General features: G+C 71.1%; 41 protein-coding genes and 4 pseudogenes (2 of these 45 cut by a window edge). 20 read left to right on the top strand and 25 right to left on the bottom strand.

Annotated features, from left to right (window positions below):
* The 9 genes from PBV52_RS39025 to PBV52_RS38985 all read right to left on the bottom strand — a co-directional run.
* Nucleotides 1-1,386, bottom strand: the 5' portion of a protein-coding gene (locus PBV52_RS39025; RefSeq protein ID WP_274245245.1) for a tyrosine-type recombinase/integrase. 1,209 nt of this gene lie to the left of the window's left edge; only the first 1,386 of its 2,595 coding nucleotides appear in the window; it begins with the start codon at nucleotides 1,384-1,386; the stop codon falls past the left edge of the window.
* Nucleotides 1,383-1,841: a site-specific integrase gene (locus tag PBV52_RS39020; RefSeq protein WP_274245243.1), complete on the bottom strand. Its 459-nt coding sequence runs from the start codon at nucleotides 1,839-1,841 to the stop codon at nucleotides 1,383-1,385. The genes PBV52_RS39025 and PBV52_RS39020 overlap by 4 nt, the downstream gene beginning before the upstream one ends.
* 394 nt (nucleotides 1,842-2,235) lie before the next feature.
* A complete protein-coding gene (locus PBV52_RS39015) occupies nucleotides 2,236-2,952 on the bottom strand; it encodes a maleylpyruvate isomerase family mycothiol-dependent enzyme (RefSeq protein WP_274245242.1) in 717 nt (238 codons plus the stop codon).
* Nucleotides 2,949-4,619, bottom strand: a complete 1,671-nt coding sequence (locus tag PBV52_RS39010; protein WP_274245241.1) for a (2,3-dihydroxybenzoyl)adenylate synthase — start codon at nucleotides 4,617-4,619, stop codon at nucleotides 2,949-2,951. Before PBV52_RS39010 ends, PBV52_RS39015 begins: the two co-directional genes overlap by 4 nt.
* Nucleotides 4,600-6,699, bottom strand: a complete 2,100-nt coding sequence (locus PBV52_RS39005) for an acetate--CoA ligase family protein (protein WP_274245239.1) — start codon at nucleotides 6,697-6,699, stop codon at nucleotides 4,600-4,602. The genes PBV52_RS39010 and PBV52_RS39005 overlap by 20 nt, the downstream gene beginning before the upstream one ends.
* Entirely contained in the window at nucleotides 6,696-8,324 is a 1,629-nt protein-coding gene (locus tag PBV52_RS39000) for an FAD-dependent monooxygenase (RefSeq protein WP_274245237.1), read from the bottom strand. Before PBV52_RS39000 ends, PBV52_RS39005 begins: the two co-directional genes overlap by 4 nt.
* A gap of 2 nt (nucleotides 8,325-8,326) precedes the next feature.
* Nucleotides 8,327-9,190: a fumarylacetoacetate hydrolase family protein gene (locus PBV52_RS38995; protein WP_274245235.1), complete on the bottom strand. Its 864-nt coding sequence runs from the start codon at nucleotides 9,188-9,190 to the stop codon at nucleotides 8,327-8,329.
* Complete coding sequence (locus PBV52_RS38990; RefSeq protein WP_274245234.1) at nucleotides 9,187-10,254, bottom strand: cupin domain-containing protein; 1,068 nt, start codon at nucleotides 10,252-10,254, stop codon at nucleotides 9,187-9,189. Before PBV52_RS38990 ends, PBV52_RS38995 begins: the two co-directional genes overlap by 4 nt.
* A gap of 83 nt (nucleotides 10,255-10,337) precedes the next feature.
* Entirely contained in the window at nucleotides 10,338-11,141 is an 804-nt protein-coding gene (locus PBV52_RS38985) for a PaaX family transcriptional regulator C-terminal domain-containing protein (protein ID WP_274245232.1), read from the bottom strand.
* A 148-nt stretch (nucleotides 11,142-11,289) separates the two neighbouring features.
* Between PBV52_RS38985 and PBV52_RS38980 the strand changes: the two genes are divergently transcribed.
* Nucleotides 11,290-12,015 carry an alpha/beta fold hydrolase gene (locus PBV52_RS38980; RefSeq protein WP_274245230.1) on the top strand — a complete coding sequence of 242 codons (726 nt, stop codon included), beginning with the start codon at nucleotides 11,290-11,292 and terminating at the stop codon, nucleotides 12,013-12,015.
* Between the two features lie 105 nt (nucleotides 12,016-12,120).
* Here PBV52_RS38980 and PBV52_RS38975 read toward each other — a convergent pair whose 3' ends face one another.
* On the bottom strand, nucleotides 12,121-13,305 hold the full coding sequence (locus PBV52_RS38975; RefSeq protein ID WP_274245227.1) for an aromatic acid/H+ symport family MFS transporter: 1,185 nt from the start codon (nucleotides 13,303-13,305) through the stop codon (nucleotides 12,121-12,123).
* A 973-nt stretch (nucleotides 13,306-14,278) separates the two neighbouring features.
* Here PBV52_RS38975 and PBV52_RS38970 point away from each other — a divergent pair.
* Nucleotides 14,279-14,464, top strand: a pseudogene (locus tag PBV52_RS38970) (CorA family divalent cation transporter); the annotation flags it as partial.
* 154 nt (nucleotides 14,465-14,618) lie between these two features.
* Nucleotides 14,619-14,996: pseudogene (locus PBV52_RS38965) on the top strand (transposase); the annotation flags it as partial.
* A gap of 131 nt (nucleotides 14,997-15,127) precedes the next feature.
* Here the strand turns inward: PBV52_RS38965 and PBV52_RS38960 are convergent.
* The 3 genes from PBV52_RS38960 to PBV52_RS38950 all read right to left on the bottom strand — a co-directional run bounded on the left by PBV52_RS38960 (nucleotide 15,128) and on the right by PBV52_RS38950 (nucleotide 17,103).
* Entirely contained in the window at nucleotides 15,128-16,177 is a 1,050-nt protein-coding gene (locus tag PBV52_RS38960; protein WP_274245226.1) for an LLM class flavin-dependent oxidoreductase, read from the bottom strand.
* Nucleotides 16,174-16,506, bottom strand: coding sequence for a flavin reductase family protein (locus tag PBV52_RS38955; RefSeq protein WP_274245224.1), 333 nt, complete (start codon nucleotides 16,504-16,506; stop codon nucleotides 16,174-16,176). Before PBV52_RS38955 ends, PBV52_RS38960 begins: the two co-directional genes overlap by 4 nt.
* 147 nt (nucleotides 16,507-16,653) lie before the next feature.
* Nucleotides 16,654-17,103 carry a hypothetical protein gene (locus PBV52_RS38950; RefSeq protein ID WP_274245222.1) on the bottom strand — a complete coding sequence of 150 codons (450 nt, stop codon included), beginning with the start codon at nucleotides 17,101-17,103 and terminating at the stop codon, nucleotides 16,654-16,656.
* Nucleotides 17,104-17,878: 775 nt separating this feature from the next.
* Between PBV52_RS38950 and PBV52_RS38945 the strand changes: the two are divergent.
* The 5 genes and pseudogenes from PBV52_RS38945 to PBV52_RS38925 all read left to right on the top strand — a co-directional run.
* Nucleotides 17,879-18,211, top strand: a pseudogene (locus tag PBV52_RS38945) (ABC transporter permease subunit); the annotation flags it as partial.
* Nucleotides 18,102-18,581: pseudogene (locus PBV52_RS51465) on the top strand (ATP-binding cassette domain-containing protein); the annotation flags it as partial. The pseudogenes PBV52_RS38945 and PBV52_RS51465, both read left to right, overlap by 110 nt.
* A 529-nt stretch (nucleotides 18,582-19,110) precedes the next feature.
* A complete protein-coding gene (locus PBV52_RS38935; RefSeq protein WP_274245220.1) occupies nucleotides 19,111-20,256 on the top strand; it encodes an ABC transporter substrate-binding protein in 1,146 nt (381 codons plus the stop codon).
* A gap of 90 nt (nucleotides 20,257-20,346) precedes the next feature.
* Nucleotides 20,347-21,600 (top strand): sensor histidine kinase, encoded by a 1,254-nt coding sequence (locus tag PBV52_RS38930; RefSeq protein WP_274245219.1) that lies wholly within the window; start codon nucleotides 20,347-20,349, stop codon nucleotides 21,598-21,600.
* Nucleotides 21,597-22,253 (top strand): response regulator transcription factor, encoded by a 657-nt coding sequence (locus PBV52_RS38925; RefSeq protein ID WP_274245217.1) that lies wholly within the window; start codon nucleotides 21,597-21,599, stop codon nucleotides 22,251-22,253. Before PBV52_RS38930 ends, PBV52_RS38925 begins: the two co-directional genes overlap by 4 nt.
* A gap of 383 nt (nucleotides 22,254-22,636) precedes the next feature.
* Here PBV52_RS38925 and PBV52_RS38920 read toward each other — a convergent pair whose 3' ends face one another.
* Entirely contained in the window at nucleotides 22,637-23,518 is an 882-nt protein-coding gene (locus PBV52_RS38920; RefSeq protein ID WP_274245215.1) for a hypothetical protein, read from the bottom strand.
* 231 nt (nucleotides 23,519-23,749) lie between these two features.
* Between PBV52_RS38920 and PBV52_RS38915 the strand changes: the two genes are divergently transcribed.
* Nucleotides 23,750-25,234 (top strand): MFS transporter, encoded by a 1,485-nt coding sequence (locus PBV52_RS38915; RefSeq protein ID WP_274245213.1) that lies wholly within the window; start codon nucleotides 23,750-23,752, stop codon nucleotides 25,232-25,234.
* A 118-nt stretch (nucleotides 25,235-25,352) separates the two neighbouring features.
* Here PBV52_RS38915 and PBV52_RS38910 read toward each other — a convergent pair whose 3' ends face one another.
* From PBV52_RS38910 to PBV52_RS38900, 3 genes are all read right to left on the bottom strand, one after another.
* A complete protein-coding gene (locus PBV52_RS38910; protein WP_274245211.1) occupies nucleotides 25,353-26,177 on the bottom strand; it encodes an SDR family oxidoreductase in 825 nt (274 codons plus the stop codon).
* Between the two features lie 48 nt (nucleotides 26,178-26,225).
* Nucleotides 26,226-26,669, bottom strand: coding sequence for a VOC family protein (locus PBV52_RS38905; RefSeq protein ID WP_274245209.1), 444 nt, complete (start codon nucleotides 26,667-26,669; stop codon nucleotides 26,226-26,228).
* Between the two features lie 97 nt (nucleotides 26,670-26,766).
* Entirely contained in the window at nucleotides 26,767-27,492 is a 726-nt protein-coding gene (locus tag PBV52_RS38900; RefSeq protein ID WP_274245207.1) for a response regulator transcription factor, read from the bottom strand.
* Nucleotides 27,493-27,733: 241 nt separating this feature from the next.
* Between PBV52_RS38900 and PBV52_RS38895 the strand changes: the two genes are divergently transcribed.
* Both PBV52_RS38895 and PBV52_RS38890 read left to right on the top strand, forming a co-directional pair.
* Nucleotides 27,734-28,936: a cytochrome P450 gene (locus PBV52_RS38895; RefSeq protein ID WP_274245205.1), complete on the top strand. Its 1,203-nt coding sequence runs from the start codon at nucleotides 27,734-27,736 to the stop codon at nucleotides 28,934-28,936.
* Nucleotides 28,933-29,154: a ferredoxin gene (locus PBV52_RS38890; protein ID WP_274245203.1), complete on the top strand. Its 222-nt coding sequence runs from the start codon at nucleotides 28,933-28,935 to the stop codon at nucleotides 29,152-29,154. Before PBV52_RS38895 ends, PBV52_RS38890 begins: the two co-directional genes overlap by 4 nt.
* 145 nt (nucleotides 29,155-29,299) lie before the next feature.
* Here the strand turns inward: PBV52_RS38890 and PBV52_RS38885 are convergent, their stop codons facing one another.
* The 7 genes from PBV52_RS38885 to PBV52_RS38855 all read right to left on the bottom strand — a co-directional run bounded on the left by PBV52_RS38885 (nucleotide 29,300) and on the right by PBV52_RS38855 (nucleotide 39,344).
* Entirely contained in the window at nucleotides 29,300-31,843 is a 2,544-nt protein-coding gene (locus PBV52_RS38885) for a sensor histidine kinase KdpD (protein ID WP_274245200.1), read from the bottom strand.
* Nucleotides 31,844-31,855: 12 nt separating this feature from the next.
* Nucleotides 31,856-32,539 carry a response regulator gene (locus tag PBV52_RS38880; RefSeq protein ID WP_274245198.1) on the bottom strand — a complete coding sequence of 228 codons (684 nt, stop codon included), beginning with the start codon at nucleotides 32,537-32,539 and terminating at the stop codon, nucleotides 31,856-31,858.
* 133 nt (nucleotides 32,540-32,672) lie between these two features.
* On the bottom strand, nucleotides 32,673-33,341 hold the full coding sequence (locus PBV52_RS38875) for a potassium-transporting ATPase subunit C (RefSeq protein WP_274245196.1): 669 nt from the start codon (nucleotides 33,339-33,341) through the stop codon (nucleotides 32,673-32,675).
* Nucleotides 33,342-33,347: 6 nt separating this feature from the next.
* The gene (gene kdpB / locus PBV52_RS38870) at nucleotides 33,348-35,483 is read right to left on the bottom strand and encodes a potassium-transporting ATPase subunit KdpB (protein WP_274245195.1); all 2,136 of its coding nucleotides are present in this window, start codon (nucleotides 35,481-35,483) and stop codon (nucleotides 33,348-33,350) included.
* Complete coding sequence (gene kdpA / locus PBV52_RS38865) at nucleotides 35,483-37,144, bottom strand: potassium-transporting ATPase subunit KdpA (protein WP_274245193.1); 1,662 nt, start codon at nucleotides 37,142-37,144, stop codon at nucleotides 35,483-35,485. Before kdpA ends, kdpB begins: the two co-directional genes overlap by 1 nt.
* An 8-nt stretch (nucleotides 37,145-37,152) precedes the next feature.
* Entirely contained in the window at nucleotides 37,153-37,242 is a 90-nt protein-coding gene (kdpF, locus tag PBV52_RS38860; protein WP_109004339.1) for a K(+)-transporting ATPase subunit F, read from the bottom strand.
* A 254-nt stretch (nucleotides 37,243-37,496) separates the two neighbouring features.
* Nucleotides 37,497-39,344: an APC family permease gene (locus PBV52_RS38855; protein WP_274245189.1), complete on the bottom strand. Its 1,848-nt coding sequence runs from the start codon at nucleotides 39,342-39,344 to the stop codon at nucleotides 37,497-37,499.
* A 212-nt stretch (nucleotides 39,345-39,556) separates the two neighbouring features.
* Between PBV52_RS38855 and PBV52_RS38850 the strand changes: the two genes are divergently transcribed.
* Nucleotides 39,557-40,078 (top strand): hypothetical protein, encoded by a 522-nt coding sequence (locus PBV52_RS38850; protein ID WP_274245187.1) that lies wholly within the window; start codon nucleotides 39,557-39,559, stop codon nucleotides 40,076-40,078.
* 73 nt (nucleotides 40,079-40,151) lie between these two features.
* On the opposite strand, the gene PBV52_RS38845 is transcribed toward PBV52_RS38850, so the two are convergent.
* Nucleotides 40,152-42,647 (bottom strand): ATP-binding protein, encoded by a 2,496-nt coding sequence (locus tag PBV52_RS38845; protein WP_274245186.1) that lies wholly within the window; start codon nucleotides 42,645-42,647, stop codon nucleotides 40,152-40,154.
* 440 nt (nucleotides 42,648-43,087) lie between these two features.
* Between PBV52_RS38845 and PBV52_RS38840 the strand changes: the two genes are divergently transcribed.
* From PBV52_RS38840 to PBV52_RS38805, 8 genes are all read left to right on the top strand, one after another.
* A complete protein-coding gene (locus tag PBV52_RS38840; RefSeq protein WP_274245184.1) occupies nucleotides 43,088-43,606 on the top strand; it encodes a toxin-antitoxin system HicB family antitoxin in 519 nt (172 codons plus the stop codon).
* 87 nt (nucleotides 43,607-43,693) lie between these two features.
* Nucleotides 43,694-44,536 (top strand): DUF4097 family beta strand repeat-containing protein, encoded by an 843-nt coding sequence (locus tag PBV52_RS38835; RefSeq protein ID WP_274245182.1) that lies wholly within the window; start codon nucleotides 43,694-43,696, stop codon nucleotides 44,534-44,536.
* A gap of 93 nt (nucleotides 44,537-44,629) precedes the next feature.
* Nucleotides 44,630-45,616: an ATP-binding cassette domain-containing protein gene (locus PBV52_RS38830; RefSeq protein WP_274249851.1), complete on the top strand. Its 987-nt coding sequence runs from the start codon at nucleotides 44,630-44,632 to the stop codon at nucleotides 45,614-45,616.
* Nucleotides 45,613-46,404, top strand: coding sequence for an ABC transporter permease (locus PBV52_RS38825; protein WP_274245180.1), 792 nt, complete (start codon nucleotides 45,613-45,615; stop codon nucleotides 46,402-46,404). The genes PBV52_RS38830 and PBV52_RS38825 overlap by 4 nt, the downstream gene beginning before the upstream one ends.
* Nucleotides 46,405-46,725: 321 nt before the next feature.
* Nucleotides 46,726-54,318 (top strand): type I polyketide synthase, encoded by a 7,593-nt coding sequence (locus tag PBV52_RS38820; protein WP_274245179.1) that lies wholly within the window; start codon nucleotides 46,726-46,728, stop codon nucleotides 54,316-54,318.
* A gap of 14 nt (nucleotides 54,319-54,332) precedes the next feature.
* Complete coding sequence (locus PBV52_RS38815) at nucleotides 54,333-57,335, top strand: aldehyde dehydrogenase family protein (protein WP_274245176.1); 3,003 nt, start codon at nucleotides 54,333-54,335, stop codon at nucleotides 57,333-57,335.
* Entirely contained in the window at nucleotides 57,332-57,598 is a 267-nt protein-coding gene (locus tag PBV52_RS38810; RefSeq protein ID WP_274245175.1) for an acyl carrier protein, read from the top strand. The genes PBV52_RS38815 and PBV52_RS38810 overlap by 4 nt, the downstream gene beginning before the upstream one ends.
* Nucleotides 57,591-57,671: the beginning of a fatty acyl-AMP ligase gene (locus PBV52_RS38805; protein WP_274245173.1), read on the top strand. The gene runs 1,758 nt beyond the window's last position; 81 of the gene's 1,839 nt are visible here — the first part of the coding sequence; the start codon lies at nucleotides 57,591-57,593; its stop codon lies off the right edge, out of view. The genes PBV52_RS38810 and PBV52_RS38805 overlap by 8 nt, the downstream gene beginning before the upstream one ends.

Below are 57,671 nucleotides of genomic sequence, written 5' to 3'. Positions count from 1 at the left end.
GAAGTGGTGCGCGGACATGTGGCCGCGACGGGTGCGGTTCGGGCCCGGGGCGGGGAAGAGCCATTCCTGTGCGAGTGCGCGCACGGGAAGACCCGACAGCTTCTTCTCCCATGTCTCGATGTCGCGTGCTGTGTCCTCGGTGGTGGGAAGGCGGCGCCCGTAGCGGCGGCGTTTGAGGTTGTCGTAGATGAGGGTGGGTTTGCCGTCGACACGCTGGACGCAGCCGCGTCGGAGGCGGGCCGCTTCTTCCGGGCGGCGGCCGGTGTCGCGCACGATCCGGTAGTACGCGGTGTACATCTGCGTGTAGTCGTCGGCGGTCCAGCCTTGGCGCTCGTAGCTGGTGCCGATCAGGTGCAGGTGCTGGTCGAGCTCGGCGATGACGTGCTCGGGGATCGCGCGGCCGATGTCGTCCTCGGCGTCTTCCTCCGGGGTCTCCAGCTGATGAAAGGCCGGGGACAGCGCGAAGGCGCCAGGAATCTGATCCATGAGGCCGAGCAGGCGGGTGCGGTCGAGGAGGCTGCGCCAGTGGCCGAGCAGGGAGCGGCGGTGTTTACTGCCGTACGGCTTGCCGCTTTTCGGGTTGTGGGCGGTCCGGAACCCATCGACGATGGCGCTCATGTCCGCCAGCTGCAGCTTGTGCGGGTTCTCCCCGTTCGGTCTGGAGGCGAGTGCGGCCGAGGCGATGGCTGCCGCCTGCACCGCAGCCCGGAGCTCAAGAACGGTGGGCCGCGTCTGCCGCCCGTACTCCTTGGCGATCTCGCGTAGCCACGTCTGCCGCAGCACTGCGAAGTCGATGGTTCCGGAGGTGGCCCGGTACTCGCGGCGTTTTCCGGCGATCAGCCCGACCAGCCGGCCCGGCGGAGCTTGTCCAAGGTCTCCGGGAAACCGGGGGGCGAGATCGAGCAGCGAGCCAAGACCGCCCGGGAGGCAGGCGATAAGGGCACGGATGCGGCCGGGCACGAGGATGACATCCAGCTGGTCGCGCTGCTGGAGCGCGTAAAGGATCTCGGTGCGTACTGTCGCTGACACCGGCCCCAACGCGAACTGCGTCTTGCCGATCCCTCGGTTGATGCCCCCGTGCTGGTTGCCGTGGCGAGCCCCAGGCAGGTGCGTGGATGCGAAGTCCGGCGGCTCCCCCTTCCTCCGCCGGTCGTGAGTGCATCCCGAGCAGTAGCTGTTGAACGACTCCACGACTGCCGGGCAGCGCATGACTCGGCAGGGGTGAGCCGCCGTCAGCGGATTGCCCACCGAGCCGGTGAAGACATTCGTCTCGGGATCCCACTCTCCGTGCCGCCAGCGCGGATCCAGCCGGGTGGCCAGCCATCCGCCCCAGTCCGGGCGGTCGGCCTCACGACGTACCGGGACCGCTGAGAGTATCGCGTTCACCGGTCGGCTCCCGCGGCGGCGAGTTCCACAGCAGCGCGCAGGTCGTCGTCCGTCGCATGCAAATAGACAGCCGTGCTCGCGGACGAGACGTGGCCCACAATCGTCTGCACAACATCCGGATCGACCCCGCCGCGTATCCATCGGGTGGCGGCCGTGTGGCGCATCATGTGCGGACGGGCGCGGAATCCGCAGCGGAGTCCGATGCGTTCGATGATCTGTCTTGCGTTGGAATACGTCATCGACCTCCCCCCATAGGGGCCGAGCAGGTTGATGAACACGTAGTCGAAGGCGGCGGCCCCAGGCACTTCGTCGCGCTGCCAGGTGGTCGCGATATCGGTGGACCAACGGCCAGTGGTACACCCTGTGCGGGCCACGTGCCCTGACAGCTGGCCTGGACAATCCGAGGCCGTCGATAACGTACCGTGAACAAGGCTCTGCGTCGCGGGTACCACCATGGCCGACATCTGGCTCTGCCACGAGCCGCTCCCTGGGGAGAATCTGGGGAGAATGGGCCGCGTTGGGGAGCGCGTGGGGAGAATGGGCCGCGTAGCGCGAGAAGTGATGCGGGTGATCTCCTCGCCCTGCCCCCGACAAGCACCTGGCCAGGTCTCTTGGGCATCGGCGGACGCTGGGGAGAATCAGGGGACAAACGAATGCCGGCCCACGTCTTGCATCTCCCGCAACGAATCCACCTGGCTTCCCGTTCGGCGCTCCGGGCAACGCCCGCCAGTCCTGCGGCGCATCACCGACAACAGGTCCCGCGCGCGAAGGTCGCACAGGCGCAACACGCTTCGGACGGGTTCCGCCGCCGGCCTTCGCCGCCCCGGGGTCGCGCGCTGTCCAGTGTCGTCACAGCCAAGGCGGCAGGGTCACCGGCGCGACGGACCGGGGCGCGCGGCCGGTCGTCCAGGACAGCAACTCCGCGGCCGGCGCCTCGGCCACGGCCGGCGCTTCGGCCGTCGTCGGGCCGAACTCCCAGGTGCGGTCCCGGTCGGTCGGGGCGAGGCGGACCGCCGGGCAGGCGGGGCGGGTGGACAGCGTGGCGGTCACGTCGTCGAGCAGGGTGTCGACCAGGGGGGCGGGGAGGTCCGTGAAGGTCGTTCCCGATGCCAGGTCGACGGCGTGCAGCCATACCTCGCGTACGCGCATCCAGGGAACCTCGGCGGCGGGGATGGCACGTCCCAGGGCGCTTTTGACCTCCGCCTGCCAGGTCGTCGCGTCAAGGGCGGCCAGGGCTTTCTCCAGTTCCCCGGCCGTGGACCTCAGCTGGGCCCGCAGGACCTCAGGGGGCAGCGTCGCCGAGGACTCGATCTCGGCGGCGCGCTGCTCGCGGTTGCCGTACATCGGGGTGGGGACACCGGTGCGTGCCCAGGTGGCCAGGCGGGTGAGTGCCTCGGCGTTGCGGGCGACGTGGCCGATGACGTGGGCGCGGGTCCAGCCGGGGAGGGCACTGGGGGCGTGCAGGTCCCCGTCGGTGAGGCGGTCGGTCACGGCCGACAGCAGGGCCGTGCCCTCGCGCATCCACGGCAGGGTGACGGTCAGGTCATGGCGGTCGGTGTCGGTCATGACGTACGGCTCCCCAGGCGCTCCGCGATGTCCGCCCGCAGCGCCTTCTTGTCGATCTTGCCCACCTTCGTGGACGCCAACTCCTCGACACACACCAGGTGTTCGGGCAGCTTGAAGCGGGCCACGCCTGCCTCCTCCATCGCCGCGCGGATCGTGGCCAGGTCGGGCGACGGGTGCCCCGGCCCGGCGACCACGTAGAGGCAGACGCGCTCGCCCAGGGTGGCGTCGGGCATCGCCACGGCCGCGACCTGGCTGACGTCGGTGAGCTGGTAGACGAGGTTCTCGACCTCCTCGGCGGAGACCTTCTCCCCACCGCGGTTGATCATGTCCTTGTCCCGGCCCTCGACGACGAGGTTGCCGTCGGGCGTACGGCGGCAGATGTCGCCGCTGCGGTACCAGCCGTCCTCGGTGAACGCCCGCTTGTTGTGCTCGGCGGCGCGGTAGTAGCCGCGCGGTGTGTAGGGGCCGCGGGTGAGGAGGGCGCCGGGCTCGCCGTCGGGGACGTCCTGGTCGAGTTCGTCGACCAGTCTCACCTCGTCGTCGGGGCACATGGGGCGCCCCTGAGTGGTGCAGATGACGTCCTCGGGGTCGTCGAGGCGGGTGTAGTTGAGCAGGCCCTCGGCCATGCCGAACACCTGCTGGAGCGTCGCGCCGAGCACCGGGCGTACTCGGCGGGCCAGTTCGTCGGCGAGTCGGGATCCGCCGACCTGGAGGACGCGCAGGCTGCTCAGCTGTTCGGCGCCGTGCTGCTCGGCGTGCTCCAGCCAGCGTCCGGCGACGGCCGGGACGACGGCTGTGTGCGTGACCCCCTCGGCCGCGGCGGTGTCGAAGACGCGGACCGGTTCGGGACTGGGCAGCATCACCACCCGGCCGCCGGCCAGCAGGGTGCCCAGGATGCCGGGGCAGGCCAGCGGGAAGTTGTGCCCGGCGGGCAGGCTCACCAGGTAGACGGACTCGTGGTCGACCGCGCTGACCTCGGCGCTCGCCCGTGCGTTGTACGCGTAGTCGTCGTGGGTGCGGGCGATCAGCTTGGGCAGGCCTGTCGTACCGCCCGACAACAGGAACACGGCCACATCGCGGCTGTCGGGCGCGGCCGCGTCCAGCCGGGCCCGGTCGGCTGCCGGGTCCGTGCCCGGCGTGCACAGGGCGCGCAGGTCCACGCTGCCGGGGCCGACGTCGTCCCCGGCGACCAGGACGTGCCCGGGGCCCGTGATCTCCTTGCCGAGTTCGTGGGCGAGTGCCTGGTGGTCGAAGTCGCGCAGCCGGTCGGGTACGGCGATGGCGGCGGCCTCGGAGTGCGCGGCGAGGTAGGCCAGTTCGAGGCGGCGGTGCGCGGGCAGGGCCATCACCGGCACGATCCCGGCGCGCAGGCAGGCCCAGGTCAGGACGGTGAACTCCCAGCCGTTGGCCAGCTGGACCACGATCCGGTCACCGGGGGCGAGGCCGAGATCGAGCAGCCGCAGCGCCAACGCGTCGGCGCGGTCGGCGAGTTCGGTGTACGTCAGGCGGAGGTCGCCGTCGACGAGCGCGGTCGCGTCCGGCGTGCGGTCTCCGCTCTCGCGCAGCAGGTCGCCCAGCGGGCGGCCCGCCCAGTATCCGGCCGCCGTGTAGCGGTCGGCGTCGGCCTTCGGCCAGGGAACCGTTCCCTCACTGATGGGTGCGGCCATCAGTCATCACCTTCTCTTGCAGCGGCTCAGTGGTTTCCGCCGCGATACACACAGCATCCAACACCACAAGGCCCTGGGCGGTGATCCGCAGCGGATTGATCTCGATCTCGGCGAGTTCGGGGTGGGCGGCGAGCAGGTCGCCCAGGGCCGCCACCGCCTCTCCCAGCGCGGGCCGGTCCAGTACGGGCCCGCCGCGCCAGCCGTCGAGGAGGGCGTGTCCGGCCAGCTCGGCGGGCATGGCGGCGGCCTCGGCCACGCTCAGCGGGGCGAGCCGGATGCTGACGTCCGCCAGGGCTTCGGCGGTGGTGCCGCCGAGGCCGACCAGGACGATGGGGCCGAACACCGCATCGCGCCGGGCGCCGACCACGAGGTCCACGCCGGGCGGGGCCATCGACTCCACAAGGAAACGGCGCCCACCCGCCGTCTCGATCGCGTCCAGGGCCGCGTCGAGCTCTTCCGGCGTCCGCACGCCGAGCCGGACCCCGCCGATCTCGGTCTTGTGCAGCACGGCCGCGTCCAGCAGCTTGACCGCCACCGGGCCGGGCAGTTCGGCCAGCGCCCGGTGGGCCTCGGCGCGGTCGGCGCAGGTCCGGCGGGGCATGGTCGGCACGCCGAGCGCGGCGAGGAGCGTCTTGGCCTGGTCCTCGTCCCAGGGGCCGGGTCCGACCTCCACGTGCACCGCTACGGCAGGCACCGCCGTCGTACGGTTGCGGGCGCGTGCGTCGGCCAGCAGCGCGCCGGTCATCGCGGCGAGCCCGCTCGGGTCACCGGTCACCGGGACACCCCGGTCGAGGAGGGCGCGGCGAACCCGCCGTACGTCATCGCCCGCGCCCCCTACTCCGAGCACCATCGGCACGCTCACCCCGGCTGTCTCCACGGCCTCGACCAGGTCGAAGGCGCCGGGCTCGTGCAGCGCGTACCCGGCGATCAGATCCACGGCCGGGTCGGCGGCCACCGCTTCCAGTACGGCGGTGAAGCCGGGGCCCGGGCGGCCGGTGTCGACCGGGTTGGCCTGGTAGGTCAGCGGGGGCAGTACGTCCGCCAGCGTGCGCCGGGTGTCGGCGGTCAGCTCGGGCACGGCGGCGCGGCGCCCCCGCAGGTCGTCCAGGAGCAGCAGTCCCGGGCCTGCCTGTGCCGTCACCACGCCCACCCCCGGATCGGCGGCCGGGGGCAGTCGTACGAGGGACAAGGCGCCCACCGCGTCGACCAGTTCGCGTTCGTCGTCCACCAGCACGGCGCCCGCCTGGGCGAGGGCGGCGCGGGTGGTGCGCCAGGAGGTGGCGAGGGCGCCGGTGTGGGATGCGGCGAAGGCGCCGATGTCGTGGCGGCCGACGACGAGCGCGACGACCGGGCGGGTGGTGGTGAGCCGGGCGACCGAGTCGGCCAGGCCGCGGCCGTCGGAGACGGACTCGATGTGCAGGGCCACAGCCGTGGTGTGCGGGTCGGCGGCCAGGTGGTCGAGGACATCGGCGGTCGTGACGTCCGCGCTGTTGCCCAGGCCGACCGCGAGGCTCACGCCGTGCCCGGCCTCGCCGAGCAGGAACGCCAGCGCGTGGTTGACGCCCCCGCTGGCCGCCACCACGGCGATCCGGCCGGCGGGTACGTCGGCCGCACCCGGCACGAAGCTCGTAGTGAGGCCGTGAGCGGGCGCGAGGAACCCGGAGGTGTTCGGGCCCAGCAGCCGGATGCCGGTGCGCTCGACGACGTCGGCCAGCTCCCGCTGGTACCGCTCGCCCTCCGGTCCGGCCTCGGCGAACCCGCCCCCGTACACGACGGCGGCCCCCGCCCCGGCCTTGGCGGCCGCGGCCACGGCGTCGGCGCAGGCCCTGGCCGGGAGGCAGATCAGGGCGAGATCGACGGGGCCGTGCGCGGCGGCCTCTTCGACCGACGGGTAGATGCCGGCGGCGGGCTCCGGGTCGCGGGCGTTGACCAGCGCCACGTGCCCGGGGAAAGCGGTGACCGAACGGGCCAGCGCGGCGCCCAGCTTCGCCGGGTCGCGGGAGGCGCCGATGACGGCGATGCCGCGGGGGGTGAACAGCGCGTCGAGGTCGGGGCTCGTGATCAGGTCGGGGGCGGTCATGAGGACACCTCCCACTCGGCGACGGTGGCGGCGCTCGCGCCGACCAGGTCGGTCCGTCCGGACAGTACGGCGGTGACCGCACGGTCCCTGCCCAGCGAGTCGTCGACCAGCAGGGCGGGCAGCCCGTGGTGCAGCCGGGCCCGCTCGGTGAGCAGGGCGCGGGTGTACGGCGTACCACCGTGAACGGCGATCAACAGCGGGCTGGATGCGGCGAGTTCGGCTAGTCGTGTGTAGGCGGCGGCGAGCGCGGACTCGTCGTCCGGGGCCGTGATCCGGGCGCCCCAGGGCTCGGCGGTGTCCGGCGCGGATTCCCGCAGCGACAGCGGGGCACCGGATCCGCCGACCGCGGTGCTGCCGTCGGTGCCATCGGTGCCATCGGTGCCGTCGGCCGCGACCAGCATGACCCGGCTGGGCAGCCGCCACGCGCCGAGGTCGAACGGGGCGTCCAGGGGTTCGGCACCCCCATGACCCGACTGCCACTGGTCGTGACTGGCGCGGACGAACTCCGGCGCCCGCCGGGCCAGCCGCCCGTCCGTGATGCTGCGGGACAGGAAGTGGTAGGCGAACTGCCACGGCTCGAAGGCGTCGTGGTACTCGCCGAAGTGCTCCCACCAGCCGAGGCTCGGCCGTGCCGCGTTCTGGATCGCCTCGACCGACGGCCGGGCGGCGGCCTCGTACGCGGCGAGGGCGGCCGGGATGTCGTCGGCGTGCTTGGTGAGGGCGGCCGAGAGCGCGATCGCGTCCTCCATGGCCATCTTCGTGCCGGAGCCGACGGAGAAGTGCGCGGTGTGCGCGGCGTCGCCGAGCAGGGCGACCGGGCGGGGCTCGGTGACGTACCAGTGGCGCGTGCGGCGGGTGCGGAAGTTGCCCCAGCGGGAGTTGTTGACCAGGAGCCGGTGTCCGTCGATCTGCTCGGCGAACAGCTCCTCCAGGTACGCCTTCGTGGCCAGGTCGCTCGGACCCGGCGGCTGCGTCACGTCGAACGCGTCGAGGCCCGCCGACCGCCAGGTCACCTCGTCCGTCTCCACGATGAATGTGCTCACGTCCGCGCTGATCGGGTAGCCGTGCACCGCGAACACGCCGTGCGGGCCGCGCTCATGGACGAAGGTGAGCCCGTCGAACAGGTAGTCCGTGCCGAACCAGATGAACTTGGCCGTCGCCGTCTCGACCGCCGGTTCCAGACGGTCTGCCAGGCCCTCACGGATCCGTGACGACGTGCCGTCGGCCGCCACCACGAGGTCGTAGCCGTCCAGGTCGTCCAACCCCACCTCGCTCTGGAAGCGCAGGTCCGCGCCGAGCCCGCGCACCCGCTCCTGGAGCAGCGCCAGCAGGGTGCGGCGGACGATCGCGGCCATGCCGTTGCCGCCGCAGCGGATCCGCTCGCCCTTGAGCCGTACCTCGATGTCCTCCCAGTGCCGGCCGTGCGCGTCCAGCGCCTCACGGAGCACGGGGTCGGCGTCGTGGATGCCGGCGAGCGTACGGTCGGAGAACACCACACCGAAGCCGAACGAGTCGTCGGCCCGGTTGCGTTCGAAGACCGTCACCTCGACGGACGGGTCGGCCTGGCGGATCAGGGCGGCGAAGAAGAGCCCTCCCGGGCCTCCGCCCACGACAGCGATGCGCATGGTCAGCCCCTCACCGGAGTCTTGGCGCTGGCCGGGGTGGAGCTGCTCACCATGGTGTTGCGGCACTCGCCGATTCCCTCGATCCGGGTCACCAGCTCGCTGCCCTCGGTCAGATAGCGCGGGGGCTTGCGGGCGTGGCCGACGCCACCGGGGGTGCCGGTGGCGATCAGGTCGCCGGGGGTCAGGGTGACGATCTGCGAGATGTACGCCACCAGGGCCGCCGGGTCGAAGACCAGGTCGCCGGTGTCGGCCTTCTGCATCAGTTCGCCGTCGACCGTGCAGGTCAGCTCGGCCGACAGGGGGGCATCGTCCGGGCCTGCGACCACGAGCCACGGGCCGACCGGCGTACTGGCCTCGAAGGTCTTGCCCTGGAGCCACTGCGGCGAGCGGTACTGGAAGTCGCGGCCGGTGACGTCGTTGACGACGGTGTACCCGGCGATCGCGGCGCGGGCCTGTTCGGGCGTGGCGTGGCGGACCTCGGCGCCGATGTACACGCCGAGTTCGGCCTCCCAGTCCACCGCGTCGGATCCGGCGGGCAGCTCGACCGGGTCGTACGCGCCGACCTGGGCGCGGGCGAACTTGGCGAACAGCGTGGGGTGTTCGGGGAGTTCGCGGCCCATCTCCAGGATGTGGTTGCGGTAGTTGAGCCCGACGCAGACGATTTTCTCGGGGGACGGGACGGGCGGCGCGTAGGCGAGGCCGGCCAGGTCGTGGCGGGGGCCGTCGGCGGTCGCCGCCTCGGTCCGCCAGTCGGGGCGGCCGAGCAGCGCGCCCAGGTCGGGGTGAGCGCCGATCTCGACGGCGGCGTCGTCCTCGACACGGACCGCGCGGGTGCCGTCGGGGGTGCGGATGGTGGCGAGCCTCATGCTGACGGCTCCTCTCGGTGCGTGCGGGCGAGGCCGATGGCCTCGTAGACGGGGTCGTCGGAGAAGCGGAAGGCGTCCAGGCCGCCTTCGGTGGTGAGCGTGACCGGCGCCCAGGAGGGCACGGCGAACAGGTCGCCCTTGGCGACGTCGTAGAGTCGGCCGCCGACCTCGACCGTGCCGGTGCCGTCGAACACCTGCCAGACGGCGGAGCCGACCACCCGGGTCGTGGCGGTCCGGGTGCCGGGGCGCAGGCGGTGCATCTCGGTGCGGATGGTGGACAGGGCGTCGCGGGCGGTGGCCGGGTCGGTGAACCGTACGACCGCGTGCCCGGGCTCGACCACGCCCGGGTGCCCCTCGTCCTCCAGCTCCAGCTGGGCGGTGAGCGCCGCGTCGGTGTGCTCCCAGCGGTACGCCATGAGCGGGGAGGAGAGGGTGGCGGGGGCGCCGACGGGGGTGAGGCCCGGGTGGCCCCACAGGCGTTCGTTGCGGGAGGCCGCGGGGGTGGCGCGGGTGGCCAGCCGGTCCGGACCGAACTCGAAGAACCCGGCGTCGAGCTGGCGGACCAGCGGGATGTCCAGGCCGTCGATCCAGGCCATGGGCCTGTCGGTGGTGTTGTGGTGCTCGTGGAAGTGCATGCCGGGCGTGAGCAGCAGGTCGCCGCGGCGCATCGCCACCGGGTCGCCCTCCACGTTGGTCCACACGCCCTCGCCCTCCACCACGAAGCGGAACGCGGTCTGGGTGTGCCGGTGCGCGGGCGCCTCCTCGCCGGGGCCGAGGTACTGGATCGCGGCCCACAGGGTGGGGGTGGCGTACGCGGTGCCGGGCAGTCCCGGGTTGGCCAGCGCGATGGCGCGGCGCTCGCCGCCCCGGCCGACCGGGACGAGGTCGCCGCTGCGCTCGGCGAGCGGGTGGAGCACCGACCAGCGCCACAGGGCGGGCACGGCGTCCGGTTGCGGCACCTGGGTCATCAGACCCTCGCGCTGGGTCCACAGCGGTGTCAGATGTGCGGCCTCGAAGTCGGCGTAGAGCTGCTCCAGGGCGGCACGTTCGTCGGTGATCGTCACGACGGACTCACTCCTTCGGGATTACCTGAGTCCAACGTACGACACCGAAACAACGACCGTCTAGATTTTGAAACGCATCTTTTCTACAGGGCGCCGCCGATCACCTCGTCGACGTACCCCTCCGCCTCGGCCCGCAGCAGCCCATGCGCCTCCAGGAACAGCTCGTGGGCGACCCTGCCGACCCAGCCCTCGGGCAGCAGCTCGGGCGGCAGGTCGGGGTCCCGGAAGGGAAACAGGCGGTAGTCGTGGATCAGGCGCATGCGCTCGACCAACGCGTCCCGGCCGCGCAGCCCATCCGCGCGATACCCGGCGAGGCGCGGCCGGTACCGGTCGAGCAGCTCGGTGTACTCCTTGTTCAGGGCCGCCAGGTCCCAGGAGCGCGCCGCCATGTCCCGGTCGGCCGCCGCCCCCTCGGAGCGGGCGTGCAGCGCGTCGATCCGCGCCGCGGGCTGGTCGGCGAAGCTCTCCCTGACCTCGGCGATCCGGTCGTGCGGGCTGATCCACACGGAGGCCGAGAGCAGGCCGAAGCCCAGCCAGGACAGCTTCTTGCGCAGTTGCTCGCGCAGCGCCCGGTCGGCCTCGGGCACCGAGTAGATGACCATGTGCCACTGCCCGTCCCACGGGCCGGGCGCGCGCCGGAAGATCCGCTCCCGGCCCTCGTCGAGCAGTTTCCAGGAGGCGTCGGTGAGGGCGTAGACGGTCTCCCTGCCCTCACGGCGACTCTCCAGCCAGCCCTCCTTGCGCATCCGGGCGGCGACCACCCGCACCGTGCTCTCCGGGATGTCGAAGCAGTCCATCAGCGCGACCAGGGAGCGCAGCCGGACGTCGCCGCCCCGGTAGCGCAGATAGTCGCCGAACAGGTCGAAGACCAGCGACCGCGGTTTCACAAGCACCTCCCGGGCCCTGCCGGACCCCACCCCTATACGTGTCAACTACTTGACGATCGTCTCACAGTCGACCGATATTTCACCCGTACGACGGCCGTCTCCATGACGGCACCTTTCACGTCACGCACCCAGCGTCGAAGGAGACGCAATGACGGAGACCTTCGTCCTCATATCCGGCGCCTGCCACAGCGGCTGGACCTGGCGCCTGGTGGCCGAGCGGCTGCGCACCGCCGGTCACCGCGTCCTGGCCCCGGACCTGCCCGGCCTCGCCGACGGCGACGACCCGCGCCGGCACAGCCTGGCGGACGTCGGCGACTTTGTCGTCGACCTCGTCGAACGGCACGACCTGCGGGACGTCACCCTGGTCGGGCACAGCTGGGGCGGCTACCCGCTCACCGCGGCGGCACCGCGCCTCGCGCCGCGCCTGCGCAAGCTCGTCTACTGGAGTGCGTTCGTTCCCGCTCAGGACCGGTCCCTGATGGACGAGGTCCCGCCGCACTACGCCGACATGTTCCGGCAGCTCGCCGCCGCATCCGGCAACGACAGCATCGTCTTCCCCTACGAGGTCTTCACTTCGGCCTTCATGCAGGACGGCGACGAGAGCACCCAGCGCCTGGTCCACGGTCTGCTGGTGCCGCAGCCCCTGCGCTACTTCACCGAGACCGTCACCCCGGTCGACCCGGCCGCGCTCGGCGTCCCCGCCTCCTACGTGGTCGGCACCGAGGACCTGGCCCTGCCTCCCGGCGAGTACGGCTGGACCCCCCGCTTCCCCCAGCGCCTCGGCCCGGACACCCCGGTCATCGAGTACGCCGGCACCCACGAGGCCCAGTTCACCCGCCCCGACGAGCTGACGGCGGCCCTGCTCAAGGCATGACCCGGCCGGGAAGCCGCTCAAGGGTGACCCGCCAGAGACGAACCGACCGCCCCCTCCGCGTCCTGCGCGGCGGGGGCGGTCTGCGTGTTCTCGGCACAGCCGCGCTCAGGCTCGCACGGCCATCGCATCCGTCGAGGGAGCGGCGGCGGCCCGCGCACCCCTGGGAAGCAGGAACACCATGAGCGACCCCGCTGCCGCCGGTATGGCGAAGGCGTAGAAGTTCCACTCCACGGGCAGGTCGGACGCGAGCAGGATGCCGCCGAACGTCGGGCCGACGACGGCGCCGAGCCGTCCGATACCCAGCGTCCAGCCCAGCGCGGTCGCACGGACCTCGGGCGGGAAGTGCATGGCGACGTACGCGTTGACCATGATCTGGGTGCCGATGGTGCCGAACCCTGCGACCGCCACCAGGGCGTACATCACCGGCGCCGCCATGGGCGAGCTCAGCAGGTAGATGGAGACGGCGGCGGCCACGAACGTCACCGCGGTGACCGGCTTCATGCCCAGCCTGTCACCGACCGGCGCTACCAGAACGGAACCGACCGCGGCGCCCACGTTCATCATCACCAGGAACAGCAGCGAACTGGAGAGCGGATAGCCGGCCGACTTCATGATCTGCGGCAGCCAGGTGTTGAGCCCGTACACGAGCAGCAGGCCGAAGAAGCTGGTGACCGCGAAGAGTACGGCGGGCACGAGGTGGCGCCTGGTGAACAGGGCCGCGACACCGCGCTTCGACTTCTGCGTACGGCCGCGGGCGGCCAGGTAGCTCTCGGACTCCGGCAGGTACCGCCACAGCAGCGGGACGACGGTCACGAGGGGCAGCGCGCCGAGCCAGAACATGATCCGGAAGCCGAACTCCGGCAGCAGCGCCAGGGCCAGTACGGCGGAGAGGATCCCGCCCACCGAGTAGCCGGAGAACATCAGCGCGTTGTTGAGACTGCGCCGGTGCGGGGCCGAGTACTCGGCGGTCAGGGCGATCGCGGTGGGCATCACACCACCGAGGCCGAGCCCGCCGAGCAGGCGGAACAGGCCGAAGAGCTCGGCGCTCGGTGCCAGCGCACAGGCCGCCATGGTCAGCGAGAACCAGCTCACGCTGATCAGCAGCACCTTCCGCCGGCCGACCAGGTCGGTCACGGCACCCGCGACCAGCGCGCCGACCAGCATGCCGATGAGGGCGTAGCTGCCGATCAGTCCGGCGTCGGTGGGCGTCAGGCCCCAGGGTTCGTAGCGCAGCAGGGCCGGCACCACGGCCCCGTAGACGATGAGGTCGTAACCGTCGAACAAGATCACCGCAAAACACAGCGCCAGAACCGTGAGTTCACTGCGGCGTCGAGAACTTCCGGGAGTTCCAGCCCCTCCGGATCTTCCGGATCCTCCGGAACGGACGTCTGCTGGCTTCATCGCCATCACCACCCTGTGCGATTCCTTGCGCGGCGCTTCACCGGCACTCAGAGAGGGAGTATGTGTCATATAAAAAACGAGCGTCAATTGTTTGTAACGCATCAGTTGCCGTGACTCACCTACGCAGCAGGTGAGAGCCATTGTTTCGTAACATGTGCCGATCGCCCGTCGCTCATCTGGCAGGTTCCGTACATGGCGGAGATGCCGCTCTCGGCGAACCGGCAGTCGTCCAGCAGCGCGGCGACGAAGGTCCACGGCAGCCAACGGTCATCCCGAAACGATCAGGCGGCAGGGCGTCGGCGAACGCCTCCGTCGCGTCGAAGCCGAAGCGCTTGACGATCGACCCCAAGCCGAACGAGAACTCCTCTCGCGCGGGATCATCGAGCAGGGACAGTGCCCCGATCGACACCCAGCTACCGGCACATGCCCGGCAGTGGACACACACGGTCGGATACCGGCCGCCCCCCACCCCACCTGGCGCACCCTGCGGGCCGGGCGTCAGCAAGGCGTACAACCCCGAGACGATGGACCCGATCGCGATCTTCGAGAAGGCCAAGGCGCAAGCGGCCCGACATGGCTGTCGAGTCCCTCGAACGTGCCCATCGGTGGCCGCCCAGCGTCCATCCCCAACCGCAGCGGTCGTGCCCCACCGCCTGCCCCGGTGATGCCGGCCATCTCCGCATCAGACTTCAGGCCAACATCCGGATCATTCCCGGGCCTTCGACCCGTCGGCCAGACTGGCTACCGCGCCGAACCTGCCCACCAAACGGTCCAGCTTTCTGAACGACGCTGAAAGACTCGTCCGCGCAGGTCAGAGACCAAAAGCCGCATCGCGGCAGGTCAGCGCCACCCGGTGGACAACTTCAAGAAGATCTCGTCGTGGGCGGCGATCCTGTTCGCTCCGACGCTGGTCGGGACGATCTGCGGGATGAACTTCAGGCACATGCCGGAGTTGCACTGGGTGCTCGGATATCCCTTCGCAACCGCCCTGATGGGGGTCGTTTGCGCCAGTCTGTACGTCATCTTCAAGCGGCGGGACTGGCCCTGAGTAATCGCCCTGGAGGGCTGTTGTCCTGAGCGCGTGCAGCCCCGATCGCAGAAGTGGACGACGCGTTTGAGGCCGCTGGGGAGAATCTGGGGAGATGAGCCGCGCTCCGTTCGGGGCGGTCTCCTGCGGTCGTGGGTGTTGGCGTGCGAGGGCACTGCTGTCGGCCTTGGTCACTGCGGCCGGCGTCCAGGACTCCATCGCTGGCACTCGCCTGCTCGACCAGGTCACCGCCGACCACCCCACGATCCGCAAGACCTGGGTGGACGGCGGCTACCGCAAGCACTTCGTCGAACACGCCGCCACCCTCGGCATCGACATGGAAATCAACGCCCGCAAGCCCGGGACCAAGAGATTCACTCCGATACCAAAACGTTGGGCGGTAGAGCGAACCTACGGCTGGCTCATGCTCCACCGTCGCCTGGCACGCGACTACGAGACCCTCCCAACCCGCTCCGAAGCCCTGATCCACCTCGCCATGACCGACCTGAAACAACGGGAGGAATCGACCTCTCAGAGGGCGACTCAGAAGTGAAAAAGGACCACCCAGGCCGCCGCGATTCCCCGGATTCCGGTGAGCGCCTTGATCATCGGACGACCCGGTATGGTGCCGGCCTCAGGCATGAGTCATTCCTTCACCGGTTGCGCCCGATGGGTAGGGCATTTTCAAGAACGGTCCGAGTCGTTGATCCGGTGCACCAGGTCGAGAACCGACGCCACACCGTCCGGGCCGCCGACGGACAACCCGATCTCGAACTTGCGAACGCCGCGCGACCGCAGAGTCTCGATCCTGGCCTGTACGTCCGCCTCGCTACCAGCGATGAGGAACCGGTCGCTCAGGTAGTCCCAGACCCCGAGGTCCATCGCGGCCTCGATGTACTCCTGCCTTCGCGCAGTCGACTGGTGTCCATGCTGTGAGAGGTCGTACAGCTCGCCGAGCTTCCTGACCCCCTCCTGGAACTCGGCCGGGACGAGCTTCGACGACATGCCGAATCTGGCGAAGTGGTGTGACAGGGACGCCACGATCCAACCGGCGTCGGTCACCGCGCGATCCGAGTCGCTGTTGATGCTGATCGCGCCGGTGTTCCAGACGAGGTCGATGGCGTCGGGATCCCGGTTCGCCTGCTCGGCCCCTCGCCGCACCACGCTCATCACTTCACGGACGACGTCCTCGCTGTAGCCGAGCCCGATGAAGATACCGTCCGCCGTCTGGGCGGCCAGTTCGAGCGATCTCAGCCCGTGAGCCGCCAGGTAGACGGGCACTCTCACGCCCGATTCCCGCTTCAGCCGCAGATCCGCGTCGTGCCAGCGAGCCCGGCCGTCACGTAGCAGATCCCGGACACACGTCACGTACTCCCGGAGGTCCCGCAGCGTCGCCGCGCGCTGCGCCAGGTTGTACACCCCGCTGTCGCCCGTGCCCATTCCGAGGAACACACCGCCTTGAGCGACTTCGGAGAGGCTTGCGACCGCTCGCGCAGTCACCACCGGGTGCCGGGTCACCGGATTGGTGACCGCGACCCCGATGGGCACCGTCGAAACGCACTGTGACAACACCCCGAGCGTGGTCCAGCAGTCCGGGACCCCGGCCGGTGAGTCCCACACCCCGATCTGGGCCGCGCCGTGTGACTCCGCCCGTATGGCCGCCGCGACCGCCTCCGCCACAGATGCCGCGCCGATGTTGACCTCGATCTCGATCGGATGGCGCTTGGCCTTCACTGGCAGACCTCCTTGTGTGTGTCGGGTCCCGCCAGCCGTACGTAGCGCCGAAGGTGACGAATAAGCGGGCCACTCTCCTCCGTGGCCGGTGCGACCCGGTCGACTCGGGAGACCACGATGCCGTGGTCCCCAGCTCGGTACTCGTCCGTCACGGTACATTCCAACCAGGTCAACGCGCCGTGCAGCACGGGCATCCCGTCGGCCGAAGGCATCCAAGCGACGTCGTCGGACTTCTCCGTGCCCCCGTTGGAGAGCCGCACGGACACGCCGTGTTGGTCCTCACTGAGGATGTTGATGCAGATGCCGTCGGCCGCACGCATCCGTCGCATGCACTGGGATGAAGCAACGGGAGGAAACGACCTCTGAGAGTGGCGGCCAGTTCACCACTGCGCTTCTCCCATATCCGCACGCTCAGCGAGGCCCGGCCGGTGTGCACGGACCACCAGCGGCCTCCCTCTCGGCCTCTACAGAGCGGTTCACCCGCGCGGTGCGGGAGGCTCGCCGCCTTCTTCCAGCAGCGGGGCAGGCTCCAGGAACTCGCAGGCCGTGTCGCAGAGCCTGAGCCACCGGTGGCCCGATCCTGGCGTCAGGCCGGTGGACAGCAGCCGCAGTTGGTCCATCCGCACCTTGACCGGGTCCGGTAGGGATGCGGGCAGGGCGGCGAACATCTGCATGTCCTGCTGCCGCCGCAGAACGGCTGCCGCGGCCGGGCACCAGGTTCCGGGCAAACCGGCAGCCGACTCATCGGCTGTGGCGAGCAGTGCCGCGAGGACCACGCTCTCGACCTGGGCGAGAAAAGTGACCTGTTCGACGTCCCAGGTGTGCAGGCGCTGGCCGAGCCGACGGGCGAAGACGGGGTCGGCCGGGCGAGTGCGCATCACCTCGCCGGCGAGTCGGTCCGCTGCAGTGATCGGATCAGCCGTCATCGGTGGTCCTCTCCCGTGGCTGGTGCGGGCTCACAGCTCAGCACTGCTTTCGTTGACCGTGCCGGCGGCGGGCACTTGTGCTGCCGGGAGCTCGTGGCCGCAGTCGTCCATTGGTCCGGCCCGGGGGGAGGTGGCTCAAGGTCGACCTCGCTGGCGCAGGCGTCGGGGGCACTCGGAACGCAGCCACAGCGCCTCCCTTGGCATACCGGTTGACGTCGTCATCTGGTCGACGACAACGACGGAGCCTGGACTGCACATGCCACATAGGGCGGAAGGTGCCGTTCAGCCCTCACTATGCCCAAATAGTGCATAGAGCACCGGCGTTGTCCGGCCACAGTCCCCGCGCCACGTACGCGGCAAGACGACGTGCTGCGGCACACGGTGACCGCCGACTTCAGCGGCCACCCGTTACGTGACCCGGTACCGGACCACACCCGAGGACCTCGCCGGGCGCGAGCAGTCGCCCCTCATCCCTGCCCCAGGGGGGTGGTCGAACACGATCTCGTGGTCCTTCGCGGCGCGGGTGCGCCAGTCCAGGACCTGCTCACGGGTCAGCTCCTCGAGGACCAGCTCCTGGTCGTCGTCGTCGATGTCGGCGGTCTCCGTTTACGGCCTGGGTTTCCCCGTCCCGCGCCAGTCGCTGGGAGCCGTGCGGCACACTTCTGAAGCAGGGCAGCAGCGCGTACGGCGGCGCCCGGCCATCTCCTTGTTCAGGACTACGAATCGACGAGGTAGGCCTTCTCCCCCATCATCGGCGGCGCGTCAGCCGGCCCCGCTGCTGCCCGCCGTGCTCGGCATCCTCCTCATCACGCTGTCCTGGCCGGACGGCGGACGACTCGCCGTCGTGACCGCCTCCTTCTTCCTGGGCGTGCCGTATGCGGTACGCCTGGTCGCCGGCGCGGCCGCGCCCGTGGCCGCCTCCGGGTACGTGGAGGCAGCGGCCATCGGCGGGGAGCGGCTGTGGTGTCTCGTGGTCCGGGAGGTGCTGCCCAACCTGCGTGCGACGCTGCTCGCGCTGTTCGGGCTGCGGTTCGTGGCGGCCGTGTACCTCGTGGCCACCGCCGGCTTCCTCCAGGTCGGCCCTCAACCACCAGCCGCTGACTGGGCCCGGAAGCAGGCTGGGCGTCGTCGGTGCCTCCGGGTCCGGCAAGACGACCCTGCTGCGCGCCCTGGTGGGCCTCCACGTCCCGACCGCCGGCCGCATCGAGCTGGAGGGCACCGGCCTCGCCCCCACAGCCCACCGCCGCTCCCGCGACCAGCGCCGCCGCCTCCAGCTCGTACCGCAGGACCCGCTCGGCACGCTCAACCCCAGCCGCACGGTCGGAGCGGCCCTGCGCCGCCCCCTCCTGCTGCACCGCCGGTCGGGTCGGGCCGAGGCCCCGGGCCGGGTCCTGGAACTCCTGGAACAGGTCGGCCTGCCCGCTGCCTTCGCCGACCGCTACCCACACGAGCTCTCCGGCGGACAACGCCAACGCGTGTCCATAGCCCGTGCGCTGGCAGCCGACCCCGACGTCCTGATCTGCGACGAGGTCACCTCCGCACTCGACGCGGACGCCGCTGTCGCCGTCATGGACGTGCTGACGGAACTCCGCGACCGGCGCGACCTGTCACTGATCCTCGTCAGCCACGACCTGCACCTGGTCGCGGACCGAACGGACTCCGTCGTCGTGATGTCCGAAGGACGCATCGTCGATTCGGGCCCCACCACACAGCTGTTCAGCGCACCCACACACCCGGTGACCGCCGCGCTGTCCGCAGCAACGTGCGCACCGTCATCCGCCTCTCCCCACCCTGGGGACGTGGTGGAACTGCCCTCCGGAGCCCGCTACGAGATCGGCAGCGGCATACCAGAGCGTTCAACCGATCGGTTGAACCGAATTTCCACCTCCAGCACGCCTCAAGGCTCCGTCCGGGCGACGCGAAGTCCCTCTCGACCTCGCCAGACTGACGATCGGCCATGGCGCCAGAGCCTTGTACGCCACCCCCCATCAGAGAGGTCTCCTCAGCGTGTCCAGCTTCTTCAGCAGACGAAGTGTCCTCGCCACCGGAGCCGGGGCCGCCCTCGGTCTCGGTGCGATAGGCGCCACCGCGAACTCCGCCTCGGCCGCCCCGGCCGCCGCCTCACGGCACTCCGCCGGGCGCGAGGAGACCCGCACGCTCGACGAGCTCTACCAGGCGGCTCTCAAGGAGGGCGGGAAGCTCGTCCTCTACGCCGGCGGCGACACCCCCACCCAGCAGGACGGCACCAAGGCGGCCTTCAAGGCCCGCTTCCCGGACATCGACCTGACGCTGATCGTGGACTACAGCAAGTACCACGACGTCCGTGTCGACAACCAGTTCGCGACCGACACCCTCGTCCCCGACGTCGTACAGCTGCAGACCCTGCAGGACTTCGTCCGCTGGAAGCAGCAGGGCCGACTGCTGCACTACAAGCCGGCCGGGTTCTCGAAGCTGTACGACGGGTTCAGGGACCCGCAGGGGGCCTGGGTCGCCGTCTCGGCGATCGCGTTCAGCTTCCTGTACGGCACGGCCGCCGTGGGCTCGGACACCCCGCGCAGCCCGCTCGACCTGGTCGACCCCAAGTGGAAGGGCAAGATCGCCTCGTCGTACCCGCACGACGACGACGCCGTCCTCTACCTCTACGCGCTGTACGCCCGCACCTACGGCTGGGACTGGGTGGCAAGGCTCGCCGCCCAGGACGTGCGGTTCGCGCGGGGCAGCAACACCCCGGGGCAGGCCGTCTTCGGCGGGCAGAAGGCGATCGGCGTGGGCACCGCGGGCTCGGTGGTCCCCTCGTCGTCTCCCGCGAAGTTCGTGATCGCCGACGGGCACCCGTTCATGGCCTGGGGCCAGCGCGCGGCCATCCTCAAGCAGGCCGCGAACCCGACGGCCGCCAAGCTGTATCTCAACTGGCAGCTGTCCACCGAGACGCAGAAGAACTCCTTCAACGGCTGGTCGGTGCGCACCGACATCACGCCCCCGGCCGGGCTGAAGCCGATCTGGGAGTACCCCAACGCCCACCTGGACGGCTTCCCGAAGTTCATGGCCGACCGCGCCGAGGTCGAGCGCTGGAAGCAGACCTTCGCCCTCTACTTCGGCGAGGTCAAGGGCGACCCCACCCCCGGCTGGCTCGGACTGCACCCCGGAGCCTGACCCCGACCACCACTCCTCACATCAGTCATACAGGCGGTGGATAGACTCGGACGCCCTGTCCCGATGGATCTTTCGTCCAGGGGGTTCGTCGTGTCCGACCACCGCCCCGCCCGCACTCCCGCGCCGGCCCGGGGCGAGATTTTCGCCCTGCGGCACGTCCCGCACCTCGTGTTCTTCGTCGTCGTCGGCGCCGCGCTGGTCCGGCTCGCCTCGCTGAACATCTCGCTGTGCTGGGAGATCGTGGCCGGCAGCGGGCTGCTCGCCACGACGTACGCGGCCGGGCTCGCGCTGTGGAGAAGACTGGGTCCGCCGGCCCGGCACCTCTGGGTCGCGACCCTGCTGGTGCTGTGGGCGGTGCTCGTGTTGCGCACCCCGCCGTTCCTGACCAACGCCTACGTCTGGTGCGCCGTACCGCTGGCGTGTGCGGCTCTGCGCGCACTCGGACAGCGGGCGGCCGGGGTCGCGGTGGCCGCCATCACGTTCGTGCTGGTCGGTCAACTGACCCGCAGCATCGGCGGGTTCGACCCGGAGCTGGTGCTGATCCCGGTGACGGCCGTCTGGGGCACCGTGACCCTGTACCGGGGGCAGCAGCGCGAGGCCGCCGAGCGTCAGCGTCTGGTCGAGGAGTTGCGCAGCACACGGGACGTGCTGGCCCGGGAACAGCGCCGGGCCGGCGTCCTGGCGGAACGCGCGCGCATCGCCCGTGACCTGCACGACACGCTCGCCCAGGACCTGTCCAGCGGTGTCATGCTGCTGCAGGCCGCCCAGCGGGACTGGGAGGAGCGGCCGGACATGGCGCGTACGCGGGTGCGCGCGGTGACCGACGGCCTGGACGCCGGTCTCGCCGAGACCCGGCGGATCATCCGGGACCTCACCCCGTCCACGGTCGCGGAGGCCGGCTTGGAGGGCTCCCTGCGCCTGCTGTGCACCCGCGCGCAGGAGGACGGAACGGCACAGCGCGTGCAGTTCCGCTCGGCCGGAACCCAGCGCGCCGACCTGGACGAGCAGGCCGCCGCCGCACTGTTCCGCCTGGCGCAGAGCATGCTGGCCAACGTTCGCGAACACGCGCGCGCCACCCATCTGCTGGTGACCCTGCGTCATCACCCGGACCGCGTCGAACTCGACGTGTGCGACAACGGTGTCGGCTTCGGGCACCTTCCCGCCGACGGCGCGTGCCGTTCCGGCCGGGGCTTCGGCCTGCCGGCGGCCCGGGCGCGGCTGCACGAGTACGGCGGTGAGCTCGATGTCGACAGCGCACCCGGCCGGGGCACCCGGATCCGGGCCACCGTCCCCGCCCGGCCGCGGTCGGGCTCTCTCGCGCCCTTGGCCGAGGCGGTCCGATGACGGCCTCCGGGCTGCGCCTGCTGATCGCCGACGACCACGTCGTCGTACGAGCCGGTCTGCGGGCCCTCCTCGACGGCGAGGCCGATCTGGAGGTGATCGCCGAGGCGGGCAGCGGCGAGGAGGCCGTCAGCCTCGCTCTCGACCTGGCACCCGACGTCGTACTGATGGACCTCCGGTTCGGGGGCGGCAACCACGGGATCGACGGCATCGACGGCGTCGAAGCGGTACGCCGGCTCGCCGCCGAGGCTCCGGGGACACCGGTGGTGATGCTGACCAGCTACGCCGGACTCGCCGACGTCGTACGCGCGCTGGAGGCAGGCGCACGCGGCTACGCGCTCAAGGCGGGGCCGCCCGAGGACCTCTTCCGGGCCGTACGCAGCGCGGCGGCCGGCGGCATGGGCCTGGCGCCGGGGATCGTGGGCGACCTCGTCGGCCAAGTGGTCAGCCCGGCACCGGAGTTGACCGGGCGCGAGCGGCAGGTCGTCCGGCTGATGGCGGACGGGCACAGCAACCGTTCCATCGCCGAGTCGCTGTTCCTCACCGAGGCGACCGTCAAGACACACCTGGTGCGCATCTACCGGAAGCTCGGCGTCGACAACAGGGCGGCGGCCGTCTCCGAAGCGGTCCGCCGCGGTCTGCTGGAACTCACGTAGCGGTCACGCCCGGGAGCCGCGCCCGGCGTCGAGTCCGGCGACCGCTACGAGGTGCTGATCGCCGCCGGAGCGTACGTGCCGGTTCGCCCAGCCGGGCGGTAGTACTGGGCGGTAGTGCCGGGCGACGGCAGGGCGGGTCGGTCATGGCGGAAGCGGGCGACAGGCGGGCCGAGGAGCCGTCGCTGGGCGGTCCGGTCGTCCCGGCCCTTGCCCAGCTGCTCCAAGACGGAGCGCCGCGTGCCCGGCCTGCGCCGCAGTGAGGTCGCAGCCCTGGCCGACGTCAGCGTCGAGCCGCCCCCGCGCCGCTTCCCCGCCGGGCATTCGTCCGGGGAGCGACGCAGGGGACCGGGGGCCGCCTCGGCCTGGTGCGGCCTGGTGCGGCCTCAGCCGACCTTGAGCTGATCCGTGCCGTGCCCGATGTGTGCGACGACGAGTCCGGCGACTGACACCTCGGCGTACTCGGCGGTGTGGTGGCGGAAGATGCCACCGGCGTCCGGGCCCTGCTTGGCCTCGACCGTCCACCGCAGCTCGTGGAAGAAGAACCAGTCGTCGAAGTGCCGGGCGACGACCTCGATGCCGCGGACGCAGTAGTGGGCGTAGAAGTCCTGGAGGTGCGCCCGCAGGTCGTCCGCGGTGTGCAGGTTGGCCAGGGTCCCGGTCTGTGTCACATAGTCGCGGACGCCCGTCTGGATCTCGGGGTGGGCCTTCTCGACGATCGTGTCGATGTCACCCTCGCGGTACGCGTCGAGCAGCGTCGCGTGCAGCTCCGCCACCGCGAACCGGCTGGCCAGCGCCCCGTTGGCCGGGTCGCCCGGCAGACTGTCCTGTTGCGTGCGGCCCCAGAACAGCTCACCGGTGATGCCCTCGGAGCCCATGGTCGGGAAGAGGACGATGACCGGGCGCTCGCTCTCCGCGCCGGTCTGCTTCTCGCGGCCCCGGCCGAGACCGCTGACGAAGGTGTACCAGGAGGAGTTGATCTCCGCGACGGGGCGGATCGCCACCACGGCGGCGAACCGGTGCATGCTGCGGTAGCTGTTCTCGATGGCCTCGTACGTGGTGACGATGCGCTGGGTCGGGAGTTCGTGCCCCTCCTCGACCTGCGGTACGACGGTGTACGCGTAGGGGCCGCTCGGCGCCAGCGTCGCCAGGATGTCCTCGACGACGTCGACGTACTCGGCATGGACGTGCTTCCACGAGGTTGCCGCGCTCTGCACCTGCAGATCCGACGTGATGAGCAGTTCCTCGACCTTGGCCCGGTCTTTCATGCGCTTCCTCCTTCTGAGGCCGGGAGACCCGGATGGGTTGGGGGGGGAGACGCACACATGGAATCGGGCCGGGCTGACGGATACCGGTCGCGTTCCCGACAGAAGGCCGACGTGAGGCGGATCACGCAATCGAAGGTGGGCGACCCCAGGGGCACAGATTGCTTAAGTCAACCAATCTTTATTATGGTTGCGTAAATCAAGTAATCCCCCCGCTCCGACGGAGGCTGTTCCATGTCCGACGCCCTTGCCCCACATGCCGAAGCCGGGCCTTTTGCCCCGCCGAGGCCGAACACCGTGGTGGCGGTTCTGGCCTTCGCCGGCATCGCGGTCTCGCTGATGCAGACCCTCGTCATCCCGATCGTCCCCGCGCTGCCGAAGTACCTGAACGCCTCGGCGTCGAACACCGCCTGGGCGGTCACCGCCACGTTGCTGGCGGCAGCGGTCGCCACGCCGGTCGTCGGCCGCCTCGGTGACATGTTCGGCAAGCGGCGCATGCTCCTGGTCAGCCTCGTGCTGCTGGTGTCCGGTTCGGTCGTCTGCGCTCTGAGCGATTCGCTCGTCCCGATGATCGTCGGCCGTGCCCTGCAGGGTCTGGCGGCGGCTGTCGTCCCGCTCGGCATCAGCATCATGCGTGACGTACTGCCGGCCGAGCGGCTCGCCGGATCCACCGCGATGATGAGTGCCTCGCTCGGCGTCGGCGGCGCGCTCGGCCTGCCCTCGGCCGCGTTCATCGCCGACAACTTCGACTGGCACGTGCTGTTCTGGACCTCCGCCACCCTCGGCGTCCTCGCCCTCGCGTTCGTCCTGCTGGTCGTGCCCGAGTCGAAGGTCCGCACCGGCGGCAGCTTCGACCTGCTCGGCGCGCTCGGCCTGTCCGCCGCGCTGGTGTCCCTGCTGCTGGCCATCTCCAAGGGGGCCGACTGGGGCTGGACCGGCGGTACCACCCTCGGCCTCTTCGCCGCCGCCGTCGTGGTCTTCGTGATGTGGGGCCGGTACGAGCTGCGCACGGCCCAGCCGCTCGTGGACCTGCGCACCACCGCCCGCCGCCAGGTGCTGTTCACCAACCTCGCCTCGGTCGCGCTCGGCTTCTCGATGTTCGCGATGTCGCTCGTCCTGCCGCAGGTCCTCCAGCTGCCCGAGCAGACCGGCTACGGCCTCGGCAGGTCCATGCTGGCGGTCGGCCTGATCCTCGCCCCGCAGGGCCTGGTGATGATGACCATGTCCGCCGTCTCCGCGCCCATCACCAAGGCGAAGGGCCCGAAGATCACACTGATGATCGGCGCGGTCGTCGTGGCCGCGGGCTACAGCCTGAGCACCGTGCTGATGTCCGAGGTCTGGCACTTCACGCTGGTCGCCTGCATCATCGGCGGCGGCATCGGCTTCGCCTACGGCGCCATGCCCGCCCTGATCATGGGCGCGGTACCGGCGTCCGAGACGGCCGCCGCCAACAGCCTCAACACCCTGATGCGGTCGATGGGTACGTCGTTCGCCAGCGCCGTCGCCGGCGTCATCCTGGCCCAGATGACCACCGACTTCGGCGGCCACCCGCTGCCCTCCGAAACCGGCTTCAAGGTGGTCATGGTCATCGGTGCCGGTGCCGCCCTCCTCTCCTTCTTCCTGGCCTCCTTCCTCCCGCGTCACCGGGCCGCCACCGCGCAGCCTCAGGCGAGCGAAGGCTCTGCCGAGCCGACCGGGGTCTCGGGGGTCAAGTCCTAGTCACCGCGAACGTGCGGGGCTGGGCCGGGCCGGGCCGCCTGGTGTCGACGGCCCGGCCCAGTCGTGCGCAACGTGGCTACCGTTCCCGTGCTCGGGGGGACGGCGAGCGAAGCTTCCGTCAGTCGCCCCGCACAGCCGCGTAGACACCCCCGTCGACGAGGATGTCTATGCCGGTGAGGAAGTCGGCCTCCTCCGACACCATGAAGGCGGCCACGGCGGCGACGTCCTCCGAGCGGCCGGTGCGGCCGAGTGGCGTGCGCTCGATGAGCTGCTGCATCGAGGCGTGCTTGGCCGCCTCCTGCCGACCCTGCGGGGTGTCGATGACGCCCGGGGAGAGGGAACATGCCCGGGCGCCCACAGGGCCGAGCCGCACCGCTTCCTTGCGTGCGAAGCGGTGTACGCCGTGCTTGGCCCAGGGGTATGCCAGGGCCGTGTTCTCGACGTCGGGGCCGAGCGCGTCGCGGATCCGGTCGAGGAAGTCCGGTGCCAGTGGGTCGTCGAGGATCGCGGCGACGGCCGGATCGGGGGCGATGCGCGCGAGCATCGGCGACATCGAGGCGAAGTAGACCATCGCCGTCCCGGTGGTGGCCAGCGGACGCAGGGCCTCGGCGAGGAGTGCCGTGCCGATGAGGTCGACCTCGAAGATGCGCTTCCAGTCGGCCATGGTGGGCGAGATGCCGGCGGCGTGCACGACGGCCCGCAGCCTGCCGCGTTCCGCCACCCGGTCGGCGAGGCGGGCCAGGCCGTCCCGGTCGGTGACGTCCAGCCCGAACGGCTCGGCCACCGCCCGGTGTCCGGCCTCGTCGAGGTCCTCAGCGACGGCTGCGACGGCCCTCTCGTCACGGTCGACGAGCAGCAGCACGTCCACCTGGTCGGCGAGTCGCCGCGCGCACGCCTCGCCCATTCCGCGTCCGGCGCCGGTGGCGATACCTACGGTTGTCATGGTGCATTGCTCCTTACGAAGGTGGGGTGCGGTGACCGGGCAGGGCGGTCAGGCCCAGATCCGTTCCAGGGACGGCCGGGCTTTACGGTCGACCAGTTCGACCCGGAAGCCGCGCGCACTGCGCAGGAAGGCGAAGAACAGGGCGCCGTCGGGCCCCTTGCGGGTCGCCTCGATCACCCAGCCGTGCCGTTCGAGTTCGGCGGTGTCCGCCGAGACGTCGTCGGACCAGTAGCCGAAGTGGTGGATGCCGGAGCCCGGCGTCGGCTCCCACAGGGTGCCGGGCACCTTGCGGACGATCTCCACCCTCGGCGACGTCCTGGAGTACACGCAGGCGAAGTCGATGACAGCGGCCCCGGTCGGCAGCTCGACCTCGGTCGCCGCGCCCATCGCCTGGGTCCACTCGAAGCCGAACAGCGACGAGAGCTGCGCCTGGGTCGCTTCGAAGTCCTCGGCGACGATGCCTACATGGAACTGGTCCTCGGGCCTCAGCATGAAGCCTCCTCAGTCGGCTCGTTGGGTGAGCTCATGCAAGCGAGGCGGGCCGACAGGTTCCGGACGCGTTCCCGACATCAAACCGACGTGACCCAGGTCACGCCTGATGCCCCAGCCAGTAGCCGAACCCCCTGCGCGTGTGGATCAGCTCGGGACCCTCTTCGTCGACCTTGTTCCGCAGGCGCTCCACGAGCTTCTCAATGGCCTGCCCGGCCCGGAACTCGCCCCAGACGTGCCGGCTGATCTGCTCCTTCGACAGCACCCGCCCCGCGTTCGCCAGCAGATGCCGCAGCAGCCGGTACTCGGCGGGGGTGAGGCCGAGCGGCCTGCGGCCACGGGTGGCACGGCAGGTGGTGTCGTCCAGGACCAGATCGCCGTAGCGAGGCGTGTGCGCGTGATGCTCGTTGTCGCGGTCGCGGTCGCCGTCGCGCAGCAGGCCCTGGACCCTGGCGAGAACCTCAGTGAGACGGAGTGGCTTGGTGACGTAGTCCTCGACGCCCGGAGTGAGTTCGGAAACGAGGTCGGCCAACTCGTCGCAGGCCGCCAGGAAAAGGAGCCGGGGCCGGTCCGCCGGCAGTACGCGGCGGCCCTGGGCGAAGCGGGCGTTGTCCGGCAGGCCGGCATCCCAGACCACCAGGTCGAACCTGTGATCCGCGAGCCTCATCATCCCTTCGATGGCGGTGGCCGCCGCGACGGCCCGGTAGCCCACCAGCTCCAGGGTGCTGGTGAGCAGCCTGCCGTCCGCCCGGTCACCACTGACCACCAGAATCTGCTGCCCCTGCCCGCGGAGCGGCGACTGTCGTCCGGTGAGACTTGGGTCCACGACAGGCCACCCGATGAATAGATTGCGTAACTTAAGTAATATAAACGTCAGCGATGCGCTGCCGCCAGTATTGCCTTCGCCGCACTTCATTGCAACGCACCATTGCATTCAGTTCAGCGTCATTGCATCAATTTTCCGGGCTTCACCTGGGTGAATGCCCTTCGATCCATTGACGCCTTTCTGAACGCAACGTAGCTTTCGAGCATCGTCAAACACGTCATATCGCGAACGGGGAATGGTCATGGGTGAATCCGTCCACACCGTCACGACGCTGCCGACCGCGCGCCGGCCCGGCTGCCCCTTCGACCCGCCGGCAGAGCTGATCGACGCGCGTCGGCACGGCCCCATCAGCCGCTACACCCACCCCGGCGGAAAACCCGGCTGGCTGATCACCGGATACGACCTCGTCAGGTCGGTCCTGGCCGACTCACGGTTCAGCTCGCGCAAGGAGCTCATGAACGTCGTCGACTTCGAGCTTCCCCCGGCGCCGCCCGGCGAGTTCCTCCTCATGGACGAGCCACAGCACGGGCGCTATCGGAAGCCGCTGGTGGGCAAGTTCACCGTGCGGCGGATGCGACTGCTCACCGAGCGCATCGAGCAGATCACCGCCGACTGTCTGGATGCCATGGAGAAGGCCGGGCCGCCTACGGACCTGGTGACCGCGTTCGCCAAGCCCATCCCCACCATCGTGATCTGCGAGTTACTGGGGGTGCCGTACCAGGACCGGGGCTCCTTCCAGGAGCAGATCGACGCGTTCATGGGCGGGGCGACGAGCGACGAGGAGCTGATAGCGGCCTACACGGCGACCCAGGAGTACCTCGCGGAGCTGGTGGCCGCCAAGCGCGCGAACCCCACCGACGACGTGCTCAGCGAACTCACCGACAGCGATCTGACCGACGAGGAGCTGAAGGGGATCAGCCTGATCCTGTTGGCGGCCGGGTTCGACACCACCGCGAACATGCTGGCTCTCGGCACCTTCGCGCTGCTGCAGAACCCGGCGCAACTGGCCGCGCTGCGCGCCGACCCCGCGCTCACCGACGGGGCCGTGGAAGAGCTGCTGCGGTATCTGAGCGTCGCCAAGACGTTCATGAGGACGGCGCTGGAGGACGTCGAGGTGGGCGGCCAGACCATCAAGGCGGGCACGACGGTCGTCCTGTCGTACAACACCGCCAACCGCGACCCCGAGCGCTTCACCGACCCCCATGCGCTCGACCTCCGCAGGCAGGACGCGGGCGGGCACCTGGCCTTCAGTCACGGCATCCACCAGTGCCTGGGGCAGCAGCTGGCCCGCGTCGAGATGCGGGTCGCGTTCCGCGCGCTGGTCGACCGCTTCCCCACGCTGCGCCTGGCCGTACCGGCCGAAGAAGTCGGCCTGCGCCCGGAGACCGCGGACATCTACGGGGTGAAGAGTCTCCCGGTCACCTGGGACAGGGAGGAGGCATGAGGGAGACGCGCCTGCGCATCGACCGTGAGCGCTGCATCGGCGCCGGGATGTGCGCGCTGACCGCTCCCGAGGTCTTCGACCAGGATCCCGAGGACGGCCTCGTGCTCCTGCTGCACGCCGAGCCGCCCACCGCCCATCGCGCCGCCGCGCAGATGGCCGCCGGCGTCTGCCCCTCCGGGGCGATCACCCTCCACGAGCCGGAAGCCGGCGGCTCCTAGCGCCGGGACGACCACAGCCGGACCGACACCACCGGACCGAGAGCCCCTCGCCGCGCGTCGGTGGGGGCTCTCGTGTGAACGGCGCGTGGCGCGGGAGTTCGCAGCCGTACCGCGCGATGCGTGCCGGTCCTGAGAGTGCCGGCCCTCAGGACGTGGCCGCCGCCGGCAGGTCCGGCTGCTGCGGCCGCCGCTGCGGTGCCGTCCGTACGGCGAGCACCATGGTGAGGCCGCCGCCGGGCGTGTCCTCGGCGTGCAGCGTGGCGCCGATGGCCTCGGCGAAGCCGCGTGCGACCGCCAGGCCGAGGCCGACGCCGACACCGCGGGGCGAGTCCCCGTACCGCTGGAAGGGTTCGAAGATGCGGTCCTTGGCCTCGTCCGGGACACCTGGCCCGCGGTCGACGACCCGCACCTCGACGCGGTCGGCGAGGGCGCTCGCCGACACCAGGACCTTCTCGTCCGGCGGGCTGTACTTGACGGCGTTCTCGACGACGTTGGCGACGGCCCGCTCCAGCAGCCCCCGATCCACGTGGACCATGGGCAGCGTCTCGGGGATGTCCAGGTGGACGCTGTCCTCGGGCACCCCGCCGAGCGCCATGGGCACGACCTCGTCGAGGTCGGTCTCGCGGATGACGGGGGTGACGGTGCCGGTCTGCAGGCGGGACATGTCCAGCAGGTTGCCGACGAGGTGGTCGAGGCGGTCGGCGCCCTCCTCGATGGCCTCCAGCAGTTCCGCCTGGTCCTCTTCGGACCACTCGACGTCGTCGGAGCGCAGCGAGGACACGGCAGCCTTGATTCCGGCGAGCGGGGTGCGCAGGTCGTGGCTGACGGCGGCGAGCAGCGCGGTGCGCATGCGGTTGCCCTCGGCCAGTTCCTTGGCACGGTCGGCCTCGCGCAGCAGGCGCTGGCGGTCCAGTACGACGGCGGCCTGCGCGGCGAACGCGGCCAGCACCCGGCGGTCGGCGGCGGGCAGCACCCGGCCGCGCAGGGACAGGGCCATGTGGTCGCCGACCGGTACGTCGACGTCCGCGTCCTCGGGAATCTCTGCAGGCCGGGGTCCCACACTGCCGGCGCACGTCCAGGGATCCGTCTCACCTGTCCGCTCCAGCAGCGCCACCGACTCCATGCCGAAGGTCTCGCGGACCCGCTCCAGCAGCGCCTCCAACGTGGTTTCGCCGCGCAGGACGTTGCCCGCGAGGAACGAGAGGATCTCCGACTCGGCGCGCAGCCGCGCCGCCTGGTGGGTGCGCCGGGCCGCCAGGTCCACCACCGAGGCGACGGACACGGCGACCCCGACGAAGATCGCGATGGCGACGATGTTCTTCGGGTCGGCGATCGTCAGGGTGTGGACGGGCGGGGTGAAGAACCAGTTGAGCAGCAGGGAGCCCACCACCGCGGAGGCCAGCGCCGGGAAGAGCCCGCCCAGCAGGGCCGCCGCCACCGTCAGGGTGAGGAACAGCAGCATGTCGTTGGCGAGGCCGACGTCCGGGCTGACGCCGGCGAGGAGCCAGGTGAGGAGGGCGGGGCCGAGTACGCCCACGGCCCAGCCCCAGATGACCCGGGAGCGCCCGAGGCGGGCTCCCGGCGCCACCGGCAGTCCGCGGCCCTTGCCTGCCTCGTCGTGCGTGATGAGGTGCACGTCGAGGTCGGGACCGGACTCGCGGGCGACCGTGGCGCCGACTCCCGGTCCGAACGCGTACTGCCAGCTCCTGCGCCGGGAGACGCCCAGCACGATCTGGGTGGCGTTCACACCCCGGGAGAAGTCGAGCAGTGCGGCCGGTATGTCGTCGCCGACGACCTGGTGGAAGGAGCCGCCGAGGTCCTCGACCAGGGTTCGCTGGACGGCCAGTTCCTTCGGGGAGGCGGCGGTGAGGCCGTCGCTGCGGGAGATGTAGACGGCGAGCACCTCGCCGCCGGCGCCCTTCTCCGCCAGGCGCGCCGCCCGACGGATCAGGGTGCGCCCCTCGGGACCGCCGGTCAGGCCGACGACGATCCGTTCGCGCGAGCCCCAGATGGTCGAGACCCGGTGCTCGCTGCGGTACTCGGTCAGGTACGCGTCGACCCGGTCGGCCACCCACAGCAGCGCCAGTTCGCGCAGGGCGGTGAGGTTGCCCGGCCGGAAGTAGTTGGAGAGGGCCGCGTCGACCTTGTCCGGCTTGTAGATGTTGCCGTGGGCCATACGGCGGCGCAGCGCCTCCGGTGACATGTCGACCAGCTCGATCTGGTCGGCACGCCGTACGACCTCGTCGGGGACGGTCTCGCGCTGCCGCACCCCGGTGATCGACTCGACCACGTCACCCAGCGACTCCAAGTGCTGGATGTTCACGGTGGAGACGACGTCGATCCCGGCGGCGAGCAGTTCCTCGACGTCCTGCCAGCGCTTGGTGTTGCGGGAGCCGGGGACGTTGGTGTGGGCGAGCTCGTCGACCAGGGCGACGGCGGGGGCACGCCGCAGGACGGCGTCCACGTCCATCTCGGTGAAGACGCTGTCCCGGTACACGATCTCCCGGCGCGGCACCTGTTCCAGGCCGTGCAGCATCACCTCGGTGCGTGGCCGGTGGTGGTGCTCCACGAAGGCGACCACGCAGTCGGTGCCCCGCTCGATACGGCGGTGTGCCTCCGACAGCATGCCGTAGGTCTTGCCGACGCCGGGTGCCGCGCCGAGGTAGATCCGGAGCTTGCCGCGTGCCATGTCGTCCCTCGGTCAGGCTTCGAAGCGGTAGCCCATGCCGGGCTCGGTGATCAGATAGCGGGGGTGGGAGGGGTCCGTCTCCAATTTGCGGCGCAGCTGGGCCATGTACACGCGCAGGTAGTTGGTCTTGTTGCTCTGTGAGACGCCCCAGACCTCCTGGAGGAGGTGCTTCTGTGTGATCAGCCGGCCGGGGTTGGTCACCAGGATCTCCAGCAGGTGCCACTCGGTCGGGGTCAGCCGCACGTCCCGCCCGTCCCGGACGACCTTCTTGGCGAGCAGGTCGATGCTGAAATCCGCCGTATCGACCAGCGTCGTCTCGGGGACGAGCGGCGCGTCCTCGGTACGGCGGACGGCGGCCCGCAGGCGGGCCAGCAACTCGTCCATGCTGAACGGCTTGGTGATGTAGTCGTCGGCGCCGGCGTCGAGCGCGGCCACCTTCTCGTCGGACCCCTGCCGGGCGGACAGGACCAGGATCGGCACCCGGCTCCAGCCCCGAAGGCCCTTGATGATGTCGACGCCGTCCATGTCGGGCAGGCCGAGGTCGAGCAGGACCACGTCGGGCTGACGCGCGGCGGCGAGCCGGAGGGCCGTGGCCCCGTCGGGAGCCGCATCCACGCCGTAGTGACGTGCCTGCAGGTTGATGACGAGGGCCCGTACGAGCTGCGGGTCGTCCTCCACCACGAGCACCCGGGTCATGGGTGTGTGCCTTTCCTGTCGTCTGTCCGGCCGGGGAGCGCCGAACGTGAGGCAACCGACGTCATGACTGCGGGAGTTGACGGCATCGGGACGCCTCCCGGCCGCCAACTCCCGCTCGTGTCGCGTCATCCCGTCAGTGCTTCGCCGTAAGGTCCTTGAGCGCGATGTTGAGTTCGAGGACGTTCACGCGGGGCTCGCCGATGAAGCCGAGGGTGCGGCCCTCGGTGTGGTCCTTGACCAGCTTCTCCACCTGGGCGGCGGACAGGCCGTTCTTCGCGGCGACGCGGTGGGCCTGGAGTTCGGCGTAGGCCGGGGAGATGTCCGGGTCCAGGCCGGAGGCGGAGGAGGTCACCGCGTCCGCGGGGACGTCCGACGGCCTGACGGTGTAGCCGGACACGGAGTTGTCCTTCACGACCGCGGCCTTGGCGTCCTCGACCTGCCTGATCAGATCCTTGTTGTCGGCGGACAGGTTGGTGGCGCCGGACAGCAGCAACTTGTACTGCGTGTTGATGCTGTTGGCGCCGAGCCCGTTCGCCGGACGGCCCTGGAACCACTTCAGGTCCGCGTCCGGGGTCTCCTGGCCCTTCTTCAGGGGCAGGTTGTACGACTGCCCGATCAGGGACGAGCCGACGACCTTGCCGTCCACCTCGATCTGGGAGCCGTTCGCCTTGTTGTGGAACAGCCCCTGGGCGATCCCGGTGATCACCAGCGGATAGATGACGCCGGTCACCAGGGTCAGCACCAGGAGGGCTCGCAGGCCCGCCCCCAGCAACCGGGCGGTGTTCGTAACCGAGTTGTTCATGATGGATCAACCGATCCCGGGGATGAGAGAGATGAGCAGGTCGATGATCTTGATGCCGATGAAGGGGGCGACGAGTCCGCCGATGCCGTAGACGGTGAGGTTGCGCCGCAGCATCCTGTCGGCGCTGACCGGCCGGTACTGCACGCCCTTCAGGGAGAGCGGCACCAGCGCGATGATTATCAGCGCGTTGAAGATGACGGCGGACAGGATCGCGGAGTCCGGCGAGGACAGGCCCATGATGTTGAGCTTGTCCAGGCCCGGGTAGACGGCCGCGAACAGCGCCGGGATGATCGCGAAGTACTTCGCGACGTCGTTGGCGATGGAGAACGTCGTCAACGCGCCCCGGGTGATGAGGAGTTGCTTGCCGATCTCGACGATCTCGATGAGCTTGGTCGGGTTGGAGTCGAGGTCGACCATGTTGCCGGCCTCCTTGGCGGCCGACGTACCGGTGTTCATCGCCACGCCGACATCGGCCTGCGCCAGGGCCGGGGCGTCATTGGTGCCGTCGCCGGTCATCGCGACCAGCTTGCCGCCCGCCTGCTCCCGCTTGATCAACGCCATCTTGTCCTCGGGAGTGGCCTCCGCGAGGAAGTCGTCGACGCCCGCCTCCTCGGCGATCGCCTTGGCGGTCAGCGGGTTGTCACCCGTGATCATGACGGTCTTGATGCCCATCCGGCGCAGTTCCTCGAACCGCTCCCGCATGCCGTCCTTGACGACGTCCTTGAGGTGGATGACCCCCAGGACCCGGGCGCCCCGGTCGTCCAGGGCGGCGACCAGCAGCGGGGTGCCGCCGGCCTCGGAGATGCGGTGGGCGATGGTGTCCGCGTCCTCGGCGACTTCACCGCCTTGCTCCCTCACCCAGGCGACGACCGAGGCCGTGGCGCCCTTGCGGACCTCGCGGCCGTCGACGTCGACACCCGACATGCGGGTCTGGGCGGTGAAGGCGATCCACTCGGCGTGCGCCAGCTCGCCCTGGTGACGCTCGCGCAGTCCGTACTTCTCCTTCGCCAGTACGACGATGGAGCGGCCCTCGGGCGTCTCGTCGGCCAGCGAGGAGAGCTGGGCCGCATCCGCGAGCTCGGCCTCGGTGATGCCGGAGACCGGCACGAACTCGGCGGCCTGGCGGTTGCCGAGCGTGATGGTGCCGGTCTTGTCGAGCAGCAGCGTGGAGACGTCACCGGCGGCCTCGACCGCCCTGCCGGACATGGCGAGTACGTTGCGCTGCACCAGCCGGTCCATGCCCGCGATGCCGATCGCGGACAGCAGGGCACCGATGGTCGTCGGGATGAGGCAGACCAGCAGGGCGACCAGCACCACCATCGTCAGGTGCGTACCGGCGTAGTCCGCGAGCGGCGGCAGCGTGGCCACCGCCAGCAGGAAGACGATCGTCAGCGAGGCCAGCAGGATGTTCAGCGCGATCTCGTTCGGCGTCTTCTGCCGGGCCGCGCCCTCGACCAGGTTGATCATCCGGTCGATGAAGGTCTCGCCGGGCTTCGTCGTGATCTTGATGACGATGCGGTCGGAGAGCACCTTCGTGCCGCCGGTGACTGCCGAACGGTCGCCGCCGGACTCACGGATGACCGGAGCGGACTCACCGGTGATCGCCGACTCGTCGACGGACGCGACGCCCTCGACGACGTCACCGTCGCCGGGGATGACGTCACCGGCCTCGCAGACCACGAGGTCGCCGATCTTCAATGCAGTGCCGGGGACCCGCTCTTCGGAGCCGTCGGTGAGCCGCCGGCGGGCGACCGTGTCGGTCTTGGCCTTGCGCAGGGTGTCGGCCTGGGCCTTGCCGCGGCCCTCGGCGACGGCCTCCGCCAGGTTGGCGAAGATGACGGTCAGCCACAGCCAGGCGCTGATCGTCCAGCCGAACCAGTCGCCCGGGTCCGTGAAGGAGAAGATCGTGGTCAGCACGGAGCCGACCCACACCACGAACATCACGGGCGACTTGACCAGCACCCGCGGGTCGAGCTTGCGGAAGGCGTCCGGCAGCGACTTGACCAGCTGCTTCGGGTCGAACAGGCCCGCTCCTACACGGCCCTCGGGGGACTTGTGCCCGGTGGGAACGTCGCTGTGCGGCGCCCGGGTCGGAGTCGCTGTGGACATCGAGTCCTCTTGCTTGTGAAGGTCGGTGGTCATCACGCCAGCCCCTCGGCCAGCGGCCCGAGCGCGAGGGCCGGGAAGTACGTCAGACCGGTGATGATCAGGATCGCGCCCACCAGCAGGCCGGTGAACAGCGGCTTCTCGGTGCGCAGTGTGCCCGCGGTGGCCGGGACCGGCGTCTGCTCGGCGAGCGACCCCGCCAGCGCCAGCACGAACACCATCGGCAGGAAGCGGCCCAGCAGCATCGCGAGTCCGGTCATGGTGTTGAACCAGTCCGTGTTCGCGTTCAGGCCGGCGAAGGCCGAACCGTTGTTGTTCGACGCCGAGGTGAACGCGTACAGGACTTCCGAGAAGCCGTGCGCACCGGAGTTGAGCATCGAATCCGGCGGGGTCGGCAGCGCCATCGAGGCCGCCGTGAAGACGAGCACCAGCGCCGGGGTGATCAGGATGTAGCAGGCCGCCAGCTTGATCTCACGGGTGCCGATCTTCTTGCCCAGGTACTCGGGCGTACGGCCGACCATCAGACCGGCGATGAAGACCGCGATCACGGCCATGATCAGCATGCCGTAGAGGCCGGAGCCGGTACCGCCGGGCGCGATCTCGCCCAGCATCATGCCGAGCAGGGTGATGCCGCCGCCGAGGCCGGTGAAGGAGGAGTGGAAGGAGTCCACCGCACCGGTCGACGTCAGCGTCGTGGACACCGCGAAGATCGACGACGAGCCGACACCGAAGCGGACCTCCTTGCCCTCGTACGCCCCGCCCGCGGCCTGGAGCGCCGGCCCGTGGTGCGCGAACTCCGTCCACATCATCAGGGCCACGAAGCCCAGCCAGATGGTGAACATCGTCGCGAGGATCGCGTACCCCTGCTTCACCGAGCCGACCATCACGCCGAAGGTGCGGGTCAGCGAGAACGGGATGACGAGGATCAGGAAGATCTCGAAGAGGTTCGTGAACGGGGTGGGGTTCTCGAAGGGGTGGGCGGAGTTGGCGTTGAAGATGCCTCCGCCGTTGGTGCCCAGCTCCTTGATGGCCTCGGTGGAGGCGACCGCACCGCCGTTCCACTGCTGCGACCCGCCCATGAACTGTCCGACCTCGTGGATGCCGGAGAAGTTCTGGATCGCACCACACGCCACCAGCACCACGGCTGCGATCGCCGCCCCCGGCACCAGGATCCGCAGAACGCCGCGCACCAGGTCGGCCCAGAAGTTGCCGAGCTCACCGGTGCGCGAGCGCGCGAAGCCACGTACGAGGGCCACGGCGACGGCGATACCGACGGCCGCGGAGACGAAGTTCTGCACGGCGAGACCGGCGGTCTGCACGACGTGCCCCATGGTCTGTTCGCCGTAGTACGACTGCCAGTTGGTGTTGGTCACGAAGGACACGGCCGTGTTGAACGACTGCGCCGGGTTGACCGAGGAGAAGCCGAGCGAGCCGGGCAGGACGCCCTGGAGCCGCTGCAGCAGGTAGAGGAAGAGGACGCTGACGGCCGAGAAGGCGAGGACACCGCGCAGGTAAGCGGGCCAGGTCATCTCGGCGTCGGGGTTGGCACCGATGGCCTTGTAGGTCCACTTCTCGACACGCCAGTGCTTGTCGGAGGAGTAGACCTTGGCCATGTAGGTGCCGACGGGGACGTAGGCGAGCGCCAGTGCGCCTATGAGGGCGAGCAGTTGGAGCACACCTGCGAGTACGGGACCCATATCTGCTCTCAGAACCTCTCCGGGAAGATCAGGGCGAGGACGAGATAGCCCAGCAGGGCGACGGCCACGAGCAGGCCGACTATGTTCTCGGCGGTCACAGCTTCGTCACCCCCTTGGCGACGAGAGCCACCAGCGCGAAGACCGCGACCGTGGTGACGACGAAGGCCAGGTCGGCCATCGTGAACTCCTGGAGTGAGGTTCGGCGGAACAGGGACGACTAGAGCAAAGCGCCTCCGTGGCCGGATCAGGCCGCCGTTGACGGCTCCCTTACGGCGCCGCCCACGGCTTTGACGGGACTCTTACGCCCCTGATCCAAACCGGCGCAGGCCGCTGTGGCGCTCGGTGACCCGGGTCACAGCAGCCGGAAGCGGAGCCGGCAGATCACCGCGTCCGTCTCGCGCCGTACGGCATGCGCGACGACGGCACCCCGCTGGTTCTGCAGCAGCCGCTGCCACAGCCGCTCCGGCTCGGCCTCCGGGATCAGTACGGTGACGCGGGTGCCCGGCTCGGCGGAGGCCACCTCACGGACGTACGCGGCGATCGGGCGGCCCAGACTGCGCCGCGCGCAGGACAGCCGGACCAGCGGCACACCGGGGTTCCATTGCGCCCAGGAGCGCTCCAGGGCGTGCAACTGCGCCCGGTCTTCGGGGTCCGGGTAGCACACGGTCACCGCGCGGACTTCGTCACCGAGGGAGGCGGCCGCCGTGAGCGCCTCCGACGTCAACCTGGACAGGGACGAGACGGGGACGATCACCAGGGAGCGCTCGCGGTGCGGGGGCTCCGGTATGCGGCCGAGACCGAGCCGCTCCCCTATCCGGTCGTAGGCGCGGTGCACGGTCTCGAAGGCGGCCACGAGCAGCGGCAGGGCGATCACGATCAGCCAGGCGCCCTCCTCGAACTTGGTCGCCGTGACGACGACGGTCGCGACAGCGGTGAGCAGCGCGCCGAAGCCGTTGAGCAGCGCCTTGCCACACCAGCCTCGGCTGCGATGCCGTTCCAGGCGCCAGTGCCGGACCATGCCCACCTGGGCGAGGGTGAAGCCGACGAAGACACCGATGGCGAACATCGGGACCAGGGTGTTGGTGTCGCCGCCGGAGAAGACCAGCAGCGCGGCGGAGACGACGGCCAGGGCGAGGACGCCGTGCCGGTGGACCTGGCGGTCGGCCTTCAGAGCGAAGACGTGCGGGGCGTAGTTGTCCCGGGCGAGCAGCTTCAGCAGCACCGGCAGCCCGCCGAAGGACGTGTTGGCGGAGAGCGCCAGCAGGATCATCGTCGCGAACTGGATGACATAGAAAGCCCAGTTGTGGCCGAGCGAGGCGTCCGCCAGCTGAGCGAGGACCGTGACGCCCTCGACCGGCTGGAGGTGGAAGCGGCCGATCAGCACCGACAGACCGATGAGCATCAGGCCGAGGACGGCGCCGAGGGCGACCTCGGCGCGCTGGGCCCGCTTGACGCGCGGGACGCGGAAGGAGGGCACGGCGTTGGCGAGGGCCTCCACGCCCGTCAGCGCGGCACAGCCGGAGGCGAAAGCTTTCAGCAGCAGCAACGCGCCCACGCTGGTGGCGTTGTCGGCGAGCACGGAGGCGTGGCCCGCCGCTGTCGCGGTGCTCACCGGCTCGGACCGGAACAGACCGACGGCGATGAGCACGAAGATCGAGCCGACGAAGACGACCGTCGGCACGATGAACGCCTTGGCGGACTCCACGATCCCGCGCAGGTTGACGCCCGTGATCAGGGCGAGCACCGCCAGGCAGAGCCACAGCCGGTCGGCGTAGAGGGCCGGGAAGGCGGAGGTCAGCGCCGCCACGCCCGCCGTGACGGCCACGGCGACGTTGAGGACGTAGTCCAGCACCAGCGAGGCCGCCGCCACCAGACTCGTGCGCGCGCCCAGGTGGGTCTTCGCGACCGCGTAGGAGCCGCCGCCGTCCGGGAAGGCCGCGATGACCTGCCGGTACGACGCCACCAGCACCGCGAGGAGGGCGGCGATGGCCAGCGTGACCGGCAGCGTGAAGCCCAGGCCGTGGGCACCCGCGGCGGCCAGGACGAGGACGATCGCCTCGGGGCCGTACGCCACCGACGCCATCGCGTCCAGCGACAGCGCGGCCAGGCCGGTGACGGCGGTCAGCCGGTGGCGTTCGCCGGTATCAGGCGGCTCCTCGTCGGTGGGGACGGCATCCGGCTCGGTGGTCAGGACGGACATGGGTGCGTGCTCCTTCTTCCTTCGGCCGCGCACGAGGGCTGAGGTGTGCGCGGCTGCACCCAGGTTCCGTCCGTCTGCCGCCGACTCGGACTGTTCCTTGCGGCATCTTCGCGCCCAACCGGCCGACCCTGACGGAACCTTGACGGGCCGCTCTGTCAGAGCCGCATCAAGGTCCGCAGACGTGGTTGCCCCAGCTCGTTAACGTCTGCGTCATGGGACGCCCTGACAGGTCCGGGGAAGCGGCGGACGACCCCGAGTGGACACGGGAGTTATGGAGCACCGTCCGCTGCGCCGGCGTCCTGCTCGCTCTCCTTCTCCTGGTCGACTGGGGCTCCGGCCGGATCACCCCGTGGCGCGCCGCACTGTGGTGCGTACTCGCCGGGCTGCTCTTCGTCGTGCTGTACCCCGCCCGGGTGTCCGCGGGCGGGAACTGGCTGGCCTCGCGTCGACTGGTGCGCGAGCACCGGGTGCGGACGGACCTGTTGGTGTCGGTCCGTTGCCTGGACGGCATCTCCGAGCGGATCCTGCTGCGCGACGCCCTGGGCGGCCGCGTCGAGATCGACCCCGAGGTCCTGGTGCGCAATCCGCAGCTGTGGCTCCGCCTGGACGAGGGCGCACGGAAGGCCGCCGCCGACGGCTCGTTGCTGTGCGGTGCGACCGCCTTGCGATGCGTCGCGCAGCGCGTGCACCGCGAAACCGCCCGCGCCGTGTTCCAGGCTTCCGGCCTGGAGTGAGCGTCAGCCCTTCCTGACCGGTCCGGCGGTCCCTCCCGTACGGTGCACTTCCAGGTCCCGGTCACCGTGCTCATCAGGTGCTTCCTACGCTCCGCTCGGTCGGTACGGCACTCACGGTTTCTGCGGCGAACGGCAGCGACACGACCATCGTGAGGCCGCCGCCGGGGGTGTCCTCGGGGGTGAGGGTGCCGTTCATGGCGTCGGTCAGGCCCCGGGCGAGAGCCAGGCCGAGACCGAGGCCGGTGGTGTTGTCGGTGTCGCCGAGCCGTTGGAAGGGCTCGAAGAGCCGTTCGCGGCCGTCGGCGGGCAGACCAGGACCGCGGTCCACGACGCGCAGCTCCACCCGACCCGCCAGGGCGCTGGCGGTGACCAGCACCTTCTTTCCGGGCGGGGTGTGACGGGCGGCGTTGCCGACCAGGTTGGCGATGACCCGTTCCAGCAGCGGGGGGTCGGCCAGCACCGCCGGGATCTCCTCCACGTCCGCCACGTCCACGCCCGGGATGTCCGTCAGCGCCATGGGCAGCACCTCTTCCAGGGAGGTGGCCCGCAGGTTCAGGGTGAGGGCGCCCGCCTCCAGTCGGCTGAGGTCGAGGAGGTTCTCCACCAGGCGGTTGAGCTTGGCCATGGACTCGTCGGCGGTGGCGAGGAGTTCGTCCCGGTCCTCCGCGGAGAAGTCGACGTCGCGGCTGCGCAGGGACGTGACCGCGGCCCATCCGGCGGCGAGCGGCGTGCGCAGGTCGTGGCCGACGGCTCGCAGCAGGGCTGTGCGCAGCCGGTCGGCGGCTTTCACCGGCTCCACCTCGGCCGCCGCCTCGGCGAGCCGGGCGCGCTCGACCGCGGAGCCGACGTGGGCGGCGAAGGCGGCCAGTACCCGTCGCTCGGACGACGACAGGGTGCGGCCCCGTAGCGCGAGGCAGGCGCCGGGGCCCGCCGGAACGGCCGTCACCCCGGCCGCGTCGGGCGGCTCGTCCACCAGGTCCGCCGACTCCATGCCGAAGGTCTCGCGCGTCCGCTCCAGCAGGGCCGGGATGGTCGCTTCACCGCGCACGATGCTGCCGGCCAGGGACGACATGGTCTCCGCCTCGGCCGTCGCCCGGGCGGAGCGCCGCGACAGCCGCAGGGACCGGTCCACGACCGCGGCCACGGTGGCCGCCACGACAGCGAACACCGCCAGCGCCAGCAGGGTGTTCGGGTCATCCAGTGTGAACCGGCCGATCGGCGGGACGAACCAGTAGTTCAGCAGCAGCGACGCCGTCACCGACGCGATCACCGCCGAGGCGACCCCGCCTATGCAGGCCACGCCCACCACCGTGAGCAGGAACAGCAGGGCCTCGCTGGTCAGGTTCAGCGTGCCCCGCAGCTGGGCGAGGACGGCTGTCAGCAGCACGGGCAGCACCAGCCCGGCCACCGGACCGGCGATCAGTCGGGCCGTCGACAGCGTGCGGCGTCTCGACGGCAGGAGCGTGCCGCGCCCGGCCCGCTCGTGGGTGACCCGGTGCACGTCGATGTCGCCGGACAGCTCGGTCACGGTCTCCCCCGTGCCGGGCCCGGTCAGGAACCGGGCCAGCCGGCCGCGGCGGCTCGTGCCCAGCACGAGTTGCGTGCCGTTCTCGGCCCGGGCGAACTCCACCAGTGCGGTGGCCACGTCGTCGCCGACGACCGAGTGGTAGCTGCCGCCGAGGTCCTCCACGAGCCTGCGCTGCCGGGCGAGCGAGGCGTGCGAGACCCCGGCGGCGAGACCGTCGCTGCGAGCCACGTGCACGGCGAGCAGATCGCCACCGGCCGAACGGTCGGCAATCCGGGCGGCCCGCCGGACGAGCGTGTCCCCCTCCGGCCCGCCCGTCAGGGCGACGACCACCCGCTCCCGGGTCTCCCACACCCCGCCGATGCCGTGCTGCGAGCGGTACTCCTGCAGCGCCTCGTCGACCCGGTCGGCCACCCAGAGCAGCGCCAGCTGGCGCAGTGCGGTCAGGTTGCCCGGCCGTAAGTAGTTGGCGAGGGCCGCGTCGATCTTCTCGGGGGCGTAGATGTTGCCGTGTGCCATCCGTCGGCGCAGCCCCTCGGGCTCCATGTCCACCAGCTCGATCTGCCAGGCGCGTCGTACGACCTCGTCGGGCACGGTCTCGTGCTGGGGCACGCCGGTGATCTTCTGGACCACGTCGTTGAGGGACGCCAGGTGCTGGATGTTCAGCGTGGTGATCACGTCGATACCGGCGTCGAGGAGGGTCTCGATGTCCTGCCGGCGCCTGGCGTTGCGGCCGCCGCCGGGGACGTTGCTGTGGGCGAACTCGTCGACGATCGCGACCTGCGGCCGACGGGCGAGGACCGCGGCCAGGTCCATCTCCTCGAAGCGTCCGCCGCGGTAGGTGCAGGGCGCGCGGGGGACGCTCTCCAGGCCGTCGAGCATCGCCTGCGTGTGGGGGCGTCCGTGGCACTCCGCGAACCCCACCACCACATCCGCCCCGCGCGCGGCGCGGCGCCGCCCCTCGTCGAGCATCCGGTAGGTCTTGCCGACCCCCGGAGCCGCCCCGAGGTAGACCTTCAGTCGTCCGGGCCGTACGTGACTCATCGCCGCCGACGCGCTCCGCTCACTGGCTCAACGCCCTTGCGTACCAGGGCTCAACTCCCCCGTGCCCAAGGGTTCTTCCTCCCAAGGAAGCCGTTTCGCAGGGTGGTCGGCGCGGTTGTTAGCGGTTCCTTGGCGCCGGCCGCGGGGACCTTGACGCTGTCTTGACGTGACCTGGTTCGATCGGGTGCCTCCGCCAGGAATACGCGGCACAGTTCCGTAAGGGCCGGGGCCTGCTCACCGAGGCGCTGCGAGCCTCCGGAAACTGCCACCGCATGGCACCACATGGCACCGCATGGCACCACTTGGCATCGAGTGGCGCCACAATGATTCGAGCCGCGCTCTTCACGTTTCCGCAGGTAGGGCAGCCACCCTTGGCCTCATCCCTCTAATGACACCACCCAGACTTGCCAATGGCGCCACCATGGTGCCATGATGGCGCCATGGACCTCACCCCGTATGTCGACACCCTCCGCCGCGAACTCGCGGTGGCCGCCGAAGCCGGCGGGGAAGCTGCCCGCGAGCTGGCTGAGAGGCTCACCGCTCCCCTGGAGTCGGCGACCCGGCTGACCATGCTCAACGTGCTCTCCGCCGCGATGGACGAGATCACCCGCGAACTCGCCCCCGGCTCGGTCGACGTACGGCTGCGCGGGCTCGACCCCGACTTCGTGGTGACCCCGCCGCCCACCTACGGCGGCGCCCCGGGGGAGCCGGCCGCGCCCGTCGAACCGCTCAAGGCACAGGCGCCCGCCGACGGCGACGAGGGCGGCACCGCCCGCGTCAACCTGCGGCTGCCGGCCCACCTCAAGGCGCGCGCCGAGGAGGCCGCGAGCCGCGAGGGGCTGTCGGTCAACGCGTGGTTGGTGCGCGCCGTGTCGGCCGCGGTCGACGGCGGCACGCAGCCGCGTACGACGGAGAGGACCCGCACCGTCGGACAGAGCTTCACCGGCTGGGTGCGCTGACCGCGCCCGCCCCCAAAGAAACGCACTGCACCCACACCACGTCCCACCTGCGGGGACGACCCAAGGACTCATGAGGACGGTACAGCCATGCCTTCTTTCGACACTCCCGAACCGATCTCGGTCAACGCCCACGTGGGCGCCGGTTCCATCCGGTTCACCGCGGCCGACCGCCTCGACACGGTCGTCGAGGTGCAGCCCCGCGACCCGAAGAGGGACAAGGACGTGCGGGCCGCCGAGCAGACCGAGGTCACCTACGCGAGCGGCGTCCTGACCGTCAGGACGAAGGAGCGACGCATGATCGGGCCCTCCGGCGTCACCGACGTGACGGTCGAACTGCCCACGGGATCACGCGTCGAAATGACCGGCTCCTGGGCCCAGTTGCTCGGCGAGGGCAGGCTCGGCGAGGTCCGGGTGAAGACCTCGACCGGTGACGTCCGCCTCGACACGACCGGACCGCTCCAGCTGACCGTCTCCCACGGCTCGATGACCGTCGACCGGGTCGAGGGCAAGGCCGAGATCACCACCAGCTCCGGCAGCGTGCGCGTCGGGCTCGTCGACGGCCCCGCCGTCCTGAAGAACTCGCACGGCAACACGACCGTCGGCACCGTGACCGGCGAGCTGCGGATGAGCGGCGCCAACGGCGGCATCGACATCGCGTGCGCCGAGGCATCGGTCATCGGCACCACGACCAACGCCTCCCTTCGCGTCGCCGAAGTCTCCAGCGGTGACGTCCAGTTGGAGACCTCCAACGGCTCCATCGAGGTCGGTATCCGCGCGGGCACGGCCGCCTGGCTCGACGTCAGCTCCAACCGCGGGCAGGTACGCAACACGCTCACCGCGTCCGAGGCCCCGGAGCAGACCGAGGGCACCGTCAAGGTCCGCGCACGGACCAACTGGGGCAACATCGACGTCTTCCGCGCCAAAGCCTGAGCGCTCCCCTCCCCCGCACCAGTCTTCGTCATTCCTTCCGATCTCCCAGCCACTTCAGCCTTCGAACGGGAGGGCTCCATGCCTTCACCTGTCATGCCCACGTCCAGTCGAAGGGACGGCCACCCGTCGCCGGCCGCCGTCTCCGCCATCGGTCTGCGCAAGTCGTACGGCGACAAGAGCGTCCTCGACGGCATCGATCTGCGTATCCCGGCCGGGTCCGTGTTCGCGCTGCTCGGGCCGAACGGCGCCGGCAAGACCACCGCCGTGAAGATCCTGTCCACGCTCATCGCCGCCGACGGCGGGCAGGCCCAGGTCGCGGGCCACGACATCGCCACGTCACCGGACGGCGTGCGCGCCGCGATCGGTGTCACCGGGCAGTTCTCCGCCGTGGACGGGCTGATCACCGGCGAGGAGAACATGCTCCTCATGGCCGACCTGCACCACCTCTCCAAGCGTGCGGGACGGCAGGTCAGCGCCGAACTGCTGGAGCGCTTCGACCTCGTGGAGGCCGCGAAGAAGCCCGCCTCCACCTACTCCGGCGGCATGAAGCGCCGCCTCGACATCGCCATGACCCTGGTCGGCAACCCACGGATCATCTTCCTCGACGAGCCGACCACCGGCCTCGACCCACGCTCCCGGCACAACATGTGGCAGATCATCCGCGAGCTGGTCTCCGACGGCGTCACCGTCTTCCTCACCACGCAGTACCTGGAGGAGGCCGACGAACTCGCCGACCGCATCGCCGTACTCAACGACGGCAAGATCGCCGCCGAAGGCACCGCCGAAGAGCTCAAGCGACTCATCCCCGGCGGACACGTCCGCCTCCGCTTCACCGACCCGGTCACGTACGAACGGGCGGCCACCGCACTGCGCGGGACAACCCGCGACGACGAGGTGCTCGCCCTGCAGATACCCAGCGACGGAACCCAGCGCGAGTTGCGCTCCCTCCTCGACTGGCTGGACGCCGCCGGTATCGAGGCGGACGAGCTGACCGTGCACACCCCCGACCTCGACGACGTCTTCTTCGCCCTGACCGGCAGCACCGACCAGCCGAACCAGCCGAAGGAGGCTGTCCGATGAGCTCCCTCTCCCTCGCCGTCCGCGACTCGACCACGATGCTGCGCCGCAACCTCCTGCACGCCCGGCGCTACCCGTCCCTCACCCTGAACCTGCTGCTCTCGCCGGTCATGCTGCTACTGCTCTTCGCCTACATCTTCGGCGACGTGATGAGCGCCGGCATCGGGGACGGCGGTGCCGACCGGTCCGAGTACCTCGCGTATCTCGTCCCGGGCATCCTGATGCTGACCATCGGCGGCACCACGATCGGCAGCGCGGTGTCCGTCGCCACGGATATGACCGAGGGCATCATCGCCCGCTTCCGCACGATGGCGATCCACCGCGGATCGGTACTCATCGGGCACGTCGTCGGCAGCGTGCTGCAGTGCGTGATGAGCGTGGTGCTCGTCGGGGCCGTCGCCGTGGCGATCGGGTTCCGGGCCACGGATGCCACCGTCCTGGAGTGGATCCTCGCAGTCGGGCTGCTGACGCTCGTCTCCCTGGCGCTCACCTGGATCGCGGTCGGGATGGGCCTGTCCAGCCCGAACGCCGAGGCGGCCAGCAACAACGCCATGCCGCTGATGGTCCTGCCGCTCCTCTCCAGCGCCTTCGTGCCGGTCGACGCGATGCCGGGCTGGTTCCAGCCGATCGCCGAGTACCAGCCCTTCACGCCCGCCATCGAAACCCTGCGCGGCCTGCTGCTCGGCACGGAAATCGGCAACAACGGATGGCTCGCCGTCGCCTGGTGCGTGGGGCTGGCCGTGCTCGGCTACGCCTGGTCCAAGTCGCTGTTCAACCGCGACCCGAAGTAGGGGCCGGCAGCCCTCCCCACGTCGGGGCGGCGCACTCCGACACCACGTCGGCGTACGCCGCCCCGTCGGCGTTGACCGAGTTGTTCGGCGGCATCGAGCACGCCCCACCATCACTCGCTGGAGTCAGGCGCCGTTCCCCCACTCGGTGCTCCCGGCTACACAGGTTGACTCCGATTACCGTCATTCACATGGGAGTTACTGCAGGTCATGACGTGAAGGGGAGGGGTATTCCTCCCAGTTCCGCTTGACCTGTCCCGGCGCCCCGGCCATGGTGATCCCGTAGTCGAGTGATTACACAGAGTTTCTGGACTGGGGGCTGAGATGGCGGGGGACTCGTACGGGACGGACGCGTTCGCGATCGTGGGTCTGGGGTGCCGACTGCCCGGTGGGATCGTGGATCTGGCCGGGCTGTGGGAGGCGTTGGAGGCCGGGCGTGACCTGGTCGGGGCAGTTCCGCAGGAGCGGTTCGACAGTGCGCGGTTCGTCGACACCGCGATGACGCGGCCGGGGAAGTCGTACACCGCGCGAGGCGGGTTCCTGGCGGACATCGCCGGGTTCGACGCGGACTACTTCGGGATCTCGCCGCGGGAGGCGGCGCAGATGGACCCGCAGCACCGGCTGCTCCTGGAGACGGCCGTAGAGGCGCTGGACGACGCGGGGATCGACCCCGGGACGTTGGCGGGCTCCGACACCTGTGTGTTCGTCGGCGTCTCGGACTTCTCCTACGGCGGGCTGCAGATGGTCAGGGCGCGGCGGCTGAACGCCTATTCCATGGCGGGCACGGCCCATTCCATCGCGGCGAACAGGCTGTCGCACTTCTTCGACCTGCGCGGGCCCAGCATGGCCGTCGACACCGCCTGCTCGTCGTCGCTGGTGGCCGTGGAACGCGCCTGCAAGGAGCTCGCGTCGGGCGGCAGCCGTGTGGCGCTGGCGGGCGGGGTCAACGTACTGCTGAACCCTGCGGGATTCGTCGGGTTCAGCCAGGCGTCGATGCTGTCGAAGCGGGGCCGGTGCGCGGCGTTCTCGGCGGACGCCGACGGGTTCGTCAGGGCCGAGGGTGCGGGCGTGGTGGTGCTGAAGCCGCTGTCCGACGCACTGGCCGACGGCGACCGGATCCACGGCGTGATCGCCGGCGCCGGCAGCAACTGCGACGGGCGCACGGTCGGGCTGGCGCTGCCCAGCGCGCGGGCGCAGGAGGACCTGCTGCGGCGGGTGTACGAGCGGGCCGCGATCACGCCCGACGAGGTCGAGTACGTGGAGGCGCACGGCACCGGCACGCAGGCAGGGGATCCGGCCGAGTGCACGGCGCTGGGCCAAGTGCTGGGCGTGGCACGGACGGTGGGCCCGCTGCCCATCGGGTCGGTGAAGTCCAACGTCGGGCACCTGGAGCCGGCGTCGGGCATGGCGGGGCTGTTCAAGGCCCTCACGGTGCTGCGGTACGGCACGATCCCCGCCTCACTGCACCTGGAACCGCTCAACCCCGGAATCGACTTCGCCGGGCTGGGGCTGGAGCCGGTCGACCGGGCGCGTCCGCTGGCCTCGGGGGGTCGGGGCCGACGGCGCTTCGTGGGCGTCAACTCCTTCGGGTTCGGCGGGGCCAACGCCCATGTCGTCGTGGGCCCGCCGCCTTCCGCCACCCTGCCGGCCGGCACGGATGCGGTCGGTGAACTGCCGGTGATCGCCTCGGGGCGTACCCCGCAGGCGGCCGAGGAGGCGGCACGGCGGCTGGCCGCCCGGCTGACGCGCACCACGCCGGAGAAGCCGACAGAGCCGCAGGAACCCACGGGGCCCACAGACCCGACAGGGCCCACAGCGCCGACGGAGTCGGCGGAGTCGGCGGAGTTCGCGGAGTCGGCGGAGTTCTACGACATCGCCGCGACCACCAGCCTCCGCCGCGCGCAGCACCGCTACCGCCGCGTGGCGCTCGCCTCCTCCCCGTACGAAGCCGCGCGGATCCTGACCGACGACGGCGTGACCGGTGAGGCGGTCGAGCACGGCCGGGTCGGGCTGGTCTTCGCCGGCAACGGCTCGCAGTGGGCGGGGATGGCCGCCGACCTGCTGGACGCCGACCCGGTGTTCCGCGCGGAGGTGGAGGCGGCCGACGGCGCGCTGGAGCCCCGGATCGGCTGGTCGGTCGCCGCGCAGCTGCGCCGGCCGGCGGACGAGTGGGGGCTGGAGGCCACCGAGGTGGCGCAGCCGCTGCTGTTCACGATGCAGGCCGGCATCGTCGCGGTCCTGCGCGAGCGGGGCGTGAAGTGGACGGTCGCGCTCGGGCACAGCGTCGGCGAGGTGGCCGCCGCGTACGCCGTCGGCGCGCTGACGCTGCAGGAGGCGGCGCGGGTGGTCGCCGAGCGCGGCCGGGCCCAGGCGGCCACGGCCGGCCGGGGCCGGATGGCCGCGGTGGGGCTGCCGTCGGCCGAGGCGGAGCGGGCTCTGTCGGCCTACCCGGGCCTGGTGGTGGCCGCCGTGAACAGCGCCAGGGACGTGACGATCGCCGGACCTGTCAACCAACTCAAGTCGCTGGGCGAGGAGTTGACGGCCCGCGAGGTGTTCTTCCGGCTCATGGACCTCGACTACGCCTTCCACAGCCCGGTCATGGAGCGGGTCCGCGCCCCGCTGGCCGTCGGCCTCGAAGGGCTGGCCCCGAGCAGGAGCACCGAGGCGCTGATCTCCACGGTCACCGGCGGCCCGGTGCCCGCGAGCGGCCTGGACGCCGAATACTGGTGGCGCAACGTCCGCGAGCCGGTCCGGTTCGCCGCCGCCGTCGGCCACGCCCTGGACGCGGGCGTCGACGTCCTGCTGGAAGTCGGCCCCCATCCCGTCCTGCGCACCTACCTGCGCCGGATCACCGCCGGACGCGACCGGGTGGCCGTACTCGACACCCTGCGCCGCAGCGCCGCCGGCCCGGCCGCGCTGCGCCGGTCGGTCGAAGCGCTGATCGCCGCCGGGGCGCAGACGGACTGGACGCGCTGGTTCCCGCGCCCCGCCCGAGTGGCGGAGCTTCCCGCGTACCCGTGGCAGCGGGAACGGCACTGGAGCGGCACCCCGCAGCAGTGGATCGTCAGCAGCGGATCGGGACGGCTGGACCACCCCCTGCTGGGCGAGCGGCTGCCGACGGCGGAACCCTCCTGGCACGGGCCGGTCGAACCGGTGCTGGTGCCCTGGCTGGCCGACCACAAGGTGGCCGGATCGGTGGTTCTCCCCGCGACGGGCTACGTCGAGATGGCTCTGTCCGCCGGCCGGCGGGTGCTGGACGGCCCGGTGGAACTGGCCTGGCTGGAGGTGAGCCGCCCGCTGGTCGTCCCGTGGGACCGGGCCGGGGACGTCCACGTGCAGCTCGGGTTCTCACCCGACGACGGCATGGTGTCCATCACCAGCACCGAGGCCACCGACGGCACCGACGTGGACGGCACTCGGCCCCGTCCGCACGCCCGGTGCCGGGTCCGCGAGTTGATCGGCCGCCCGCCCGCCCGGATCGACGTGGCCGCGGTGCGTGCCCGCTGCGCCCGCCGGGGCGACGTCGACACCCTGTATCGCGAACTGGCCGCGAACGGTCTGGACTACGGGCCCGCGTTCCGCCAGCTCGCGCGGCTGCACCTCGGGGACGGGGAGGTACTGGCGGCCTACCGGCACACCACGGACGCGGCCGACACCGCGCAGTACGTGGTGCATCCGGCGCTGCTGGACGGCGCGCTCCAGGCATGTGTGCCGCTCGTGGCCGCCCGGGCCGGCGCCGGGCAGTGCTGGCTTCCGGCCGCGATCGGGGCCGTACGCGTCTGGCGGAGACCGTCCGCGACGGGGATGCTGCACGTCCGCGACCGCACACGCGGCACCGCCGAACTCTGCTTCGACATCACCGTCACCGACCCGGACGGCAGCGTCACCGCCGAACTGGACGGCGTACGGATGCGTCGGGTGCCCGGCCCGGCCGACCGGGCGCCCCTGCGGTACGAGACCGTGCTGCGGGCCGCGCCGCATCTCCACCTGCCGGCGGCGCCCTCGCCGCTGCCCGCCAACCATGACCTCGCCGCGGCCGTCGCAGGGAGCGTCGCCGCTGTGGAGGCCGGCTGGCGCGCCACGCGCTTCGAGGACTTCGCCGCCCGGCTGAAGCTGGTGACCGCCCATGTGGCCGCCGCCGCGTTCGAGAGCCTGCTGCCCGCGGAGGTGGCCGAGTTCACGCCCGCCGACCTGGTCCGGCACGGGATGCTTCCCGGATACGACCGGCTGGCGCGGACCTTGCTCGACCTGATGGCCGGTCACGGTCTGGCCGCCGCCCGCGAGGACGGACGGTGGCGGCTGACCGGCACTGCGGCCCCGGGCCCCCTCCTGGCCGCGCTGCCGTCGGACTTCCCGGCCTGCAGTGCCGAAGTGCAGCTGGCGGTCCGCCAGTTGTCGCACCTGCCGCAGGTGCTGCGCGGTGAGCGCGACGCGCTGCAGCTGCTGACCGGCCAGGGTTCCCAAGAAGCCCTGGAGCAGTTCTACGACGTGGCGCCGTCCTGCCGTTTCCCCAACCGGGTCCTTGCCTCGCTCGCGGCGGAGATCGCCCGGTCCTGGCCCGAGGACCGGCCGCTACGGATCCTGGAGATCGGCGCGGGCACGGGTGGGACCGCCGCAGCGGTGCTGCCGCTGCTGCCACCGGAGCGGACCGTCTACCACTTCACGGACGTCTCCGCGGGCTTCTTCGCCCGCGCCCGGCACCGTTTCGGCGACCACGACTTCGTCGACTACCGTCCGTTCGACCTGAACGCCGACCCGGCTGAGCAGGGCTTCGCCGACGGTGCTTACGACCTGATCGTCGCGGCCAACTCCCTGCACACCGCGACCGACCTGCGGTCGGCCCTGCGCCGGGTACGCGGGCTGCTGGCTCCCCGCGGCCGACTGCTGGCCTTCGAGACTCACGACACGGGCTATCTGCTGCCGTTCTTCGGCACGCTGGACAGCTTCTGGAGCCACGACGACGAACTGCGTCCGGACTCACCCCTGTTGAGCCGCGAACAGTGGGCCGAGGTGCTGCCCGCATGCGGCCTCGCCGACGTCGTCCACATCGGCGGCAGCATCGAGTCACCGGCCCGGGACGGCGTCTCGGTGCTGCTGGCCTCGGCACCCGCATACGAGACCGCCCAGCCCGCGCTGCCCCGGCCGGACGACGGCACCCGGTGGATCGTGGCCACCGAGAGCCAACCGGAGACGCCGTTGGCCGAGCACCTCGCCGCACTCCTGGCCGACGGCGGAACGCGGTCCGTCCCGGTGACGTCCGCTCCCGTCGACCCCGCGGCCTGGACGGCGTCGCTCGCCGGTGAGGGCGACCCGGCCGTGGTGCTCCTGCTGGGCGACTCCCCCGCCGACTCCCCCTCCGCCCCGCAGGCGATGCTCGACCAGGCCGTACGGCGCGCTGCCACGCTGCGCGCCCTGGCCGCGGCCTGCAAGAGCCTCCCGGACGGCGCCCGGCCCGCCCTGTGGCTGGTGACCCGGCCCAGCGGCGCACTGCCCGCACCCGAACGCGCCGCCCACCCGCAGGACGCCGCCGCCTGGGGCGTGGCCCGCACCCTGGCCAACGAGCACCCCGACCTGCGGGTGACCCGGCTGTCGCTGGAACGCCTCGGCGACCCGGCCGCCGACGCGCACCGGCTGGCCCGCGAACTGCTGGAACCCGCCGTGTCGTTCGGTGAGGACGAGGGCCCGGCCGCACGTGAGGACGAGATCGTCATCACCACGGGCGGCCGCTTCGTACCCCGGGAACGCGAACTCCCGTCCGGCGAGCACATCGAGCGGAGCGGCGACGGACCCTTCGCCCTTGAGATCCGCGCGCCCGGACTGTCGTACGAGCCGGCCTGGACGCGGACCCAGCCCGTCGCCCCCGGGGCCGGTGAGGTGGTGATCGCGGTGCGCGCCGCCGCGCTCAACTACCGCGACATCATGCAGGCGACCGGTCTGCTGCCCCCGGAGGCGACAGAGGGAGGGTTCGGCGACACGGGCCCCGGCCTCGAATGCGCCGGGATCGTCACGGCCGTGGGCGAGGGCGTGGGCGACGTGGCCGTCGGGGACCGGGTGTGCGCGGCGGTGCCGGCCTGCCTGGCCTCGCACACGGTGGCTCCCGCGGCGGCCGTGGTGAAGATCCCCGACGGTCTCGGTTTCGCGGAGGCCGCGACCGTGCCGGTGGCCTTCCTGACGGTCCACTACGCCCTGCACGACCTGGCGCGACTGGCGCCCGGGGAGACCGTGCTGGTGCACGGGGCCGCCGGTGGGGTGGGGCTGGCCGCCGTCCAGTACGCCCGTCTGGTGGGCGCCACCGTGATCGCCACCGCGGGCAGCCCGGCCAAGCGTGACCTGCTGCGCGCGCTGGGCGTCGAGCACGTACTGGATTCCCGGAGCCTGGACTTCGCCGGTCAGGCGCTGCGGATCACCGGTGGGCGCGGGATCGACGTGGTGCTCAACTCGCTGGCGGGGCAGGCCATCGACCGGGGCCTGGAGACGCTGCGGCCGGGCGGCCGGTTCATCGAACTCGGCAAGCGCGACATCTACGCCAACAAGCCGCTCCTCATGCGGCCGTTCAGCCGCAACATCGCCTTCTTCGGCGTCGACGTCACCGCCCTGCTGTCCGACGCGGCGGGGCTCGCACAAGGCAGGCGTCTGCTCGCCGAGGTCGCCGAACGGGTGGCGGACGGCCGCTACCGGCCGCTGCCGCACACGGTGTACCCGGCCGCACGGGTCGGCGAGGCGTTCGCGCTGCTGCAGCACTCGCGGCACATCGGCAAGGTCGTCGTGAGCCTCGATCCGCAGGACGGCCCGGTTCCCGTCCGGACTCGGCCCGAGCCGCCCCGGCTCGAACCCGACGGCACCTATCTGGTCACCGGCGGGCTGAGCGGATTCGGCGCCGCGACCGCCCGCCGGCTCGCCGACCGCGGCGCCCGCCATCTGGCCCTGGTCTCCCGGCGGGGCCCCGACGGTCCCGAGGCGACCGACGTACTGTCCGGCCTGACCGCGCTGGGCGTGACCGCCACGCCGTACGCCGCCGACGTCACCGACTCCGCCGCCATGGCCGAGGTGATCAGCCGCGTCGACGCCACCGGGCACCGGCTCGCGGGTGTGGTCCACGCGGCCATGACGCTCGACGACGCCCCCCTCACCGAACTCACCGACGAGCGGATCCGCGCGGTCCTGGCCCCCAAGCTGGCCGGCGCGGCGGTCCTCGACGCGCTGACCCGGGAGCACGACCTGCGGCTGTTCTGGCTGTACTCCTCGTTCACCACGGCCGTGGGCAACGTCAAGCAGTCCGCCTACGTCGGCGGGAACCTGTTCACCGAAGCGCTGGCCCGCAGGCGGCACGGCACCGAAGCGGCCATCGCCGTCGCCTGGGGTGCGCTCGGGGACTGCGGACATGTCGCCCGCGAGGGGCTCGTACCGTCCATGGAAGCGCTCGGCACAGTCGCGCTCGGCTCGCGCGAGGCGCTGGACGCCCTGGACTCGCTGGCGGCGTCCGGCACCGTCGTCGCAGGTGTGGGCCGACACGACTGGGCCCGGCTGCGCACCTTCCTGCCGACCCTGACCACGCCCCGCTTCGCGGCGCTGCTGCCCGCCGACGGCGACCTCGGCGGGCACACCCGCCAGGACCTCGTGGCGGCCCTGGCCGACCTCACCGCCGAAGAGGCGCTGACGACGGTCGGCGGCACGCTCGCCGAGTATCTGGCCCAGATCCTGCAGACCGACGCCGCCCGCCTCGATCCGAAGCTGCCGCTTCAGGACTACGGCGTCGACTCCCTGATGGCCGCCGAGCTGCTGACCACACTGCGCCAACGCCTCGATGTCGAGATCCCGCCCCTGGAACTCCTCCAGAGCGGCGTCACCGTCACCGACCTCGCCCGCCACGTGCTGCTGCGCCTGGGCGTGCGCACCACCGACACCGCCAACGGCTGAAAGGGAGGCCCGTCATGGTGACCTGTCAGGAACCCGATACCCCGACGGCGGACCCCACCGAAAGCTTTCTCAGCTTCGGTCCCCTCCTCGGCGGCACCACCGTCCCCAGCCCGACCGAGTGGGTCTACGCACTCCGCGCGAGCGCGCTGATCGACGACCCCATCGGCGCCACCTGCTACCGCAACGCGCTCAACGCCGGGCACATGCGCGTCGACGCCCACCCGGAAACGATCCTGGGGCGCTGCGCCGTCGCCGGACCCGACCTCATGCAGACCGCGCTGCGCACGGCACGGCACGCCGCGGACGAATGGGGCGGCAGCCCGCGAGCCCGACGCGCCGCCGTCGCCGAGGCGTTCCGCGCACGGCTGCGGGAACACGCGGACACGCTGACCGACCTCCTGGTCGAGGAAGGGCACCCGGTCCGGCTGGCCCGGATGGAGGTCGCCAACCTTGTCACCTTCTTCGCGCCCGAGACCACCGACTGGTGTCTGCGGCAGCTGGAGACACGGCACACCGCCGGTGGACGGACGGTGTCGCTGCGCCGGATGCCGGACGGCGTCGTCTGCGTGCAGCCGCCGCAGAACACCCCGGCGCTGAGCGTCGGCGCGGCCTTCCAGTCCGTGCTGGCGGGCAACGCGCTGGTGGTGCGGCTGTCGCGACAGGCGCCGATCGCCGCGATGTATCTGCTGGAGCGGATCGCCGTACCGGCGCTGGCCGAGGCCGGTGCCCCGCCCGGTGTCCTGTCGGCGCTGTGCACCGACCCGGCCCAGGCGCTGGATGCCTGGCTGGACAGTCCGCTGGTGGACGACGTGCTGTACTTCGGCGACTCGATCCGCGGCGAACAGATCGAGAAGGCGTGCCTCGTCGCGGGCAAGAAGCCGATCCTGGAACTCGGCGGCAACGACATGGTCGTGGTGTGGCGTGACGCGCCCCTCGACCGGGCCGTGGACGCGCTGCTGGAGTCGTACCACGGCAGCGGCCAGATCTGCTGTGCGCCCAACATCGCGCTCGTCCACCCGGAGATCGCCGACCGGCTCGTCGACCGACTCACCGACCGCGTCCGGGCGTTGCGGCCCGGTTTCCCCGACGATCCCGAGGTGGTGCTGGCTGCCACGCCCAACACCGCCGGATACGACGCGGCGCTCGCCGACGCCCGGCGGGCGGGCGCCCGTGTGCTGACCGGCGGACGCCACCTGGACGTGGGCGGCCGGGAGAGCGATGTCGCCGTCTTCGCGGAGCCGGCACTCATCCGGGTCGACGGGCTCGCCCGGGCGCGGGAGCTCAGGTCGGTCCGGCACGAGACGTTCTTCCCGATGCTGACCGTCGTCGTCCCCGAGCCCGCCGGTGACGACGAACTCCTCGCCGAGACGGTGTCGTTCGTCGCCGCCGGCGCCTACGGCCTGCGCAACTCCCTGTGGGCACAGGACCCGCAGGTCATCGACCGGTTCGTCCGGGACGTCCGCTCGTGCGGCCAGATCCGGGTGAACGACTCGCACCTCGCGGGCGTTCCGTACCTGTCCAACCATGGCGGCCCGGGGCTGAGCGGCGACCGGTTCGGCGAGCTCAACTACCCGATGCTGCGCACCAGTCGCCTCCAGGGCGTGTCCGTGGCGCAGTCCCCGCCCGCGCCGTCCGAGGGCGTCACCCCGTACGTCCCGGCGCGGCGCAGGCCCAGGGTCGAGGCGGTCCGGGAGTACCCGCCGGGCTGGCCGCCCGAGGAGCTGCCGGGCGGGCTGCCGGCTCCGTTCACCGAGGCGTTCCAGCACGACCCGTACCCGACGCTGCACTGGCTGCGGGAGCACCGGCCGGTGAGCCAGATCATGGCTCCGGACGGTCCGGGCTGGCTGCTGACCCGCTACGACGACGTCCGGCGGGCCCACACCGACGCGCGGGTGAGCTGCGACAGCACACGCATCACCGCCGGCCGTATGTGGCTGCGGCACTGGCCGTCCGAGCTGCGGGAGCGGCTCTTCACGCACCTGCTGGACAGTGACGACCCGCGCCATGCCGAACTGCGGGCGATCATGCGGCCGTTCTTCACGCCCGCGCGCCAGGAACAGTGGCGCTCCCGGGTGCAGCGCGTCGTCGACACCCGGATCGACCAGATCGTGGACCGGGGTCGGGCCGACCTCATGGCGGCCGTCGCCTACCCGCTCGGCGGCAACGTCCTGTTCTCCGTCCTCGGCGCCACCCCGCCCCGGATGAACCATCTGCGGGCGATGATCTGGCGGACCGCCGAATGGAACAACGACGTCCCCTACGTGGCGGCGCTCGCCCACGAGATCGACGGGTTCGTCCGCAAGGCGGTCGCCGAGAAGCGCCGCGCCCCCGGCGACGACCTGATCTCGCTGCTGGTCCGGGCCCGCGACGAGGACGCTCTGATCGGCGAGGACGAACTGCACGGCCAGGTCATGATGATGCTGGTGGCGGGCCAGGACCCCAGCATCAACAGCGTCGGCAACAGCCTGCACGCCCTGCTCACCCACCCCGGCCAACTCGCCGAGCTCCGCGGCGACCCGGCGCTGCTGGAGACGGGCATCGGTGAACTCCTCCGTTACGAGAGCCCGTTGCCGTTCACGAGCTGGCGGGGCACCCTCGAAGCCGTCGAGTTCGGCGAGGTGACCGTCCCGGCGAACGAGTCCCTGTTCCTGTGCCTCGGCGCGGCCAACCGGGACCCCGCCCGCTTCCCCGACCCCGACCGGCTCGACCTGCGCCGTCCCACCCCCGGCCATCTGGCGTTCGGGCATGGCGCCCACTACTGCCTGGGCGCCCACATCGGCCGGATGACGGCCGAGGCCGCCGTCACCACCGTGCTGCGCCGGCTGCCCGGCCTGCGGCTGGACGGCACGCCGCGGTGGCGGCCCAGCATGTTCGAGCGCGGGCTCAGTGTCCTGCCCGTCGCCTGGGACGTGCCACGGAAGACAGGTAAGGCACAAAAGCCACATAAGACTCAGAAGGCTCAGAAAGTCCAGAAGCTACGCAAGCTGCAGCAGCCCCAGAAGCGGGCCGTTCGGTGAACCGCTCCGAGATCCTCGCCGAACTGAAGGCGATGCTCGCCGAGTTCGGCGACATCGACCCCGAACAGGTCGACGAGCAGACCGCGTTCATCGCGGACCTCGCCCTCGACTCGCTCGTCCTGGTGCGGATGACCGTCGTCGCCGAGGAGCGGTTCGGGGTGCGCATCCCCGACGAAATCGCCTGGGAGCTGCACACGGTCGGCGCCGTGGTCGGCTACGTGGAGGAGGCCCTGGCCGGACGGATCGGAGCCGGCGGTGAGTGAACTCGTCCGGTTCCTGCGCGAGAAGATGTGGCTCCTCGGCGACACCCGCTGGTACGCGCGCGTGGACAGCGTC

Source organism: Streptomyces sp. T12 (assembly GCF_028736035.1).
Lineage (GTDB): Bacteria > Actinomycetota > Actinomycetes > Streptomycetales > Streptomycetaceae > Streptomyces.
This window is presented reverse-complemented; position numbering and strand designations above follow the sequence as displayed.

Excerpts from the sequence above, each read along its gene's own strand:
- PBV52_RS38820 (WP_274245179.1), top strand. The coding sequence starts at position 46,726 with ATGGCGGGGGACTCGTACGGGACGGACGCGTTCGCGATCGTGGGTCTG.
- PBV52_RS38845 (WP_274245186.1), bottom strand. The coding sequence starts at position 42,647 with ATGAGTCACGTACGGCCCGGACGACTGAAGGTCTACCTCGGGGCGGCT.
- PBV52_RS38980 (WP_274245230.1), top strand. The coding sequence starts at position 11,290 with ATGACGGAGACCTTCGTCCTCATATCCGGCGCCTGCCACAGCGGCTGG.
- PBV52_RS38885 (WP_274245200.1), bottom strand. The coding sequence starts at position 31,843 with ATGGCACGCGGCAAGCTCCGGATCTACCTCGGCGCGGCACCCGGCGTC.
- PBV52_RS38855 (WP_274245189.1), bottom strand. The coding sequence starts at position 39,344 with ATGTCCGTCCTGACCACCGAGCCGGATGCCGTCCCCACCGACGAGGAG.
- PBV52_RS38915 (WP_274245213.1), top strand. The coding sequence starts at position 23,750 with ATGTCCGACGCCCTTGCCCCACATGCCGAAGCCGGGCCTTTTGCCCCG.
- PBV52_RS38995 (WP_274245235.1), bottom strand. The coding sequence starts at position 9,190 with ATGAGGCTCGCCACCATCCGCACCCCCGACGGCACCCGCGCGGTCCGT.
- PBV52_RS38880 (WP_274245198.1), bottom strand. The coding sequence starts at position 32,539 with ATGACCCGGGTGCTCGTGGTGGAGGACGACCCGCAGCTCGTACGGGCC.
- PBV52_RS38950 (WP_274245222.1), bottom strand. The coding sequence starts at position 17,103 with ATGACGGCTGATCCGATCACTGCAGCGGACCGACTCGCCGGCGAGGTG.
- PBV52_RS38910 (WP_274245211.1), bottom strand. The coding sequence starts at position 26,177 with ATGACAACCGTAGGTATCGCCACCGGCGCCGGACGCGGAATGGGCGAG.
- PBV52_RS39015 (WP_274245242.1), bottom strand. The coding sequence starts at position 2,952 with ATGACCGACACCGACCGCCATGACCTGACCGTCACCCTGCCGTGGATG.
- PBV52_RS39020 (WP_274245243.1), bottom strand. The coding sequence starts at position 1,841 with ATGGTGGTACCCGCGACGCAGAGCCTTGTTCACGGTACGTTATCGACG.
- kdpB (WP_274245195.1), bottom strand. The coding sequence starts at position 35,483 with ATGACCACCGACCTTCACAAGCAAGAGGACTCGATGTCCACAGCGACT.
- PBV52_RS38840 (WP_274245184.1), top strand. The coding sequence starts at position 43,088 with ATGGACCTCACCCCGTATGTCGACACCCTCCGCCGCGAACTCGCGGTG.
- PBV52_RS38815 (WP_274245176.1), top strand. The coding sequence starts at position 54,333 with ATGGTGACCTGTCAGGAACCCGATACCCCGACGGCGGACCCCACCGAA.
- PBV52_RS39010 (WP_274245241.1), bottom strand. The coding sequence starts at position 4,619 with ATGGCCGCACCCATCAGTGAGGGAACGGTTCCCTGGCCGAAGGCCGAC.
- PBV52_RS38835 (WP_274245182.1), top strand. The coding sequence starts at position 43,694 with ATGCCTTCTTTCGACACTCCCGAACCGATCTCGGTCAACGCCCACGTG.
- PBV52_RS38830 (WP_274249851.1), top strand. The coding sequence starts at position 44,630 with ATGCCCACGTCCAGTCGAAGGGACGGCCACCCGTCGCCGGCCGCCGTC.
- PBV52_RS38875 (WP_274245196.1), bottom strand. The coding sequence starts at position 33,341 with ATGAACAACTCGGTTACGAACACCGCCCGGTTGCTGGGGGCGGGCCTG.
- PBV52_RS39000 (WP_274245237.1), bottom strand. The coding sequence starts at position 8,324 with ATGCGCATCGCTGTCGTGGGCGGAGGCCCGGGAGGGCTCTTCTTCGCC.
- PBV52_RS38850 (WP_274245187.1), top strand. The coding sequence starts at position 39,557 with ATGGGACGCCCTGACAGGTCCGGGGAAGCGGCGGACGACCCCGAGTGG.
- PBV52_RS38895 (WP_274245205.1), top strand. The coding sequence starts at position 27,734 with ATGGGTGAATCCGTCCACACCGTCACGACGCTGCCGACCGCGCGCCGG.
- PBV52_RS38925 (WP_274245217.1), top strand. The coding sequence starts at position 21,597 with ATGACGGCCTCCGGGCTGCGCCTGCTGATCGCCGACGACCACGTCGTC.
- PBV52_RS38905 (WP_274245209.1), bottom strand. The coding sequence starts at position 26,669 with ATGCTGAGGCCCGAGGACCAGTTCCATGTAGGCATCGTCGCCGAGGAC.
- PBV52_RS38955 (WP_274245224.1), bottom strand. The coding sequence starts at position 16,506 with ATGCGACGGATGCGTGCGGCCGACGGCATCTGCATCAACATCCTCAGT.
- PBV52_RS38890 (WP_274245203.1), top strand. The coding sequence starts at position 28,933 with ATGAGGGAGACGCGCCTGCGCATCGACCGTGAGCGCTGCATCGGCGCC.
- PBV52_RS38825 (WP_274245180.1), top strand. The coding sequence starts at position 45,613 with ATGAGCTCCCTCTCCCTCGCCGTCCGCGACTCGACCACGATGCTGCGC.
- kdpA (WP_274245193.1), bottom strand. The coding sequence starts at position 37,144 with ATGGGTCCCGTACTCGCAGGTGTGCTCCAACTGCTCGCCCTCATAGGC.
- PBV52_RS38920 (WP_274245215.1), bottom strand. The coding sequence starts at position 23,518 with ATGAAAGACCGGGCCAAGGTCGAGGAACTGCTCATCACGTCGGATCTG.
- PBV52_RS39005 (WP_274245239.1), bottom strand. The coding sequence starts at position 6,699 with ATGACCGCCCCCGACCTGATCACGAGCCCCGACCTCGACGCGCTGTTC.